Here is a 57,242-nt window from a genome sequence, read left to right on the forward strand (position 1 = left end):
GCGCGATTAGCTCAGCGGGAGAGCACTACCTTGACACGGTAGGGGTCACTGGTTCAATCCCAGTATCGCGCACTCGGTCCCTTCGGGGTCTGACGCAGTACCGCCTCATCAGGCGCGATTAGCTCAGCGGGAGAGCACTACCTTGACACGGTAGGGGTCACTGGTTCAATCCCAGTATCGCGCACAGCAAGATCGAAAGCCGTGGTCCTCCGGATCACGGCTTTCGGCGTTCTCCGACGGATGTTCAGGACCTGGTGCGTCAGTCACCAGGAGCGCGGGGACGAGAGAGCCGGAGTGCTGGGACACGAAAGAGGTGCCGGGTACGGACGGCCCTCACCGACCTCCGTACCCGGCACCTGACTGCCGAGAAGCTGTACGCACTGCCTCCGCCCGTCCGCGTCTGTCCCCGGCGGTGCGTGGTGCTCTCGGCAGGCGCAGACCCTTCCCCAAGGGTCAGCGCCCGATCAGATCGGCGACCGCCTTCGTCTGCGTCGCCAGTTGTTCCCAGCCGCCGAAGAGCACCAGCAGCAGGACGGCGCAGGGCAGGGCCATGGCTATCGCCACCGCCGGATGCCTGGTGCCTCCGGACTCCGGCGAGGGCGAGCGCCCGAGACGGGACTGCCTGGCCATGGTCGTGCTCCTCCCCGTGCATTGCTGCCGATGCGGACAACTGAGTGGTGTGCCCGCCCTACGCGGTGGGCGGATTACCTCGGGGGACGAGCCGGCCGCCCACCGCTGACATCAAAGGTATTCACGGGGCTCGGCCAAGTCGTCATGCCCGCGTACCGTTCTGCTGGCCTTCCGAAGGATGATGCGGAACGGCCGGGACTACTACCGCAGGGGGAGACGGGTTCGATCGGATCCCCGAGGGAACCCCGAGACCGCCCCCGAGGGGCTGCTCCGCCGCAGGTCAGCGGGGTGGCTTCGACGGCTCCCCGGAAGGGTTCCGGGCAGAGAGTCGGACGATCCGACCGGCACCACAGGTGTTGCGTATCAGCACACCGCAGCACGCAGTCCGTAAGCTGTGCCAGAAGGATTTCTGACAGTGCCCCACCCGACGGGGGGTCACCCCACAGGCTGAACGGGAACACGGACATGGCGATGACGCGGCTGAGGCGTGAGGACCCCCGCATCGTCGGTCCCTACCGACTGCACCGACGGCTCGGGGCCGGCGGGATGGGCGTGGTCTACCTCGGGTCGGACCGCAAGGGGCAGCGGGTGGCCCTCAAGCTGATCCGCGCCGAGCTGGCCGGGGACGCCGAGTTCCGCACCCGCTTCGCCCGGGAGATCGCAGCCGCCTCGCGCATCCGGGGCGGCTGCACCGCGCGGGTGGTCGGCTCGGACATCGAGGCCGAGCGCCCGTGGCTGGCCACCGCGTACGTCCCGGGGCCCTCGCTGTACAAGCAGGTCAGCGACGAGGGGCCGATGCCGTGGGCCGAGGCGGCCAGGATCGGCGCCGCGCTGGCCGACGGGCTGGTCAAGGTGCACGAGGCCGGGGTCGTGCACCGCGACCTCAAGCCGTCCAACATCCTGCTCTCCCCCAAGGGCCCCCGGATCATCGACTTCGGCATCGCCTGGTCGCGCGGGGCGAGCACGCTCACCCACGTCGGCACCGCGGTCGGTTCACCCGGTTTCCTCGCGCCCGAGCAGGTGCGCGGCGCCCCGGTCACCCCCGCGACGGACGTCTTCGCCTTCGGCGCGACCCTGGCGTACGCGCTGACCGGGGAGTCGCCGTTCGGTTCCGGCGCCTCCTCCGAGGTGCTGCTGTACCGGGTCGTCCACGAGGATCCCGATCTGTCCGAGGTGCCGGCGCCACTGGCCCCGCTGGTCCGGGCCTGCCTGGCCAAGGAGCCGACGGAGCGTCCCGGAGCGGCCGCACTGCACGAGCGTCTGACCGAGCTCGCCGCTCGCGGGACGGCACCCGGCTCGCACCAGGGCGTGTCCCGGGGCGGCCAGGCGGCCGGTCCGGGCGGACTCCCGGGTGCACCCGACGGGTCGGACGGAGCGGCCATCGGGTCGGCGGGCCGGGTCTCGGGTGACGGGCGGGGTCACAGCGGGGCCGCTGCCGCCGAGCAGCGTGGCGGACGCTGGGCTGCCGCGCAGCGGGCGGGGGGCCGGTCCCAGCAGGCGGCGCAGCAGGTCGCGGCGCAGCGGGCCGGTGGACCGGTGGGCGGTCCGATGGGCGCGCAGCGGTGGGCCGGGGCTCCGGCGGACGCTCAGGCGGTGACCGCGCCGATGCCGCGGCCGGAGCTCGGGCAGGACGGCGTTCCGGCCGAGATGCGCGAGCGGCGGCCCAGGCGGGAGCAGCCGCAGTCGGCGCGGGAGCGTCGTACCCCGCTGCCGGGGCGTCCGGCACGGCCGAGGGACCGTCAGCACACTCCGGTGCCCGGACGGCCGTCCGAGGCCCGGCGTCGGCTGCTGCGGCAGCGTGTGGTGGTCTTCGTGACCGTCACCGTCGGCGTGGCGCTGGCGATCGCGGCGGCGCAGGGGTGCGAGAACCGCAGCAACCAGGGTCAGGGCCGGCCGGGCGGGGCCTCGGTGTCGCCGTCCGCGCCCGAGACCGGGGGCGGGGCCGCCGGGGCCGGGCTGTCGGCGGACGGTGTCCCGCACTCGCCCACGCCGTTCGCCGCCGTCGCGCACGGGACGGGCGACACCACGCTCGGGCCCGCGACGGGCACCGTACCGGGTGTCGACTGGCCGAACCGCAGCTACTCCGACCCGGCGGGCGGTCCGGCGATCCGGCTGCGGGACGGGCGGTCCACGGACGGCCCGCAGGTCGCGCTGAGCACCGTCCTGCCTGCCCGCTACCGCAACGCTCCGGCGGCTGTGGTGGTGCTGCGGCGGGCCGAGGGCTCGGTCCCGACGGACCTGGTGGAGCTGTTCTCGTTCAGCGGCGACACGCCCGTTCTGCTGACGTCCCGGACCTCGGTGGCCGACCAGCAGGCGGCGACGGCCTGGCACGTCGAGAACGGTGCGCTGGTACGCGAGGAGCGCCTGGCGACGGGGAGCGGCTCGACCACCCGCTTCACGGTCCGTGGCGACGGCGGTCTGGAGGAGTCCTGGCCGGGCGCCGGGGTCACCGGCGGCACGGGCGGCACCGCGACGCCGAGCGCGGGATCGGGCGGCACCTCCGGCTGAGCCGGAGTCGGTCGGACCGCGCTGGGCGGGGCGGCGGGGCGGACGATCCCTGGCCGCGAGCCGGGGCACGCCGGTGTGGATCCGGGCCGCGGGAACAGCCGCACGCCGGGAGATCCTCGGCCCCCCGCGCTGCCGAGTTGCTCGAACGTCGTGCCAGCGCCGGGCCCTGCGTGAGCGACGGGGACGCCTGGGCCCTGGGCCGTCGGGTGGTCACGGTGCGGCCTACGCCGACGTCGCACGCCGAGACTCCGGGACGCCGACCACGACGCCATCCCCACACGGTCTACCGCGGCTCTGGTGACGTCCGGTCCGGCCGGTTACCCGGAGGTCCGGAATCCGCGGTCGGCAGAGGCGCGGTCGGCATGGTCGTCAACGTGGTGAGGTCCGGGGCGCTCCGCGGTCCGCGTGCGCCGTTCCGCACGGCGTGCTCTGGCCGGTCCCGATGTGACGGTTTCGCCCGAGATGGTTCGGGCAGTGACTGTTACGCCCATCGAGGAGGATGCATGGCGAACCTGACCGAAGCCACCGTGACATTCCACACCAACGACGAGAACAAGGACCACGACACCAACGTCACCGTCGAGGTCCGCGACCGGAACGGCCGGCTGGCCGCGCGCGTCTCCGACACCTTCGGCCCGTTCAACGACCACACCAACAACGGTCCCTTCAACCTCACCCTCCTCAACCACGCCGGCAGGGACGACCTCCAGGGCGGCAACGTCCTCCTCCGGGTCGACCCGGTGGGTGACGACACGTGGCGGTTCAACCTCCTCGTGGACCTGCTGTTCGACGACGGCTCGCACCTGACGGTCACCGCGGACGGCCTGGAGGTCAACGAGGAGTCCGAGCAGCAGCAGACGTTCGGCCTGAACTAGTCCCCACGAAGTGCGAGGCGCTCGACGAGCAGCCGGGCCGGAGGCGTTCCTGCCTCCGGCCCGGCCTCGTCCCCGCCGTCCTACCGGTGCTGGGAGACCGTGTAGAAGCCGATTGCCGCCGCAGCGGCGATGTTGAGCGAGTCGATGTCATGAGCCATCGGGATCCGCACCTTGAGGTCGGCCGCCGCCAGCGCCCCGGCCGACAGGCCCTCCCCCTCGGATCCCAGCATCAGGGCGCACTTCTGCAGCAGGTCGGCGGGCACCTCGTTGAGCGGGACCGCATCGGGCGCGGGCGTGAGGGCGAGTACCGGGTAACCGGCCGCCCGCACGACGTCCAGTGAGTCGGGCCAGGGGTCGAGGCGGGCGTACGGGACGGAGAAGACGGCGCCCATGGAGACCTTCACGGCCCGGCGGTAGAGCGGGTCGGCGCAGTCCGGGGAGAGCAGCACGGCATCCACGCCCAGGGCGGCCGCGCTGCGGTACAGGGCCCCCACGTTGGTGTGGTCGACCAGCCCCTCCAGGACGGCCACCCGGCGGGCGCCCGCGAGCAGTTCGGCGGCCGAGGGCAGTGGCTTGCGCTCCATCGAGGCGAGTGCGCCCCGGTGCACGTGGTAGCCGGTGACGGCCTCGGCGAGGCCGGGTTCGACCACGTGGACGGGTGCGTCGGCGTCGGCGATGACGTCCGCCATGACGTCCAGCCACTTGGGGGTCAGCAGCATCGACCGCATCCGGTACCCGGCGTCCAGGGCCCGCCGGATGACCTTCTCGCCCTCGGCGATGAACAGACCCTCGGCGGGTTCGCGGCGGCGGCGCAGCTCGACGTCGGTCAGGCCGGTGTAGTCGGCCAGGCTCGGGTCTGCGGGGTCGGTGATGGTGCGGGGTTCGGACACGAGCCCGATCTTGCCTGCTCGGGTGGTCCCGGTCCAAACGCGGCCGGGTGGGGCGCTGCGGGGACGCCTCCCCCGTTTCGGCCGGCGCACGCGTGCGCTTCGGGCGGATCCCCAGCCCCTGGGGTCTCGGAGCAGCGTGCGGCACCCCGCCGCCTCGTGGCGGCGGGGTGCCGGTTGCCGTGCGGGCCCGACGTGGCGGTCTGCCGCTTCGCGTACTCGGGCGCGGGCGGTCGGGCGGGGCCGTCGTCGGGCAGGGCCGTCGTCGGGCAGGGCCGCGCTCGGCTAGCGGGCCGCGCCCAGGACGTTCACGACGTCGCCGATGACGATGACGGCCGGCGGGCGGACGCCCTCGGCCTCGACAGTGGCGGCGACGGTGGCCAGGGTGGCGTCGATCCGGCGCTGGGCGGCGGTGGTGCCCTCCTGGACGACGGCGACCGGGGTGTCGGCCGCGCGGCCGCACTCGACGAGCTTGGCGGCGATCGCACCGATCTTGTCCACGGCCATCAGCAGCACCAGGGTGCCGCTCATCTTCGCGGCGGCCTCCCAGTTCACCAGCGAGCGGGAGTCGCCGGGGCCGACGTGGCCGGAGATCACCGTGAACTCGTGGGTCATCCCCCGGTGGGTGACCGGGATGCCGACGGCCGCCGGGACGCTGATCGAGCTGGAGATACCGGGCACCACGGTGACCGGCAGGCCCGCCTCGGTGCAGGCCAGCAGCTCCTCGCCGCCGCGCCCGAAGACGTACGGGTCGCCGCCCTTGAGCCGGACCACGAACTTGCCCGCCCGGGCGTGCTCGATCAGGGTCCGGTTGATCGCCTCCTGGGCCATGAAGCGCCCGTACGGGATCTTGGAGGCGTCGATCACCTCGACGTGCGGCGGCAGTTCGGCGAGCAGCTCGCGCGGGGCGAGCCGGTCGGTGACGACCACGTCCGCGTCGGCGAGCAGGCGCCGGCCGCGCACGGTGATCAGGTCGGGGTCGCCCGGACCGCCGCCGACCAGGGCGACGCCCGCACCGTGCGAGCGGTACTGGCGGGCCGCCAGCGAGCCGTCCCGCAGACCGTCCACGATCGCGTTGCGCAGCGCGGCGGAGTGGCGCGGGTCGCCGGTGAGGACGGCGACCGTGGCGCCGCCGTCGTGGCCGCTGGCCGGGGTCCAGGCGGTGGCGGCGGAGGCGTCGTCGCTGCGGGCGCAGAAGACCCGCAGGCGCTCGGCCTCGGCGCTGACGGCGGCGTTGACGGCCGGGTCGTCGGTGGCGACCAGGGCGTACCAGCTGTCCGCGAGGTCGCCGTCCTGGTAGCCGCGCCGGTGCCAGGTCAGCTCCCCGGCGTCGGCCATGGCCTGGACGGCCGGGGTGGTGCCGGGTGATATCAGGTGGATGTCCGCCCCGGCGGCGATCAGCGCGGGCAGCCTCCGCTGGGCGACCTGGCCGCCGCCAAGCACGACGACGCGTCGGCCGGTGAGCAGCAGTCCGACCGGGTACGGGGTGAGGCCCTCGGTGCTGGGGTGCGGGCTGGGCGCGCTCATGGGCGTGGCTCCTGGATCTGCGGAGAGTTTCGTACTGGTGTGGCGGGCTCCCCGTACCCGCACGCCCTCGGGCCGGGCGGGGAGACCGTCGGCGGAGCGGAGGTCCCGTCCGGCTGGGCCGCCGGCCGTGATACCGGCGGCCGGTGCTCCGGGACGCCCGGCCGGGCCTCGGGGCCGCCCCCGTACTGCGCCGTACGCGGGCGACCCGGCGGCTGTCCGGCCGGGCGGTGGCGCCGGCCGCCGAGGTGGCGGGCCGGTGTCACGACGCCCGGCAGGTCCGGCCGGGTTACGCCTTCTCGGTGACCCCGGCGGAGTCGAAGGTGGCTACATCGTGCATCGCGCGGGCGGCACTCTGCACCAGCGGGAGGGCCAGCAGCGCGCCCGTCCCCTCGCCGAGCCGCAGATCGAGGTCGATCAGCGGACGCAGCCCCAGCTTGGTCAGCGCGGCCTCGTGGCCGGGCTCCGCCGAGCGGTGGCCCGCGATGCAGGCGGCCAGCACCTCGGGCGCGATGGCCTTGGCGACCAGCGCCGCCGAACCCGCGATCACGCCGTCCAGGATGACCGGTGTGCGCAGGCTCGCCGCACCGAGCAGGAAGCCCGCGATGGCCGCGTGCTCCAGGCCGCCGACGGCGGACAGTACGCCGATCGGGTCGGCGGCGTCGGGCCGGTGCAGGGCGAGCGCCTGCCGGACGACCTCGACCTTGTGCTGGTGGGTCGCGTCGTCGATGCCGGTGCCGCGACCGGTCACCTCGGCCGGGTCGAGGCCGGTGAAGACCGAGATCAGCGCGGCGGAGGCGGTGGTGTTGGCGATGCCCATGTCACCGGTGATCAGCACCTTGTTCCCGGCCGCGACCAGGTCGCGGGCGGTCTCGATGCCGACCTCGATCGCCTTGAGCGCCTCCTCCCGGCTCATCGCCGGGCCCTGGGTCATGTCGTCGGTGCCCGGCTTCACCTTGCGCGGCAGCAGACCGGTGGTGCGGCCCTGCTGGATCGCGTCCGGCAGCTCGGACTTGACGCCCACGTCGACCACGCAGACCTCGGCACCGACCTGGGCGGCGAAGGCGTTGACCACCGCTCCCCCGGCCAGGAAGTTCGACACCATCTGCGCGGTGACCTCCTGCGGCCACGGGGTGACGCCCTGGGCGTGCACGCCGTGGTCACCCGCGAAGATCGCCACACAGCCCGGCTCCGGGATCGGCGGCGGGCACTTGCGGCTCAGGCCGCTCAGCTGCGCCGCGATGATCTCCAGCAGGCCGAGCGAACCGGCCGGCTTGGTCATCCGCTTCTGCCGGTCCCACGCCTCGCCGAGCGCCTTGGCGTCCAGCGGCCGGATGCCGCGCAGGGTCTCGGAGAGCACGCTGTGCGGCTCCTCGCCGGGCAGCGCGCGGTTGCCGTACTGCTCCTCGTGCACCACCCAGGACAGCGGGCGCTTCTTCGCCCAGCCCTGCTGCTGCAGCTCGGGCTCGTCCGGGAAGGAGTCGACGTACCCGACGCACAGGTACGCCACCACGTCCAGGTGCTCGGGCAGGCCGAGCTCGCGGACCATCTCCTCCTCGTCGAAGAAGCTCACCCAGCCGACGCCCAGGCCCTCGGCGCGGGCGGCCAGCCAGAGGTTCTCGACCGCGAGGGCGGCTGAGTACGGCGCCATCTGCGGCTGGGTGTGACGCCCCAGGGTGTGCCGGCCGCCACGGGTGCGGTCGGCGGTGACCACGATGTTCACCGGGGTCTCGAGGATGGCCTCGATCTTGATTTCCTTGAACTGCTTCGCCCGGCCCTTGGGCAGCGACTCCGCGTACGCGTCACGCTGACGCTCCGCCAGCGCGTGCATCTTCTTCCGGGTCTTCGTGGAACGGATCACCACGAAGTCCCACGGCTGGGAGTACCCGACACTGGGCGCGGTGTGGGCGGCCTCCAGGACGCGGATCAGCACCTCGTGCGGAATCGGGTCCGGGCGGAAGCCGTTGCGGATGTCCCGGCGCTCGCGGATCACCTGGTGGACGGCGTCGCGGCCGGCGTCGTCGTAGCCGACTGCGGCGGGGCCGCGATCGATCTGCTCGACGGCTTCGGCCTCGGCGGCGGCGGCTTCAGCCGCTTCGGCCGTGGCGGCGGCCTCGGGAGCCTCGGCCGGGTCGGTCGCGGCGGCGGTGACGGCGGGCTCGTCAGTCTCGGCCTCGGCCTCGGTCTTCGTCTCGTCCTCGGTCACTGCCTCGGCGGACTCCTGGGACGGCTGAGCCTCGGGCTCCGCGACGGGCGCGGCCTGCGGCTCCGGCTGGGCCGGGACCTCGACGGCCTGGACGGACGGGACGTCACCGGTTCCCGTGACGGTCTCGGGGGTCGGCTCGGCAGTCGGCTCCTGGGCAGCGTCGGCGGTCTGCTCGGGTGCCTGCTCGGCGGTCTGCTCGGGTGCGGCAGCGGCCTCGGCGGGCGGCGCGGCCTCGACCGTCGGCAGACCGTGCGGGGCCGGGTCGGCGAGGAACGCGGCGATACGACGGGGCGGCTGGCTCGGTGCCACCGCCTGGGCCGGGACGGCCGCCGGCGGAGCCTCGACCGGAGCACTCTCAGCAGCCGGGGCGTCGGCCGACGGAGCAGCGGGCGCCGGTGCGTCGGCAGCTGCGGCATCGGCTGCGGGTGCGGCCTCGGCGGCGGGCGCCTCGGGGGTCGGTGCCTCGACGGTGGCTGACGGTTCGACGACAGCGGCCTCGGCGGCCACGTCCACGGCCACGGTCCCGTCGGCAGCGGCCTCGGGGGCGGCCGGGGCCGGCGGCGCAGCCTCGTCGGTGGCAGCCTCGGTGGCCGGCGCTTCGGTGGCCGGCGCTTCGGCCAAGGTGGCCTCGGCTGCCTCCGCAGGCTGCGCCTCGGTCACTGCAGGCACCTCGGCGGCCGGGGTCTCCTGGGGCTGGGGCTCCGGCTGGGCCGGAACCTGTGCCGCAGGTGCCTCGGTGGGCTGGGCCTGCTCGGGCTGCGTGTCGACGGCGGTGTCCTCACTGGTCGGTGCCTCGGAGACCGGCGCATCGGCAGCCGGTGCATCGGAGGTCGGTGCATCGGCTGCGGCCGAATCGGCTGCCGGCGCGTCAGGGGCGGGCTCCACCGGGACGGCGGCCTCGGCAACCGGTGCCTCGGCTGCGGGTGCTTCGGCTGCGGGTGCCTCGGCCGCAGGCGCGTCCGGGGCCGGAGCGGCGTCGGTGGCCGGGGTCCCCTCGGGCTGAGCCTCCACCGCTACGGTCCCGGCGGCGGGTGCCTCGGCTGCCTCCGGGGCGGCCGACGGTTCCGCCACCGGAGCCTCCGCGGGGACGGCGTCCGCTGAAGGTGCGTCCGCAGCACCGGCAGCCGCCGGTCCGGCCTCGGCCGGGGCGGCGTCCGCCTGGGTGGCGTCCGCCGGCGCGGCCTCAGCCGGCGCTTCGGCTGCCGGAACCGCCTCCGGCGGGGTCACGGCGACGGCTGCGGGCTCCACCGGTACGTCCACCGAGGGTGCTTCGGCCACCGGCTCGACGGCCACGGGCTGTTCCTCGGCCTGGACCTGCTCCGGAGCCTGCACCGGTGCCTGTTCCTGAGCCTGGGCCGGGAGCTGTACCGGAGTCGCTGCGACCGGCTGCGGCTCGGCCGCGACCGGCGGTACGACGACCGGCACGCCGTGCGCGGGCGTGCTGCCCTGCGGCACCGGACGGCCGGCGAAGGACTGCGGGTCCAGCTGGCCGGACGGGCCGCGGTCCGCGAGCGAGCGCACCGGCACCTGGCCGGTCATCAGCGACGGGTCCGGGATCGGCGGCCCGGCGTGCAGCGGACGCCGCTGCGGCTGAGGAGCCGTCGGCGCGGCAGCGGCCTGCGGGGCTACCGGCACCACCGGGACGCCCGGCTGCTCCGGCGCGCCCTGGACCCCCGGCATGCCCGGGAAGCCCGCGGCACCGGGGACACCCTGGCCGGGTACCTCCCCGGCGGTCGGCAGCGGCGGCGCGAGCGGCGGCCAGGAGGGCTCGACCGGCGTACCGGCGTTCTGGGCGGGCAGCGGCGGCAGGGCGTTCTCGTCCAGCGTGCGCAGCGCCATGGTGTCGGCCATCGCGACCGGAGCCGACTGGACGCCACCGGGCACGGCGATCTCGGGGTGGTCGGCGACCAGCACCGTCTCGACCGGGCCGTGCACGACCGCCTCGCCCCAGGAGCCCTGCGGACCGGGCATCAGCAGGACGTCGTCCTCGTCCTCCTGGTCCGGTTGGTCGAGGAAGGTGAACGCGGGACGGTGCTCGACCGCCCAGCCCTCGCCGCCCTGCGCGGGGATGGTGACCCCGGGCATCGGTGCGCCCGCCATCGGCAGGCCCTCCATACCCGTCATCGGCATCCCCGGCACACCCGTCATCGGCATGCCCGGCACGGGCATGCCGGGTACGCCGTGCAGGGGTGCACCGGGCATCCCCGCCTCGGCGGACGGAACTCCGGGTACGGCAGCACCTGGCACGGCGACACCCGGTACGGCGACGCCCTCCGGCCGGCCGAGCGGGTCGGCCCCGCCGAGCAGGTGCTCCGGCAGTCCCTCGTTGGGGACGTGGCCGCCATCGGTCATGTCAAAGCTCCTTCCAGGCCGCTTCCGCGCCCTTGGCGACGCGATCCGCCGACCGCAGCGCCCAACTCCGCTCGGGGCGGACCGCGCTCCGGCCCGCCCGTCCACCTACTGGCGTCCGCCGCATCGGCGCGCGACGGCGAACCTCGCCGACGCGATGCGCCACCCCGGGCCTGTGCCCCACTCCGTCAGGGGTGGTGCACCATCAGAAACAACGACAACCAGAGGCATGCGGCACGACCGCACCGGACCCTACGGCATTCTTCCGGCCCGGCACGCGCCGCGTCGAATGTCCGCGCTCGGTACCGATGTGGCTTGCGCCACGTCAAAAAGGTGACAAACGTACCGGATAGGGCACGACCCACCGATCATCGGACACAGCCAGGACGCCACCCTACCGGCCACGACTGACAGGCTCTCGAATCCATGTCCGGATGCGATGGGAATCACCGCGCGCGGACCTGAGGCGCGTACGAACCGTGTGAAGAGCGTGGAGAGTGTGGGGTACGAAGGGTCAGGAACCCTGCTCGCCCCAGAGCATCAGGCCCTGCTCCCCCGCGCCGATGGACAGGCCGGCCGCCGTGCCGCGCCCGGTGGCGAGCGGCGCGGACTGCAGGAGTGCGCCGTCCACCCGGTAGCCCGCGCCGGTCAGGACCTCGTGGACCTCCTCGGCCTCGGCAAGCGTGTGGGCCACCGCGACCAGGCGCCCGGGACGGCGGGCGACCACGGCGCGGACGGCTTCGGCGCCACCCGCCTCCACCACGGCGGCGTCCGGTTCGGGCAGGCCGCCCAGGACCTCGTGGCCGACGCCGTGGACGGCCTCCACCTCGACCCCGTACCGGCGGGCGTTGACCGCGATCTGGGCACAGGCCGAGCGGTCCGCCTCGACCGCGACCACGGCCGCGCCGAAGCGCGCGATCTCGACGGCCAGCGCGCCGCTCGCCGCCCCGACCGCCCAGATCAGGTCACCCGGGACCGGGCCCAACCGCGCCACCGCCAGCGCACGGAGGTGCGGGGGCAGCGCACGCCCACCGGCGTCCGCCGCGGACGCGCCGCGCTCCACGCCCGCGTACGCGTCGGCGGGCAGCGCCCAGCCGCGCACCGGCCCGGGGAATCCCATGGGCCGCCCGGCCAGCCAGCCGGCGGCCTCGCCGACGGTGTTGACCTGGCTCCCGCCGCCGATCACCAGCACCACCGACGGGTCGCGCCAGACGTGGTCCGGCACCCGCTCGGAGGTGAGGACGGTGACGTCCTCGTCCGGGGTGCCGAGCGCCTCGCAGACCACGAAGGTGCGGTGCACCCCACGGAGCATCAGGGCCAGCTCGCTCGGGCCCGCGTCGGCGGTCGTGAGCACGGCGACCTTGGGGTGGGCCCGGCAGACGTTGGCCGCGCGGCGCAGCCGTCCGCCGTGGGTGGAGACCACCTGGGCGTCCTCCCAGGGCATCCCCGCCCTGGCGAAGGCGGCGGCCACCGAGGAGACGGCGGGCAGCACTTCGAGCTCCAGGCCGTACTCGGGGTTGCGCAGGGCCCTTACGACGCCGAAGTACCCCGGGTCGCCCTCGGCGACCACGACGGCGGTGCCGCGGTGTTCGGCGATCCTCCGGGCCGCCGCCGCGATACTGCCGAGCACGATCCGCTCGGCGTCCGCCGGTACCGGCAGCTCTGCCAGTTGATAGGGCGCACCGGCGACCAGGGTCGCCCCCGCCAGTGCCGAGGCAGCCGCCTCCGTCAGCGGCGTACCGTCCCACCCGATGACCGTGATCCGGTCAGCCATCTGCGGTTTTTCTCCCTCGCCTGTTCCGCCCCGCGGCGCTGTCCGCCCCACACCCACTGGTCCGGACCATCCATGGTTGATCCCGGTGCAGAGGCTACCGGGTGCGGTCCGCCCGGTGCCGCCGACCCGCACAGCTGTGCGCGTCGGGGCCGTGACCAGGATGTCAGTCGCGGAGCACGTAGCGCTGCTCGGCCCAGCTGTCGTCCTGGGCGCTCTCCAGGTCCTCGGGGAGCAGGCTCCACAGGATCAGGTCGCTGCGGCTCTCGCCGTCCGGGCCGGCGCCGGCCGGCTGCCGGGCCGAGGCCGTCCAGTCGCTGCCGCGCACTATCCAGGCGCTGCGCAGCACGCCCTCGCTGATGCAGCCGATCTTCTGGGCGACCTGCTGGGCGGCGGTGTTCCCGGCGGCGGTGCGCAGTTCCAGGCGGAGGAAGCCGCGGTCCTCGAAGAGCCACTGGGCCACGCCGAGCAGCGCCTCGGGGGCGTAACCCTCGCCGCGGGCCCAGGCCGCGGTGACACAGCTGGCCTCGGTGGAGAGCAGCCGCCAGTCGGTGCCGCGCAGTTCGACCACGCCGACCAGACGCCGGGTCAGGTGCTCGGTGACGGCGAAAACGATTCCGCGTCCCTCGGCACGGCGGGCGGGGGCGAGGGTGTGGATCCAGTCCCCGGCGTGGGCCTCGGTGAAGGGCTGCGGGATGGCCGTCCAGGTGTGCACGGGCTCGTCGTCCATCATCGCGACCAGGCCCGGGGCATCCACGTCCGCAAGGGGTCGCAGCAGCAGCCTCTCGGTGCTGATCGCGGTCTCGGGGAAGCTCGCTGCCATGCCGTCTCTCCTCGCCGGGTCGTGGACACACCGTACGCCCCAGCCGTACTCGGCCGTGTCAGCGTACCGGCAAATCCGGCGACGGCCCGTCAGATCCTGAGCCCTGCGGCCGTCCCCCGTGCATACTGCCCGACCGGCCCCCCGCACCTCACGTGCGGGGGGCCGGTCGGGCGGTCGGCACGACCCGTCAGAAGGCGGGGATGACCGAGCCCTTGAAGGTGTCGTCGATGTACTTCTTGACCTCGTCGGAGTGCAGCAGCTGGGCCAGCTTCACCACCCGCGGGTCGCTCTCGTGCCCCTTCTTCACCGCGAGGATGTTGGCGTAGGGGTTGCCCTCGGCCTTCTCCAGCAGGATGGCGTCCTTGGCCGGGGTCAGGCCCGAGTCGATCGCGTAGTTGCCGTTGATGACGGCGGCGTCCAGGTCGCCGAGGGAGCGGGGCAGCTGGGCGGCGTCCAGCTCCTTCCACTTCAGGTTCTTCGGGTTCTCCACGACGTCGCCCGGGGTCGCCGTGGTGCCCGCGCCGTCCTTCAGCTTGATGACCTTGTCGTCGGCCAGCAGCTTGAGCGCACGGCCCTCGTTGGTGGCGTCGTTGGGCAGGCCGACGGTGGCGCCGTTCGGCAGGTCGGCGGGGGACTTGACCTTCTTGGAGTAGAGGCCGAGCGGCTCCAGGTGGACCGGCTCCACGGAGACGATGTCCGTGCCGTGCTTCTTGTTGAAGTCCTCCAGGTACGGGACGTGCTGGAAGAAGTTGGCGTCGGCCGAGCCGTCCTGGACGGCCGTGTTCGGGGTCACGTAGTCGGTGACCACCTTGACGTCCAGCTTCAGCCCGGCCTTGTCGGCCAGGTTCTTCTTCACGTAGTCCAGGATCTGGGCGTGCGGGGTGGGGCTGGCGATCACGGTGAGCGGCTTGTCGGCCGAGGCGGCGGAACCGCCGGAGGAGGAACCGCTGCTGCCGCAGGCGGTCAGCGTGAGGGCGAGGCCCGCGGTGGCGACGACGGCGGTGGACTTCAGGACGTTACGCACGAAAAGTGCCTTTCTCCATGGAGCGGACGGCCCACCGGGTGGTTGGTCCGGTGGCCCTGGTACTCGCTGCCTGCCCGGGGTCGGGCCGGCGGCGTGGTCAGTGGGGAAGAGCGAGCTCTTCTTCTTCCTCGGTGATCTCGGTGCGGCGCGAGCGCAGCAGGCGGGTGGTGCCGCCGAAGCTGCCGCGGTCGGCCAGGCGCCGGACGATGAAGTCGCTGATCAGCTGAATGATCATCACGATCACCACCAGCTCGGCGACGATGACCCACATGAAGGTGGTCTCGAAGCGCTGGTATCCGTAGTTGACGGCGAGGGTGCCGAGGCCGCCGCCGCCGACCGTGCCGGCCATCGCGGAGAAGCCGATCAGCGCGATGATCGTGGTGGTGGCGGAGGAGACCAGCGCGGGCAGCGACTCGGGGAGCAGCACCTTGCGGATGGCGGTCCAGGTGCCGCCGCCCATCGCGTGGGCGGCCTCCAGCAGGCCGCCGTCCACCTCCCGGACGGAGGTCTCCACCAGGCGGGCGAAGAACGGGATGGCGCCGATGGTGAGCGGGACGGCCGCGGCCTGCCAGCCGATGGTGGTGCCGACCAGGGACCTGGTGAAGATCTGCAGGGCGACCATGAGGATGATGAACGGCAGGGAGCGGCCGATGTTGACGACGGCGCCGATCACCCGGTTGACCGGGAGGTTCTGCAGTGCACCGCCCTTGTCGGTGAGCACCAGCAGCAGGCCCAGCGGGAGGCCGAGCAGGATGGTGGCGGCGGTGGCGACGCCGACCATCTGGAAGGTCTCGGCGGTGGCGGGCCACAGCAGTTCCTGCATCTGGTCCCAGGTCATGCGAGCGCTCCGTTCGCCTCGTTCAGTACGTCCACCTGCAGGCCCTGCTCGCGCAGAAAGCCGATCGGGACCACGTTCTCCCGGTGGCCGCCGGGCAGTTCGACCCGCATCCGGCCGACCATCCGGCCGGAGATGTGCTCCACCGCCGCGCCGAGGATGTTGATGTCGATCTGGTAGGTGCGGGCCAGCTGGGAGACGAAGGGCTGGGCGGAGGTGTCGCCCTGGAAGGTGATCTCGAGCACGGTGTTGCCGGGCCTGCCGTGGCCGAACTCGCCGAGCGGGAAGAGCTCGCGGGCCAGTTCGGAGTTCTCGGTGGCGAGCAGTTCGGTGAGCGCGCCGGACTCGATCACCTTGCCGCCGCGCATCAGGGCGGCGGAGTCGCAGACGGACTTGATGACGTCCATCTCGTGGGTGATCAGCAGGACGGTGAGGCCGAGCTGCCGGTTGAGGTCGCGCAGCAGGGCCAGGATGGAGCGGGTGGTCTCCGGGTCCAGCGCGGAGGTGGCTTCGTCGGAGAGCAACACCTTGGGGTCGCCGGCCAGCGCCCGGGCGATGCCGACGCGCTGCTTCTGGCCGCCGGAGAGCTGGCCGGGGTAGCTGCGGGCCTTGTCGGCGAGGCCGACCAGGTCGAGCAGCTCGGCGGCCTTGCGGCGGCGCTGGGTGCGGTCCAGGCCGACGATCTCCAGCGGGAGCTCGATGTTCTGCTGGACGGTCCGCGAGGAGAGCAGGTTGAAGTGCTGGAACACCATGCCGATCCGGCGGCGGGCCGCACGCAGGTCGCGGCCGGCCCGGTGTTCCCGGCCGGGCAGCGTGGTGAGGTCGAGGCCGTCCACGACGACGCTGCCGGAGGTGGGGCGCTCCAGCATGTTCACGCAGCGGATGAGGGTGCTCTTGCCCGCGCCGCTGGTGCCGACGACGCCGTAGACCTCGCCCTCCCGCACGTGCAGGTCGACCCCGTCGAGGGCGGTGACCTCGCGGCCCCTGGAGCGGTAGACCTTCGTCAGGTCCTTGGTGGTGATCACAGCTGCTTCCGTTGGTCAGGGGCGGACGGCTCGTGGCCGCCGCACCGGTGGCGGTGAGCGGCGTGCCGGAGGCACGCCTGTGAAGGGGGGGTGGGGTCCCGCTGCCATACCTCGATCGTGGCCGCTGGGGAGCGGGGACGCGCGTGGGCGTGGCCCTTACGGGTCCGGATCCGAGGGGGTGCGGAACGGCGTCCTGGGACGGATCTGCCGAGCCGCTCAGCGGGGCTCGCTTCGGGGCGCGAGCAGGGGCGGTGGCCCTCAGCGGTGACACATTCGACAGCACATGCAGCGCTCACCTGCCGGCGCGGCGCCGGAGGGGGTGCAAGTCGTTGTCGCAGTCATGGGAGCAAGTAAATCAGACACATAGGGAGGGTCCCAATTACCAGGATCAGGTGTCCGCATTGCGGACACGACCCGGTCGTCGCAAGACGAAGGATCCAGGCGGTCCAAGCAGAAGCGCCCGGTCCAGGTGGACCGGGCGCCGATGGGAAGCGTCTCAGGCAGTGGCGGCGAACTCGGCGTGGACCGGCTTCTCCAGGGTCACCACGCTCAGCCGGCGGCTGACCTCGCGCACCTCCCGCTGCTGGTAGCCGTGCCGGGCGTACAGGCGGAGGTTGCCGAGGCTGCGGTGGCCGGTGAAGAGCTCGAAGGAGCGCACCCGGTGCCCGTCCAGGAGCTGCCGCTCGACCGCGTCCAGCAGCCGGCCGCCCAGGCCGTGGCGCTGCATCCGGGGGTGGACCACCAGGCGGGCGACCCGGGCCACGCCGCTGTCGTCCACCCGGCCCCGGACCGTGCCGACGACCTCGTCACCGAGCCGGGCCACCAGCACGTGCCGCTCCGCGAGCTCGGCCCGCAGGCTCTCCAGCGTCTGCGTTAGCGGCTCGATGCCCCAGTCGCCGTACAGCTCGGCCTCACTCTGGTAGCCGAGGTACTGGAGCTTGAGGATCTGCTCCGCGTCGTCCTCGGTCGCCACCGAAATGATCACGCTCATGCCCATGTGCGGGGGCCTCCCATCGTTGGTTCCCGGCGCCGGGTCTGGGTGCGGCGCCGGTTGCTCTGCCGGAGGTGTGCCCGGACGGGGATCGGCCCTGACCGGGGGTAGCGCAGCGCCGCACCCCGGCGGTCTCCGGAGCCCGACCCTCGCTCACGCTCAGTATCCGGCCGCCTCTGCCACCGTCAAGGAGGACGTTAGCCACGGCTCTACCCCGGCTTCCCCCGGTCTCAACCTTCCGGACGCCCGACGTGGTGCGTGTCACTCGGCGGCCGATGGCTGTACAGCAGGGCCCGCAGACAGCCCAGGCAGCGCGACCGGGTGGGCCCGATGCTGCCCCTGGGCAGGCGCAGGCGTTCGGCCACCTGCCGGTACGTCAGTTCGGGTGACTCGGACAGCACGGCGAGCAGTTCGGGGCAGCGTCCCGGCAGCCCGGCCAGCGCCCGCCGTACCGCGCGGTGGCGGTAGGCCGTCAGCAACTGCTCCTCGGCGGAGGGCACCGACGGGTGCTGCCGGCGGGACTCCCCGGACCGCCGGACGGACTGCCGAGCAGGCTGCCCGACGGGCTCCGGGGCGGGCTGCGGGGCACCGCGCCCGGCTGCCAGCTGGGCGGTCAGCTGGATCGTCAGCGCCCTGACCCAGGAGACCCGGTCGCGCGGCAGGGTGCCGTCGGCGGCCCGTTCCAGCACCCGCAGCCAGACGTCCTGCTCCAGGTCCTGCGGGTCGAGGCGGTGCCGGTGCGCCAGCGCGGCGGCGAGCGGGGCGAAGGCGGGGCGCAGCTCGGCGACGGGGATCACACCCGGTATGACCGCCGTCCGCCCCCGCAGGTGACGGCAGGTCACCCGGTCAGGAGCTGGGCGGGATGTTCTGGTTGACGCGGAACAGGTTGCCGGGGTCGTAGCTGTCCTTCAGCGCGGTGAGCCGGCGGTACTTCACCGGGCCGTACGCCTCCAGGACCCGCCCCGGGCCCTCCTGGCCGAGGAAGTTGACGTACACGCCGCCGGAGGAGAAGGCCCGCATGGCGCTCCACAGCTCGCTGGCCCATCCGGCGTGCTCGGCGTCCTCGGCGGGCCGCTCCCAGCGGGAGTTGATGCTGAGCAGGTAGGGGGCCGAGCGGTGGGTGTAGGCGGTGTCGTCCGGGCCGACCCGGGCGATGGCCCCGCCGAGGAAGGCGAGCCGGATGTCGGAGAGCGGTGAGGTGATCCGCGCGAGGTGCCCGGTGAGGGTGGCGATGGCGCGGTCGTCCAGGGTGGCCAGGTACTCGGCCCTCCAGTAGTTGCGGGCCCCGGGCCCCCAGCCGGGGTCGAACATCTGCTGCCAGGCGGTGTAGGGGCGCAGCTGGACCGTGTCCGCCAGCACGCCCGGCAGGGCGCGCAGCGGCGCCATCGCGCCCCGCCCGCGTTCGGGCCGGCCGACGTGGCACATCGCGATCCGGACCACCGGGGTGCCGGGCAGGTCGGCGGGCAGGTGGGGCAGCGCCGGGGCGATGCCGAGCAGGCAGAGGGCGAACAGCTGGTCGGGGGCGCCGCGCAGGTGGCCGCGGACCGCCCGGAGCACCTGGGGCGCCCGGTCGGCCGGGAAGTACAGCTCGCCGCAGAGCACCTGCGGGCCGACCGGGTGCAACCGGTAGGAGAGCGAGGTGACGACGCCGAAGTTCCCGCCGCCGCCCCGGATGCCCCAGAACAGCTCCGGGTGCTGGGCCGCACTGGCGGTGACCACCCGCCCGTCGGCCGTCACGAGCTCGGCCTCCAGCAGGTTGTCGCAGGTCAGCCCGTACGCGCGACTGAGCCAGCCGAAGCCTCCGCCGAGGGTGGTGCCGGCGATCCCGGTGGCGGACATCAGTCCGCCCGGGGTCGCCAGGGCGTAGCGCTGGGTCTCCCGGTCGACCTCGGCCCAGGTGGCGCCCGGCTGTGCGTGGGCGGTCCGGCGGGCGGAGTCCACGCGGACGTTCCGCATCGGCGCGAGGTCGATCATCAGGCCGCCGTCGCAGACCGCGTGGCCGGCGATGCTGTGGCCGCCGCCCCGGACGGTGGGCGGGAGCCCGTACTCCCGGGCCACCTCGACGGCCAGCAGGACGTCCGGGGTGCCGGTGCAGCGGGCGATCAGGGCCGGCCGGCGGTCGATCGCGCCGTTCCACACGGTCCGGGCGGCGTCGTACTCCGGGTCGCCCGGGGTGATCAGCTGGCCTCGGAACCCTCTGCGGAGTGCGGCGGCGGCTCTGGCGCCCATGCCACCAGTATCGGCCGCCCCGCCCCGCCCGGCTCGAGCAACCGGGCCTGCCGGGCGGGTGCCGCAGGCACCAGGGGCGCGGGGAGCCGCGCGAAACGGGAGGGACCGCGCCGCACGATTCCTGCGGGGAGCGGCGGCACCGTCCTGCGGGCGGACGTGGTGCCTGCCGGTCACCGAGGCCGGGTACGGGTGGTCGCCCTCCGTTTCGCACGGGTCCGCGCGCCCCTGGTGGTGCGCCCGGCCGCCGGGGTCAGTGCTTGAGCCAGGCCTGCTGGGCGGCGAGGTCGGCCTTGAGGTCGGCGAGCTGGGCGGCCACGGCGGAGGGGGCGGTGCCGCCCCGCCCGTTGCGGGAGGCGATGGCGCCGTGGACGGTGAGGACCGAGCGGACCTCGGGGGTGAGGTGCTCGGAGATCTCGGCGAACTGGGCGTCCGTCAGGTCGGCGAGCTCGATGCCCTGCGACTCGCAGACCTTGACGCAGGCGCCGGCCACCTCGTGCGCGACCCGGAACGGCACGCCCTGCCTGACCAGCCACTCCGCGATGTCGGTGGCCAGCGAGAACCCGGCCGGGGCCAGCTCCTCCAGGCGCTCGCGGTGCACGGTGAGGGTCTCCATCATGCCGGTGAAGGCGGGCAGCAGGACCTCGAGGGTGTCGCAGGAGTCGAAGACCGGCTCCTTGTCCTCCTGGAGGTCGCGGTTGTAGGCGAGCGGCAGCGCCTTCAGGGTCGCCAGGAGCCCGGTCAGGTTGCCGATCAGCCGGCCGGACTTGCCCCGGGCCAGCTCGGCGATGTCCGGGTTCTTCTTCTGCGGCATGATCGAGGAGCCCGTGGAGAAGGCGTCGTGCAGCGTGATGAAGCCGAACTCCTTGGTGTTCCAGATGATCACCTCCTCCGCGATCCGGGAGAGGTTGATCCCGATCATGGCGGTGACGAAGGCGAACTCGGCGACGAAGTCGCGGGAGGCGGTGCCGTCGATGGAGTTGGCCACCGAACCGCCCTCGAAACCGAGCTCGGCGGCGACCGCCTGCGGGTCCAGGCCCAGCGAGGACCCGGCGAGCGCGCCGGAGCCGTACGGGGAGACGGCGGTGCGGGCGTCCCACTGGCGCAGCCGCTCGGCGTCCCGGCCGAGGGCCTGCGCGTGCGCGAGGACGTGGTGGGCGAAGAGCACGGGCTGCGCGTGCTGGAGGTGGGTGCGGCCCGGCATCGCGGTGTCCGGGTGGGCCTCGGCCAGGCCGACCAGGGCGTACTGGAGGTCCAGGACCAGCCCACCGATGATCTTCGCGTGGTCCCGCAGGTACATCCGGAACAGGGTGGCGATCTGGTCGTTGCGCGAGCGGCCGGCCCGGAGCTTCCCGCCGAGGTCGGCGCCGAGCCGCTCCAGCAGCCCGCGCTCCAGGGCGGTGTGCACGTCCTCGTCGGCGACCGTACCGGTGAAGGCCCCCGACTCGACGTCGGCGAGCAGCCGGTCGAGCCCCGCGAGCATGGCGGCCAGCTCGTCGTCGGTCAGCAGCTCCGCCTTGTGCAGCACCCGGGCGTGCGCCTTGGAGCCCGCGATGTCGTACGCCGCGAGGCGCCAGTCGAAGTGCACGGACGCGGAGAGCCTGGCCAGCGCCTCGGAGGGGCCGTCGGCGAAGCGTGCGCCCCAGAGACGGACATCTGCATTCTGGTCTGACGGCATCGCGGGTGGCTCCTTCACGGGGTGGGGAGGTGGCTTGCGGGGCGGCCCCGGCTGCGAGGGGGTGCAGCCGGGACCGCCGGGCGGGGGTGGATCAGGCCAGGTCGCGGCGGGCGGCGATCTTCGAGGACATGCCGAAGATCTCGATGAAGCCCTTGGACATCGACTGGTCGAAGGTGTCGCCGGTGTCGTAGGTGGCGAGGTTGAAGTCGTACAGCGACTGGTCGGACTTGCGACCGTTGACCACCGCGCGGCCACCGTGCAGCACCATCCGGATCTCGCCGGAGACGACCTGGTTGGCCTCATTGACGAAGCCGTCGAGCGCCCGCTTGAGCGGGGAGAACCACAGGCCGTCGTAGACGAGTTCGGCCCAGCGCTGCTCCACCTGCCGCTTGTAGCGCGCGAGTTCGCGCTCGACGGTGACGTTCTCCAGGGCCTGGTGGGCGGTGATCAGGGCGATCGCGCCGGGGGCCTCGTAGATCTCCCGGGACTTGATGCCGACGAGGCGGTCCTCGACCATGTCGAGCCGGCCGATGCCCTGGGCGCCGGCCCGCTTGTTCAGCTCCTCGACGGCCTGCAGCACGGTGACCTTGCGGCCGTCGATCGCGACCGGCACGCCCGCCTCGAAGGTGATGACGACCTCGTCGGCCTCGCGCGGGGTGGCCGGGTTCTGGGTGTACTCGTAGACGTCCTCGATCGGGGCGTTCCAGATGTCCTCCAGGAAGCCGGTCTCGACGGCCCGCCCGAAGACGTTCTGGTCGATCGAGTACGGCGACTTCTTGGTGGTCGCGATCGGCAGTCCCTTGGACTCGGCGAAGGCGATCGCCTTGTCCCGGGTCATCGCGTAGTCACGCACCGGGGCGATGCACTTCAGGCCCGGGGCGAGGGAGTTGATGCCGACCTCGAAGCGGACCTGGTCGTTGCCCTTGCCGGTGCAGCCGTGGGCGACGGTGGTGGCGCCGTGCTTCTGCGCGGCGGCGACCAGGTGCTTGACGATCACCGGCCGGGAGAGCGCGGAGACCAGCGGGTACTGGCCCTGGTAGAGGGCGTTGGCCTTGAGGGCGGGCAGGCAGTACTCGTCGGCGAACTCCTCGCGGGCGTCCGCGACCTCGGCCTCGACGGCACCGCAGTCCAGCGCGCGCTGACGGATGACATCGAGGTCCTCGCCGCCCTGGCCGACGTCGACGGCGACGGCGATGACCTCGGCGCCCGTCTCCTCGGCGATCCAGCCGATGCAGACGGACGTGTCCAGACCGCCCGAGTAGGCGAGTACGACGCGCTCGGTCACGGCTTTCTCCTTCACAACAGTGCGAACAGGGGTGGGTCAGCGGTATGCGTGTCCCATACGGCGATGGGTATAAGTATGCATGACGGCGTATGGAAATCAAAACCTGTTCGTCCGTGCGTTCCGAGGGGCGGACCGGGCGGCGGAAAACACTCAGGGGCGCGGGGCCCGTCCGATCCGCCACGTGGCCGCGGGGTCTCCCGCGCACGCAGTCGATCGGCCGTGCTCCCGCGCCCCTGGGGCGCTGCCCGTCCGGCGCCGGGTACTACTGGGTCTTGGACTGGGCCAATTGCATCAGATGGTCGGCCAGCGCCTGGCCGCCGGCCGGGTCGCGGCTGATCAGCAGCACGGTGTCGTCGCCCGCGATGGTGCCGATGATCTCGAACACCTCCGCCTGGTCGATCGCCGAGGCCAGGAACTGCGCCGCACCCGGCGGCGTCCGCAGCACGACCAGGTTGCCCGAGGCGGTCGCGGAGACCATCAGCTCACCGGCCAGCCGGGCCATCCGGCCCTCACTGGCCGACTCCCCCATCGGCGCGCGCGGCGTACGGTCACCGCCCTCAGCCGGGACGGCGTAGATGAGCGCGCCGTCCCGGTTGCGGATCTTCACCGCGCCCAGTTCGTCCAGATCCCGCGAGAGCGTGGCCTGGGTGACCACGAGTCCGTCGTCGGCCAGCAGTTTGGCCAGTTGGCTCTGCGAGCGGACGGGCTGACGGGTCAACAGGTCCACGATCCGCCGGTGCCGGGCCGTGCGGGTCTGCGGAACCTGCGGCGTCGGACCGGCGGCGGGCTGGTCGGGTCGGGATACGGTCATACTGGTAATTCTCCCGGACTACGCGCCGTGCTTCGCGTCGGGGGCGGCCGCCCGGACGGTGCGCAGGATCTCCGGCAGCGCGGCCAGGAAACCGTCCGCCTCCTGCTCGGTCAGCACCAGCGGCGGCACCAGCCGCACCGCGTCCGCCGTCGCCGCGTTCACCAGGAACCCGGCGTCCTGCGCCACCGCCTGGACCCGGGCCGCGACCGGCTCGGTCAGCACGATGCCCAGCAGCAGCCCGGCACCCCGGACGTGGGAGACCAGCGGGTCGTCGATCGCCTCGACCCCGCTGCGCAGCCGCTCGCCGATCTTCCGGACGTGCTCCAGCAGGCCCTCGGCCTCGATGGTCTCCAGCACCGCCAGACCGGCCGCCGCCGCCACCGGGTTCCCGCCGAAGGTGGTGCCGTGGTGGCCCGGCTGCAGCAGATCGGCTGCCGCGCCGAAGGCGACGGTCGCACCGATCGGCAGCCCGCCGCCGAGGCCCTTGGCGAGCGTGACGACGTCCGGCTCGACGCCCTCCTCGGCCTGGTGGGCGAACCAGTGCCCGGTACGGCCGATGCCGGTCTGCACCTCGTCCAGCACCAGCAGGGCGCCCTTCGCCCGGGTGATCCCGCGGGCGGCCGCGAGATAGCCCGGCGGCAGCGGGATCGCACCGTTCTCGCCCTGGACCGGCTCCAGGAAGACGGCGGCGGTGTCCGTGGTGACGGCCGCGCGCAGCGCCTCGACGTCACCGAACGGGACGTGCGAGACGTCCCCGGGCAGCGGCCGGAACGGGTCCTGCTTGGCGGGCTGGGCGGTGAGCGCCAGCGCACCCATGGTCCGGCCGTGGAAGGCGCCCTGGGCGGAGACCAGGTGGGTGCGGCCGGTGAGGCGGCTGATCTTGAAGGCCGCCTCGTTGGCCTCGGCGCCGGAGTTGCAGAAGAACACCCGGCCCTCGCGGCCGAACAGCCCGAGCAGCCGCTCGGCCAGCTGCACGGTCGGCTCGGCCAGGAACAGGTTGGAGATGTGCCCGAGCTGCCCGATCTGCCGGGTGACCGCCTCGACCACGGCCGGATGACCGGTGCCGAGCGCGTTCACCGCGATGCCGCCGACCAGGTCCAGGTACTCCTTGCCGTCGGCGTCCCAGAGCTTCGCGCCGGCCCCGCGCACCAGCGGGATCCGGGGGGTGCCGTAGTTGTTCATCAGCGCGTGCTGCCAGCGCCGGGTGAGCCGGGCGTTGCCGGAGGTCGCCGCGTTCGTCATGCCAGTCCCCCGAGGACGGCCGCCTCGTCGTCCGGGACGACCATGGTGCCGATGCCTTCGTCGGTGAAGATCTCCAGGAGCAGCGAGTGCTGCACCCGGCCGTCCAGTACGCGCGCGGTCCCCACGCCCGAGCGCACGGCCCGCAGACAGCCCTCCATCTTGGGGAGCATGCCGCTGGCGAGGTCCGGCAGCATCTTCTCCAGCTCGCCCGCGCTGAGCTGGCTGATCACGTCGTCCGAGTTGGGCCAGTCCGCGTAGAGGCCCTCGACGTCGGTGAGGACCACCAGCATCTCCGCGCCGAGCGCGGCCGCGAGTGCGGAGGCGGCGGTGTCGGCGTTGATGTTGTAGACGTGGCCGTCGACGCCGCGCGCGATGCTGGAGACGACCGGGATCCGGCCGTCCGCGATCAGCGCCCTGACCGCGCCGGCCTCGATGTTGACGATGTCCCCGACCAGGCCGATGTCCACCTGCTCGCCGTCCACCACCGCGTACCGCTTGACGGCCGTCATGGTGTGCGCGTCCTCGCCGGTCATGCCGACCGCGAACGGCCCGTGCTCGTTCAGCAGGCCGACCAGCTCGCGCTGCACCTGGCCCGCCAGCACCATCCGGACCACGTCCATGGTCTCGGGGGTGGTGACCCGCAGGCCGTTGGTGAACGAGGACTCCAGGCCCAGCTTCGCCAGCTGCGCGCTGATCTGCGGGCCGCCGCCGTGCACCACGACCGGGTGCAGCCCGGCGTAGCGGAGGAAGACCACGTCCTGGGCGAAGGCCGACTTGAGGTCCTCGTCCACCATGGCGTTGCCGCCGAACTTGATCACCACGGTCTTGCCGTGGAAGCGCTCCAGCCAGGGCAGCGCCTCGATCAGCGTCATCGCCTTGGGCAGTGCGGTGTTGTTGCGGGCCTGTTCGCCCTTGGGTGCGATCTGCACGGTGTTCGTGTCCCCCGGCTCAGGTGGAGTAGGCGCTGTTCTCGTGCACGTAGTCGGCGGTGAGGTCGTTGGTCCACACGGTGGCGGCGGCCCCGCCGGCGTTCAGGTCGGCGGTGACGACCACCTCGCGGCCCTTCATGCTCACCAGGGCGCGGTCCTCGCCGACGCTGCCGTTGCGGCAGACCCAGACGCCGTTGATGGCCACGTTCAGCCGGTCGGGGTCGAAGGCGGCGGCGGTGGTGCCGATCGCGGCCAGCACCCGGCCCCAGTTCGGGTCCTCGCCGTGGATGGCGCACTTGAGCAGGTTGTTGCGGGCGATGGTCCGGGCGACGTCCACCGCCTCCTGCTCGGTGGCGGCGTTCACGACGTCGATCCGGATGTCCTTGCTGGCACCCTCGGCGTCGCCGATCAGCTGCCGGGCCAGGTCGTCGCAGACCGTACGGACGGCCTCGGCGAACTCGGCCGCGTCCGGGGTGGTCCCGGAGGCGGCCGAGGACAGCAGCAGCACGGTGTCGTTGGTGGACATGCAGCCGTCGGAGTCCACCCGGTCGAAGGTGGTGCGGGTCGCGGAGCGCAGCGCGGTGTCCAGGCCCCGGCTGTCCACGGCGGCGTCGGTGGTGAGCACCACCAGCATGGTGGCGAGGCCGGGGGCGAGCATGCCCGCGCCCTTGGCCATGCCGCCGACCGTCCAGCCGTCGCCGGTGTACTGCGCCGTCTTGTGCACCGTGTCGGTGGTCTTGATGGCGATGGCCGCGGCCTCGCCGCCGTCCTCGCTGAGCGACTCGGCGGCCAGCTCGACACCGGGCAGCAGGACGTCCATCGGCAGCCGCTCGCCGATCAGGCCGGTCGAGGCGACGGCGACCTCGCCCGCGTTGAGCTTCAGCTCCGCGGCGACCTTCTCGGCCGTCGCATGGGTGTCCTGGAAGCCGAGCGGACCCGTACAGGCGTTGGCGCCACCGGAGTTGAGGATGACGGCGGAGACCTGACCACCCTTCAGGACCTGCTCGGACCAGAGCACCGGGGCGGCCTTGACCCGGTTGGAGGTGAAGACGCCGGCTGCGGCGAACGAGGGGCCGTCGTTGACCACCAGCGCCAGGTCGGGGGTGCCGGAGGCCTTGATCCCGGCGGTGACCCCGGCGGCACGGAAGCCCTTCGCCGCCGTCACGCCTGCGTTCCGACTGCTTGTCACGGTGCGACTCCGTTCACGGGAAGGCCCAGCTCTTCAGGCAGGCCGAGGGCGATGTTCATGCTCTGCACCGCGCCGCCGGCGGTGCCCTTCACCAGGTTGTCGATCGCGCTGATCGCGATGATCCGCCCGGCGTGCTCGTCCAGCGCGACCTGGATCAGCGCGGCGTTGGAGCCGTAGACCGAACTGGTCCGCGGCCACTGCCCCTCGGGCAGCAGCCGGACGAAGGGCTCACCCGCGAAGGCCGCCGCGTACGCCTCGCGCAGCCGCCCGGCCGTGGTGCCCGGCCTGGCCTTGGCCGAGCAGGTGGCCAGGATGCCGCGCGGCATCGGGGCGAGGGTCGGCGTGAACGAGACGACGACCGGCTCCTGCGCGATCGAGCCGAGGTTCTGCGCCATCTCCGGCGTGTGCCGGTGCCCGCCGCCGACCCCGTACGGGCTCATCGAGCCCATCACCTCGCTGCCGAGCAGGTGCGCCTTGACCGCCTTGCCCGCGCCGGACGTCCCGGAGGCGGCGACGACCACCGCCTCCGGCTCGGCCAGCTTCGCGGCGTACGCCGGGAACAGCGCCAGCGAGACGGCCGTCGGGTAGCAACCGGGGACGGCGATCCGCTTGCTCCCCTTGAGCGCCTCCCGGTACCCCGGCAACTCGGGCAGCCCGTACGGCCAGGTGCCGGCGTGCGGGGAGCCGTAGAACCGCTCCCACACCGCGGGGTCCTTCAGCCGGAAGTCCGCACCGCAGTCCACCACGAGCACGTCCTCACCGAGCACCTCGGCGACCGCCGCCGACTGGCCGTGCGGCAGCCCGAGGAAGACCACGTCGTGCCCGGCCAGCACCTCCGGCGTGGTCGGCTCCAGCACCCGGTCGGCCAGCGGCAGCAGATGCGGCTGCAACTCCCCGAACCGCACCCCGGCGTTCGACCCGCCGGTCAGCGCTCCGATCTCGACCTTCGGATGCCCGAGCAGGAGGCGCAGCACCTCACCACCCGCGTACCCGCTGGCGCCGGCGACGGCGACGCGCAAAACCATGACGTTCCTCCTCAGCTGCTTGGCATGAATATACGCACGACGGAACATTCATGCAAGAAGGTCGCATGGCGGGGCCACGTCGCTGCGACTCGGCACCCGACTCGGCCCGTGGGCCCTCCAGCCGGCCCGACCGAGCGCGAGAGTCGGCCCGGCCCTCATGCGGACAGGCCGGTGACCCCTCTGGATTCAGCGCGCCGCCCGGTGACGGCGCGGCCCTGACCCACCCGGTCTCGCTGTCACGGAGGGCCCTGGTCAAAAGCCTGGCGTGCTGGGCGCATCGGTCGGCCGGACAGGCCGGGTCGAGCGCTCGCTCACAGCCGCCTGCGACCGAGCGGTTCGGTCGGCGGGCGAGCGGTTGAGCCGGAGTGGCGGGTCGAGGTCTTCCCCGCGCTGCGGAAGGGCGCCGCAGTGCGCGCGGACAAGACCTGCCGGGACATCCGAAGACCGTGGGGAGAAGGAGTGTCAGATGGGCAGGGTTGACTCTCCCTCGGTCGGTCACACGTGCCGACGACCCCGGCCGACCGCCGGGGACGAGCGAGGGAGGCTTCCGAATGCGGGAGGATGTCATGACGGCCGGGACCGGGCTGCGGGTCTACCCCGAGCCCGCGGACGTGTTCGTCGCCGACCAGGTCGAACTGGCGGCACACCTGCACCCGTTGATCTCGATCGATCTCGCCGCGGTGGACCCGGCCTGGCACGGCCGGATCCACCTGGTCAGCCCGCTGGAACCGGCGGACGGCTACCTCGGCGACCACACCGAGGCCTTCCACCTGCCCCTGCAGAGGACCAACTGGCTCGGGTTCTCGATCGAGGACGACCGCTACCGCCTGCTCGGCGACCGGCGCTACTTCGCACGGGCGACGACCCCCGAGGAGCTGCCCGACCCCTGGCCCGGGTTCCGTGCGGAACTCGACGAGCACTGCGAGGCCGAGGAGCGCAGCTACCTGGCGCACCGGGACGCCTTCCGCCGCGAGGGCGTCCTGCTCATGCGCCACGACGACGGGTCCCCGCGGTCCGGCGGACCCGACGCCATGGCACTGCTGGAGCAGCTCGGCGGCGATGCGGACCCGCACGGGAACTGGGTGCGGCCCGAGCTGTTCCCCGTCGAGTACGACGACGACAGCGCCTGGCCGGTCAGTCCGGCCGGAAACCCGTTCCGCTTCGTGGCGTCGGTGCCCGGCTGGCACTACCGCAGAACGGGTGCCGACTCGATCCTGCTGTTCTTCGAGCCCGTCGAGCGGATCGCCCTGCTGACCTTCGACTGGAGCTGAGGAACCACCCTGACAGCCAAGGGCGTTGGGCCCGGCCCTCACCGGCCCGGACGGAGGGCCTCACCCGCGCCCGGACTCCGGAGGCCGGTCCCGGGGCGGTCGTCCGACGCCTGCGGCACACCGGCCGACGCCGCATCAGGGGTGGTGCCCCGTCGGGCCGGTTGCCCGGCGACCGGAGTTGGGCACCGGGGTGGCGTCGGTGAGCGATGATCCCGTGATGCCGCCTCCGGCGCACGGGGGCGACCTGCCGATACTCGAACAGCTCCCGGTGGATCCTGCGGCGACCGGGCCGTTCCGGTGGTACGGCCGGCCGGCTCCCGGATGCCGGCGGCGCCAGTGGGCGGAGAACGGACTGCCGTCGGACGACGGCGGCCTGCCGATGGTGACGGGCGGCACGGTGGCAGGCGGAACGGCGGGGCTGGTACCGCAGAAGCGGACTCGACGGTGAATGGCGGAACCCCACAATTCCCGGGCGCCGGACTCCGTGGATGTCCGCACCTGATCACCCGTCAAACCCCTGGCAGAGTGACGGAGAACTCGACATCCCCGACCGGCCTTCGGCGCGGGGAGTTGTACAGATCTCATAAAGGGGGTTCACCGATGGATGCCGATTCCAACAAGGTGGTGGTCACCGGTCTCGGGGCCACGACACCGCTCGGCGGAGACGTCGCCTCGACCTGGTCCGCGCTGCTCGCCGGGCAGTCCGGGATCAGCGCGATCGAGGAGGAGTGGGCGGCCGGCCTGCCCGTACGGATCGCGGGCAGGCTCAAGGTCGAGCCGGGCGAGGTCCTCGACCGGGTGCAGGCCCGCCGGATGGACCGTTGCGAGCAGATCGCACTGGTCGCCGCCCGCGAGGCGTGGGCCGACGCGGGGTCGCCCGGCGTCGAACCGGAGCGGCTGGCCGTGGTGATCGGTACGGGCACCGGGGGCGCGCTGACCATGCTCGGCCAGGACGACGTCCTCGAATCGTCCGGAGTCCGGCGGGTCTCACCGCACACCGTCCCGATGCTGATGGCCAACGGTCCCGCCGCCTGGGTCAGCATCGACCTCGGGGCCCGCGGCGGCGCCCACACCCCGGTCAGCGCCTGCGCGTCGGGCGCGGAGGCGATCGCGATGGGCCTCGACCTGATCCGGCTCGGCCGGGCGGACGTGGTCGTGGCGGGCGGCACCGAAGCCTGCATCTGCCCGCTGCCGCTGGCCGGCTTCGCCCAGGCCAGGGCGCACTCGACCCGCAACGACGCGCCCGAGCGGGCGTCCCGGCCCTTCGACGTCGACCGCGACGGCTTCGTCATCGGCGAGGGGGCCGTGGTGGTCGTCCTGGAGCGTGCCGGGTTCGCCGCCGCACGGGCCGCCCGCGCCCACGCGACACTCGCCGGGGCCGGCGTCACCTCCGACGCCCACCACATCACCGCCGCGCACCCCGACGGCCAGATCCGCGCCATGCGGCTGGCACTGTCCTCCGCAGCCCTGTCCCCGCTCGCCGTCGAGCACGTCCACGCCCACGCGACCTCCACCCCCATGGGCGATCTCACCGAGGCCGGGTCGATCACCGAGGCCATCGGCCTCCACCCGGCCGTCACCGCGACCAAATCGATGACCGGTCACCTCTTCGGCGCTGCCGGGGCGATGGGCGCCCTCTCCGCGATCCTCTCGCTCCGCGACGGCGTCATCCCCGCGACCCGGAACCTCGACGTCCTCGACCCGCAGGTGAAGCTGGACGTCGTCACGGGCGAGCCCCGGCGGGGCCGGCTGACCGCCGCCCTGACGAACTCGTTCGGCTTCGGCGGCCACAACGCCTCACTCGTGTTCACCCCGGCGCCCTGATCCGGTCGGAGCCACTTCCCCCGGGGGCCCGCCGAGGGCCCCCGGGGACCGGCGGGGAGGACTCGGCAGGGCGGCTCCCGAAGGAGCGGCGGAGAGGGAGGTGCCGCGGCGGTCCGGTAGCGGTGCCGGTCGTCGGCGCCACCACCGAACGGCCGGTCCTTGCATACGGAGGCGGGTCGGACTCGTGAGGGCGGATCGTTCGGACAGATCTCAGTCAGGCCATAGAAAAATTGGCGTCACATTTGGCCGAAGTTTGGTCGGATGTGCTTGAGTTCGACCGGATTGTGCAGACGGCGTGGGCCTGGTGGAGGCGCCCCGACGGGGCTGGCCGAACCATCCGCTGCACGGAAAGAGAACGAGGGATCGTGATGCGCAAGGCGGCACTCGGCTCACTGCGAGCAGTGCTGGGCATCGAGGCGGTTGCCGTCCTGTGGGTCACCGTCGTGCTCGCCGCACTCGGCGCCCTGTTCGGGGAGTTGGAGGGGCGTTCCCCGTCCCGGGAGGCGCGCGCGGTGTGGGCGGGCGCCTTCCTCGTCTGGGCCGGGCTGTGCGGCTGGGCCGCCGTCACGGCCGTCCGTCCGTCGCGGTCCAGGACGGGCGGGTGGCCCCGGCACCTGGTGGCGGTGGCCGCCGGGCACTCGGCGCTCACCACGGTGACGGCCCTGCGGGGCTCCTGGCCGACGACGACGGCGTGTCTGGCGGTGGCCACCCTGGCCTTCGCCGTGCTCCGGTCGAACCCTTCCACCAGGCGGCCGGCCCGCCCCCGCCGGGCCGCGCGCTGCTGCGGGCGGCCCGGACGGACGGTCAGTTCCTGACGGCGCGGAGGACGACGAACTTCGGGTCGCTGGCGACGACCTGGCAGTTGCCGAAGAGCCTGCGCAGCTTGACGTGGTAGCCGAGGTGACGGTTGCCGATGACCCAGAGTTCGCCACCGGGGCGGAGCGCGCGGCGGGAACCGGTGAACATCCGCCAGGCGGTGGCGTCGGTGGTCGCCTGGTGGGAGTGGAAGGGCGGGTTGTTCAGGACCAGGTCGACCGTGCCGGCCGGTACGGCGGAGAGGGCGTCACCGGCCAGGAACCGCGCCCCCGTGTCCCCCTGGACGTTCGCCCGGAAGGTGGCCTCGGCCGAGGCCACGGCCTGGAACGACTCGTCGATGAAGGTCAGTTCGGCCTGCGGGTTGGCCAGCGCGGCGGCCGTCCCGACCACACCGTTGCCGCAGCCGAGGTCCACGACGTGCTCGTGGCCGTGGCGCTGCGGCAGGTTGCGCAGGAAGAACCTGGTACCGATGTCGAGGCGTTCGGCGCAGAAGATGCCCGCGTGGTTGGTGACCGTCAGCCCGGAGGCCGGACCGAGATCGGCGGGCAGCGCGTAGCTGCTCGGCCAGGGGCTGGCGGCGGGGCGGAGTCCCGGGTCCGGCGTGCAGAAGACCAGGCGCGCCTTCTTCACCGCCAGCGAGGTGCGGGTCGGGCCGATGATGCGCTCGAACAGCTGGAGCGTGGAGGTGTGGATCTCGGTGACCATGCCGGTGCCGACCACGACCGTGCCCGGGTGGATGTGCGGCGCCAGGCGGTGCAGCTGGTCCTCCAGGAGCGCGAGGCTCTTGGGGACACGGATCAGCAGGACGTCGATCCCCTCCGGAGGGGTGTCCCTGGTCGACAGCAGACGTACGGCGTCCGCGTCGACCCCGTTGCGGGCGAGGTTCGCCCGGGTCGCCTGCTGGCCGAGGAAGGAGTCGGTGATCTGCACCGGCCGGTGCTCGGCGAGCGCGGTGACCAGCGCACCCCACCGGTCGCCGACCGCGACCACGGTTCCGGCCAGGTCGACGGGTTCGCCATCGATCCCCTTGAGGTGCCGCAGCAGGTACTCGTCGGCGGCGTCCCAGGCACGAAGCTGGTCGCGGGGGTCCTCGGGGAAGCGGGCGAGGTCGAACTCACCCCATGGCGTTGTGAAGCAGTTCATCGTGCCCTCAGGCTATCCGAGTCCCCCGTGCGCCCGGGAATCGCGGCAGGTGACCGTAGTCGGGCCGGCCTCCGGGGCGCCTCGGCGCGCCGCCGAAGCCACCCGCCCAGGCACCGCGCGCCCGGAGCGGCGCGCCGGGCGCCGGCACAGCCGCACCCGGCCGTTTGAGGGGCGGGGCCCGGCTCCCGGGCCGATACTGGCCGAGGACTCGACCGACCCGGGAGAACGGGCATCCCCAGGTGCCCGCAGAGAGGGCGATGCGGCATGGACTGGAAGCTGGAAGTGGTGGTGGTCCCCGTCTCGGACGTGGACCGGGCCAAGCGGTTCTACAGCGAGCAGGTCGGGTTCGACGTCGACATCGACACCCGGCTGGGCCCGGAATTCCGCGTCGTCCAGCTGACACCGCCCGGCTCGGGCTGCTCGATCACGGTGGGCACCGGGCTGCCGCAGGGCGTGCCCGGCTCGCTCAAGGGCCTGCAACTGGTGGTCACCGACGTCGAGGCCGCCAGGGCACAGCTGGCCGAGCGCGGCGTGGAGGTCAGCGGGGTCAAGCACTTCGCGGACGGCGTCCAGCAGGACGGGCACGGCGGCCCCTGGAACTCGTTCGTCTTCTTCGACGACCCCGACGGCAACAGCTGGGCCGTACAGGAACGTCCGGAACCGGTGGGCGGCACGGGCTGAGGGGGCAGCGCGGCGGTACGGGAGATCCGGCTTGCCCGCCCGCCCCGCCGCGCACCTGAGCTGCCCCGGCCCACCGCTCACCTGAGCCGCCCCGCCACTCGCCCGAGCCGTCACGCCCCGCCGTCGCGGCCCGCCGCCCCCGCCGCGCACCCGAGCCGCCGCGCACCGTCCCCGGCGGAGCCGCCCGCCCCACCGGTTCCGGCCCCGGGCGCAGTGAGCGTGTCGGCCGCTACGAGGAGGCCACCGCCGCCGCGAGGAGTTCGACGGCCTCGGCGAGCCGCCCCTCGGTCAGTCCCGCGTAGCCGAGGGCCAGTGCGGGGCCGCCAGGGCTCAGCCGCATGCCGGCCACCGGTTGGACCCGCACGCCGCGCGCGGCCGCGCCCGCGACCACGGCCGCCTCCGAGACGCCGTCCGGGAGGTCCAGGTAGAGGTGGAGCCCGGCGGCGACTCCGCGCACCTCGGCGGTGGGGAGCGACCGGCGCAGCGCGGTCGCCAGCGCGTCTCGGCGGCTGCGGTAGCGGGGCCGCAGGGTACGCAGGTGGCGGTCGTAGGAGCCGGTGGCGAGCAGTCCGGCGAAGGCGAGTTGGTCGAGCACGCCGGTGCCGAGGTCGGCGTACCGCTTGGCCGCGCGGAAGTCCGCCGCGAGCCCGGCCGGGACGATCGCCCAGCCGAGCCGCAGTCCCGGCGCGAGGGACTTGCTCAGCGAGCCCAGGTGCACCACCCGGTCGGGGGCCAGCCCCTGCACGCAGCCGACCGGGGCGCCTCCCGGCCGGAGGCTGGGGAGGAACTCGGCGTCGTAGTCGTCCTCCAGGACCAGTCCGTCCTGCTCACGCGCCCACCGGACCAGGGCGGAGCGGCGGGCCGGGGAGAGGACGACGCCGGTCGGGTACTGGTGCGCCGGGGTGACCAGGACGGCGTGCGCACCGCTCGCGGCGAGCGCGTCGACGTCGATGCCCTGTTCGTCGACCGGGATGCCGACGGCTTCGGCGCCGTGGGCCCGGAGCAGTTCCAGCGCGCCGGGCGAGCACGGGTCCTCGACCGCCACCCTGCGGTGCCCCCTGGCGGCGAGCAGTCCGAGGAGCAGGGTCAGGCTCTGGGCGACGCCGTTGACGACCATCACCCGCTCCGGGTCCACCGCCGCCGCCCGGACCCGGCCGAGGTAGGAGGCCAGTTCGGCACGGAGCTGCGGCAGTCCGGCCGGGTCGCCGTAGCCGAGGTCGGTGTGCCGGGCCTCGGTGAGGGCCCGCCGGGTGGCGGTCAGCCAGGCGGTGCGGGGGAAGGCCGCGAGGTCCGGGGTCCCGGGTTTGAGGTCGTAGGCGGGGACGGGACGGCGCGGCGCGGGCGCGGTCCGCGCGGCGGGCACGGCGATACCGGGCGCGACCCTGGTGCCGGAGCCGTGCCGGCTCACCAGGTAGCCCTCTGCGACAAGTTGGGCGTACGCCTCGACGACCACGCCGCGTGAGGTCCCGAGGTCGGCGGCGAGCGTACGGGTCGCGGGCAGCGGTGTGCCGGCAGCGAGCCGGCCGTCGCGGACGGCCTGCCGCAGGGCGCGGGTCAGCTGTCCGGTGAGGTCGCCGGCGGCGTGGTCGACGGTGACGAGCAGATCGCGCATGCGGGGACTCCTACGGCGGGACGGCTTCTACGGTGACACGGCTGCGACGGCGGGGGGACGGCTGCGAGGGCGGGACGGCTTCGGAGGACCGGCGGGTCGCGCACCCCCTCGGGGCACCGGGGGCGCTGCCCGATCGGCCGCGCGCGCGAATCCCCGGGCCGCGTGCGCGAATCCCGGTCGGGCGCGGCGGCCTGGGCACCCGACCGCCGGTACGGCACGGGTGTCTCCCGTTCCGCGCGGGCGGCCGATCGAGCGGACTCCCCGCCCCCGGGGTCGCCCGGGGCGGAAGTGGTCCTCCGTATGGCATGCCGAGTGGACCTGTCCGCCGGACCACCTGCGCTCCTAGCGTGACAGGCATGCCCGTTTCCCCCTCCTCCGGCGGCACGCTGCGCGCCGCGACCGCCATGACCGTGCTCGGCTGCTCGACCGGGGTCACCGCCCGGCTCGCCGACTACCCGCTCTTCGGCGGCCAGGCCGTCCGCTACCTGCTGGCCGCCCTGATCCTGCTGCCCGTCGCCGCGCGGTCCCGCGCCGGCCGGCCGGCGCCCCGTCCGAACCTGCGCGAACTGGGACGGCTCACGGTGCTGGCGGCGACCGGGCTGTTCGGCTTCAACGTGCTGATGGTGCAGGCGCTGCGGCACACCGATCCGGCGGCGGTGGGCAGCCTGGTCGGCTGTGCACCGCTGCTGCTGGCGGTGCTCGGCCCGCTGCTCGAACGGCGACGCCCACGGCTGCGGCTGGTCGCGGCGGCCGGCGTGGTGGTGGTCGGCGCGGCGGTCGCCCAGGGGTTCGGCACCGGGAGCGCGGCCGGGTTCCTGTACGCGCTGGGGACGCTCGGCTGCGAGGCGGCGTTCTCGCTGGTCGCCGTGCCGCTGCTGCCGCGGCTGGGGCCGGTCCTGACCTCGGCGTACGCCACCGTGCTCGCGGTACCGATGTTCGCACTCACCGGTCTGGCCGTGGACGGCACCGCGCTGCTGCGCCGGCCGACGGCCGCGGAACTGGCCGCGCTGCTGTATCTGGCGGTGCTGCTGACCTGCGTCGCGTTCCTGCTCTGGTACGCCGCCCTGGCCCGGCTCGGGGCCGAACGGGCCGGGCTGTTCGCGGGGTTGATCCCGGTGGCGGCCGCACTGTCGGGTGCGGTTCTCGGGACCGGCGCCCCGCACGCGGGCGAGCTGGCCGGAGCCGCCCTGGTCGGCCTCGGAGTCTGCCTGGGCGTGGCCCGCCCGCGCCGACCGGTTCGGACGGTCCGTCAGAAACGGCTGGTGGCGGACCAGTAGGGCTGTCCCCACCCCGCACCGACCTGCTGACCGGATGGGTGGATCCGATCCGGACCAGAAGACTGGACGGCATGCCGATCACCAACCGTACGGCGGCCGCCCTGGCCGCCGCCACCGCCGTCCTGTCACTCGCGGCCCCGGGCGCGCAGGCCGCACCGGACACACCGACCGCCAACAGCGCCGTTTCCTGGGGAAGTTGTCAGAGCGCCGGCCTGGACCCGCGCCAGCGGTGCGCCACCGTCCCGGTCCCGCTGGACTACAGCCGCCCGCACGGCGAGCAGATCACGCTCGCCGTCTCCCGGATCCCGAGCGAACGGCCCGACCTGCGTCGAGGCGTCCTGCTGATGATCCCGGGCGGGCCTGGCGGTTCGGGGATCGGCGGGCCGTCGGACGCCGTGCGGCGGCTGCCGCAGGCGGTCCGGGACGCGTACGACATCGTCGGCTTCGACCCGCGCGGGGTCGGGCGCTCCACCCCGGTCAGCTGCGACCTGACGCACGAGGACCTGGCGATGGTCAACCTCCGCCCGTGGCCCGCCCCCGACGGCGGCATCACCCGCGCCCTGGACACCGAGCGCCGGATCGCCGCCGCCTGTGCGGCCGACGGCGGGCCCGTCCTGCGGAGCATCAGCACCCGCAACGAGGCCCGGGACATCGACCGGATCCGCCAGGCACTCGGCGAGCGGAAGCTGTCCACCTGGGGCGTCTCGTACGGAACCTACGCGGGCGCGGTGTACGCGACGATGTTCCCGCAGCGCACCGACCGGGTGGTGCTGGACAGCAACGACGACCCGGATCCGAGCCGGGTCGAGCGGGGCTGGCTGGCGAACTTCGCGGTCGGTGCCGAGGACCGCTTCCCCGACTTCGCGCGCTTCGCGTCCGCGCCGGGCGGCGCGTACCGGATCGCCGGCACGCCGCAGGAGGTCAGGCAGGTCTTCCTCGACCTCGCGGACCGCCTGGACCGCGAGCCGATCCCCTGGCCCGGCGCCAACCCGGAGCAGCTGACCGGCAACGTGCTGCGCGAGACGATGCTGGAGAGCCTGTACTCCGACGCGGGGTTCCCCAGGCTGGCCACGCTGATGCTGGCCGCGCTCCACGGCACGGAGCTGCCCGCGCCGGGCGGGCCGCCGGACGCCGTGCAGCAGAACACCGTCGCGGCCTCGGTCGGGACGCTCTGCAACGACGTCTCCTGGCCCGGTCCGACCGCGGACTACCAGGGTGCGGTCACCGCCGACCGGGCCGCGCATCCGCTCACCGCCGGGATGCCGGTCGACGTGATGCCCTGCGCCTTCTGGCCGGCGCCGCCCGCCGAGGCACCGACCCGGATCACGCCCGACGGTCCGTCGAACGTGCTGCTGGTGCAGAACCTGCGCGACCCCGCGACCCCGTACCGCGGGGCGCTCAAGCTGCGTGCGGCGTTCGGCACCCGGGCGCGGATGGTGGCGGTGGACTCCGGCGGCCACGACGCCTACGCCGCCAACGGGAACGCCTGCGGGGACCGGCTGGTGACGGAGTTCCTGGTCGACGGTCACCGCCCGGGACGGGACGTGCTCTGCCGCTGAGCGGAGCTCCGGCCCGAAACCGGCTGCGGGCAGGCGGCCGGTCCGGCAGGATCGCACCATGAACGAACCGGTCGAGGCCGCGTACGCACTGGTGCGGGAACGATTCCCCGAGGCGGTGGCAGCCTTCCTCGGAGGATCGACCGCCCGGGGGCAGGGCACCGCCACCTCCGACCTGGACGTCGTGGTGATCCTGCCCGAACCCGCCGAGGTGTACCGGGAGACCGTCGCCTGGGCGGGCCGCCCGGCCGAGCTCTTCGTGCACACCGCCGCCTCGATCCGCACGATGTTCGACTGGGACCGGGCCAACGGCGCGCCGATCATGTCGTTCATGTGCGCGCACGGTGTCGTCCTGCTGGACCTGGACGGCACCGCCGGACGGATCCGCGCCCAGGCCGCGCGGACCATCGCGGACGGCCCGCTCCCGCCGGACCCGGCGGTGCTGGCCGCGAAGCGGTACCTGGTCACCGACCTGCGCGACGATCTGCTCGACTGCACCGACCCCGACGAGCTGCTGGCGGTCGCCACCGCGCTCCTCGACGGGGCCGCCGACCTGCTCGCCGTCGGCACCGGTCACTGGCACGGCAGGGGCAAGTGGCTCCCGCGCTGGCTGCGGGCGGCCGACCCGGCGCTCGCCGGGGCACTGCTGACGGGCTGTCGGACGCTGCTGGGCGGCGGGCCGCGCGCGCCGTTCGCCGACGCGGTGGCCGCCGTGCTGGACCGCGTCGGCGGCCCACTGCGCGAGGGCGACCACCGCCCGGCGGGCCCGGCCCTCCTGGCGGGCCCCGCCGGCCTTCGGCCCTGCCCCGCACGGTCGGGCTCCACCGGGAGCTGACCGGTACTCAGGGCGCTGTCGGTGGGCGGGGCTAGGGTGTCCGCATGCTGAACCGTACGGTGATCGAACAGTACCTGGGCCGTCTCGGCCTGCCCGAACCCCCCGCTCCGTCGGTGGCGGCGCTCTTCGCCCTGCACCGGGCCCAGGTCGAGCGGGTGCCGTACGAGACGCTGGACATCCTGCTGGGCCGTCCGACGACGATCGACCCGGCGGATTCGGCAGCCCGGATCCTCCAGGGCCGGGGCGGGTACTGCTTCCACCTCAACGGCGCCTTCGGCACCCTGCTCGCGGCACTCGGCTTCCGGGTGGAGCGGCATCTCGGCGGCGTGCAGGACCAGTCCCCCACCGCCGAGGCCGGGGCCCACGGGGACCACCTGGCCCTCACGGTGGACTGCGAGGGCGAGCGCTGGCTGGTGGACGTCGGCCTCGGCGACGGCCCGTACGAGCCGCTGCCGCTGCGCGAGGGGGAGTACCGGCAGGGCCCGTTCACGTACCGGCTGACGGCCTCGGAGGCCGAGGTCGGCGACTGGCGCCTCGAACACGACCCGCAGGGCTCGTTCCTCGGGATGGACTTCCTCTCCGCGCCCGCCCGGCAGGCCGACTTCGAGGCCAAGCACGCCTGGCTCTCGACGTCGCCCGAGTCCCCGTTCGCCCGCGTGGCCTGCGCCATCCGCCGGGACGCCGACGGCGTCGACGCGCTGCGCGGCTGCATGCTGGTCCGGGTGGACGCCGCCGGGCGGCACCGCCACGAGATAACCGACCCGTCCGAGTGGTACGCCACCCTGGCCGACCGGTTCGGCCTGGCGTTGCCCGAGTACGGCCCCGCCGAACGCGAGGCGCTCTGGCAGCAGGTGTCCGCGATCCACCAGGCCTGGAAGGAGGCGACGGCCGCACATGCGTAGTGCCCCCGTCACCCCCGGCGGCGACCTGATCCGCTGGGTCGAACTGCCCGGCGCCGAGCCGGCCCGGGTGTACGTCCACGGGCTGGGCGCGAGCTCTCCCCCGTACTTCACCGAGGCCGCGCTGCACCCGCTGCTGGCCGGCCGCCGCTCGCTGCTGGTCGACCTGCTGGGCTTCGGCATCAGCGACCGGCCGGCCGACTTCGACTACACCCTGGAGTCGCACGCCGACGCCCTGGCCCGGGCGCTCGAGGCGGCCGGGGTCGGCCGGGCGCAGCTGGTCGCGCACAGCATGGGCGGGTCGGTGGCGATCGTCCTGGCCGCCCGCCACCCGCACCTGGTGCGCGACCTGGTCCTGCTGGACGCCAATCTGGACGCGGTCACCCCCGGCCCCCAGTGGACGGGCAGCGGCCGGATCGCCTGGTACTCCGAGGAGGAGTTCCTGGCCTCCGGCTGGGCTGCGACCGAGCGGGTGGCCGGCCCGCACTGGTGGTCCACCATGCGGCTGGCGGGCCGCGAGGCGCTGCACCGCAGCGCCGTGCACCTGTGCCGGGGCAGCGAGCCGGTGATGCGCGAGCAGCTGCTCGGCCTGGAGATCCCGCGCACCTTCCTGTACCCGGCCGCCGACGGCCCGCCGACGGGCGCGGCCGAGCTCGCCGAGGCCGGGGTGTCGGTCGTCGCCGTCCCCGACAGCGGCCACAACCTGATGCTCGACAATCCGGACGCCTTCGCCCGGGCCGTCGTGGCCGCGGAGTCCTGACCCGGCGACGGCGGCCGCCGTCCGTCGGGCACCCGACACTGACGGGTGCCCGACGGCCGACCGGGTGTCGGAGCCGGCTGTCGAAGCGCCGGATGCACCAGGTCGTCACCATCCGGGTGAGCAGGCAGTACCGGAGCAGGCACGGTGCTGCCCTCGCCCTCCGGGCGTGCCACAGGGCCGCATTCGAAGTCGACCGGCTCTCACCGCTCCCGGTTCCGAAGGTCGGCCCCGGCAATTACCCGGACGGAAATCCACCCGGTGGCCCCGCGCGCCGAAATCGCACAGGCTTTCAGTGCTGCTTAGGCTGGCTCCCGATGACTGTCGACCGCCGCACCGTGCTGCGTTCCACGGCCCGGCTGGCCGCCCTCGGCGCCGCCACCGGGGTCACCGCCGCCTGCGGCGACAGCGGTGACCCACCAGCGCGGACCGACCCCGGGCCCGAGCAGTCCACCGGCACCGCGGCCCCCTCGCCGAGCCCACCGGCCACCCCCGTCGGCAGCCCGACCGCGGCCACCCCGGCTCCGACCGTCGCGCCGAGTCTGCCGCCGCTCTCCCCCACCACCCCCGTCGAGGTGGTCAACGGCCCGCGCGACCGGCCGCAGGTGGCGCTCACCTTCCACGGCCAGGGCGACCCGGCGCTCGCGCTCGCCCTGCTCACCGCCGCCGAACAGCACGGTGCCCGGCTCACCGTCCTGGCCGTCGGCGTCTGGCTGGACCAGCAGCCGCAGCTGGCCCGCCGGATCCTGGACGGCGGCCACGAACTCGGCAACCACACCCAGAACCACCTGGACATCTCCCGGATGCCGGCCGACCAGGCCCGCGCCGAGGTGCAGCAGTGCGCCGACCGGCTGCTCCGGCTCACCGGCTCGATCGGCCGCTGGTTCCGGCCCTCCGCGGCCCAGTACGCCACCCCGATGGTCCGCGAACAGGCCCGGCTGGTCGGCTACGAGCACTGCCTCTCCTACGACGTCGACCCGCGCGACTACACCGACCCGGGCGCCGAGGTGGTGCAGCGCCGGGTGCTCAAGGCGGCCATCGGCGGCTCGGTGATCGCCCTGCACATGGGGCACCGGGGCACCGTCGAGGCCCTGCCGGCCATCCTGACGGGCCTGGCCGAGGCCGGCCTGAGCGTCGTGACCACCAGTCAGCTCTGCGCGTAACACCTGTCCTCAACTGGGCGGCTGTGCTTGGCTGCTGGCCATGCGCTACATCATCATCGGCGCCGGCGCCATCGGCGGCACGATCGGCGGACGGCTGTACGAGAACGGGTTCGAGGTGGTGCTGGTCGCGCGCGGAGCGCACGCCGCCGCGCTGCGGACCGGCGGGCTGCGGTTCTCCACCCCGGAGGGCGTGCGGGCGCTGCCCATCCCGACGGTCACGAGTCCGGGCGAGATCGAGCTGCGGCCCGACGACGTCCTGGTCCTGGCGGTGAAGACCCAGCACACCGAAGGGGTACTGGCCGAGTGGGCCCCCCGCCCGGTCGCCACCGGCGAGGGCGGTCCGGCGGGCGGTGGTACGGCCGCCGAGCTGCTGCCTGTGCTCTGCGCCCAGAACGGTGTGGAGAACGAGCGGATCGCCCTGCGCCGCTTCCGCCACGTCTACGGGGTGTACGTCTGGATGCCCACCAGCCACCTGGAGCCGGGCCGGGTCTCCGCCTCCGGCGCACCGCTGAGCGGCATCCTGCGCCTCGGGCGCTACCCCCACGGGAGCGACGACACCGCCCGGCGGATCGCGGCCGACCTGGAGAAGTCGGTCTTCGCCGCCCCGGTCAGCGAGGACGTGATGCGCTGGAAGTACGGCAAGCTCCTGGGCAACGTGGGCAACGCGCTGGAGGCCGTCGCCGGACCGGTCACCGGCGAGCGGCGGATCGCGCTCTACCAGCGGGCCCGGCAGGAGTACGAGGCGGTGCTGCAGGCCGCCGGGATCCCGTACGCGACCGTGGAGGAGCAGGCGGCCGACCGGGGCGAGCGGGTCGAGCTGCAGCCGCTGGGGGGCGAGGGGCGGGTCGGCGGGTCGTCGACCCAGAGCCTGATCCGGGGCAGCGGGAGCATCGAGACGGACTACCTGAACGGCGAGGTGGTGCTGCTCGGGCGGCTGCACGGCGTCCCGACACCGGTCAACGAGGCCCTGCAACGGCTGGCCGACGAGTTCGCCCGCACCGGCCGCCCGCCCGGCAGCCTGTCGGAGGAGGAGCTGGCGGCGCTCGGGTAGGTCCCGGGGCGCTGAGAGGCCGGGCGGCGAAGCGGGGGGCGGCGAGCCGCGCCAGCGGCGGCCTCGACGGTGCCGGGAGCCGTACGGCCGGCGGCCCCGACGGTGCGGGGCTGCCCAGGGCGCCGACCGCGCCCCCGCGCCGCCCGCTCCGCCGCCGGCGCGGTTCAGGCGGTCTCGTCCACGACCCGCAGGGTCGTCACGGCCGGGTCCGCCGCGCCACGGACATGACCGTTGGGTGCGGCCGCCGTGCGCTGGAAGAAGTCGACGAGTTCGGCGGTGACGACCTCGCCGGGCAGCAGGTTGGGGATCCCCGGCGGGTAGGCGGCGAGGGTGTCGGTGGAGATCCGTCCGACCGCCTGGTGCGCCGGCAGGACCGCGCCGGGGGCGAAGAAGGCCTGCCGGGTGGTCAGCCGGACCGGGCCGGGCTCGGGCAGCCGCAGCCGGCTCGGCGGGGCCTGCTCGCCGAGCGGCGCCGGGAGGGCGTGCAGGGCCTCGACGAAGCGGTCGGTGTCCGGCTGGGCGCCCGCGCCGATCACGGCGACGATCGCCGAGTCGGTGGCGACCTCGACCAGGATCCGGTGCTCGTGCATCAGCCTGCGCCGGGCCTCGTGACCGCCGATGCCGCCGGCCCTGGTGTCGATCGGCACCCGCAGCGGATCGGCGGCGGCGATGTCGGGGAAGCGGTCGAAGCCGTCACCGACCAGCGCGAACCTGCCTGCGGCACGGACGGCGGAGCGTATTCTGTCCGCCGCGTCCAGGGCGGCGGCGATCCGCTCCCGGCCGTTCACCAGGGTCTGGCGGGCCACGTCGAGCGAGGCCAGGAGCAGCGCACTGGCACTGGTCGACTGGGTCAGCTGGAAGACGCGCTGGACCAGGGGTTCCAGGGTGTCGGCGAAGGGTCCCTCACCGAGGTGCAGCATGGCCGACTGGGTGAGACTGCCGCCGAGCTTGTGGGTACTGGAGACCACCAGGTCGGCCCCCTGGGCGAGCGCGTTCGCGGGCAGCTCGGGATGGAAGCCGAAGTGCGACCCCCAGGCCTCGTCGACGATCAGCGGGACACCGGCGGCGTGGGCGACCTCGGCGAGGGCGCGTACGTCGGCGACCGCGCCGAAGTAGCTGGGCGTCACCACGTAGGCGGCGGCCGCGTCCGGGTGCGCGGCGATCGTCGCGGCGAGGTCGGCGGGGGTGACGCCGTGCGCGATGCCGAGGGCGGCGTCGACCGACGGCGGGACGAAGGCCGCGCGCTGCCCGGAGAGGACCAGGCCGTCGACCACGCTGGAGTGGATGCTGCGCTGGACGATCAGGGTCTCGCCGAGGGCACGGGCGACCAGCGCCGCGATGCGGTTGCCCTGGGAGGCGCCGTTGGTGAGGAACCAGGTCCGGCGTGCGCCCCAGGCGTGCGCGGCCAGGCCGAGCGCCTCGTCCATCGGGTTGCCCGCGCCCAGGTCGATGTCCTCCAGCAGGGGCGGTACGTCCAGGCGCAGCGGCGCCTCGCCGACGAGCCGGGCGAGGGCGTCGAAGCGGACCGGGTCGGCGGCGTGCCCGGGGACGTTCAGCCGGAGCCAGTCCCGGCGGGCTCCGGCGCTGACGGCCTCGGCGTACGGGGCGGTGTGGTGGGCCGTGCGGTGGGGGGTGCGGTGGGCGGCGTTCCGGGTGGTCACGGAGGTTCGGTCGGTCACACGCAGCAGCGTCGCAGTCGACGACAGCCAGAGGAATACTCTGTTTCCATGGGGGGCTCAAGAGATTCTCTATAGGTGGAGCCGGGAGCCCGGGTGCTCGAACTGCGTCACTTCCAGGTCCTGCGCGCCGTCGCGCGCGAGGGTTCGCTCGCCGCCGCCGCGCGGGCGCTGCGCTACACGCAGCCGACCGTCACCTACCACCTCGCCACGCTGGAGTCGCACTTCGGCGCACCGCTGTTCCACCGGGGACCGCGCGGCACCACCCTCACCGAGGTCGGCGAGGCGCTGCTGCCGCACGCCGAGGCGGTGCTGGAACGCGTCGGCCTGGCGCAGCGGGAGGTGCGCGGGCTGGTCAGGCGCGGCAGCGCGACCCTGCGGGTCGGCACCTTCCCCACCGCCGGCGCGCTGCTGCTCCCGCCGGCGGTCCGGCGCCTGCACCAGCGCGGGGTGCACGTCACCCTGCGGGAGGGCGAGCTGCCGACCCTGCTGGCCGGTCTGCGCTCCCGGGAGCTGCACCTGGCGCTGGTGTTCTCCCAGCCGGGCGACCGGCTCGATCTGGAGGAGGACTTCGTCGTCCATCCGCTGCTGGAGGATCCGCTGCTGCTGGTGCTGCCCGCCGACCACCCGCAGGCGGGGCTGGACCGGGTGCCGCTCGCCGCGCTGCGCGAGGACGGCTGGATCATGGGCACCACCGACTGGGACCCGTGCGACCGCCTGCTGGTCTGGGCCTGCGCGCAGGAGGGCTTCGAGCCGGTGCACGTCATGCGCACCGACGACTACGGCGTGCTGCAGGGCTTCGTCGCCGCCGGGATCGGGGTGGCGCTGGTGCCCCGGCTGGGTCTGGGCAGCCCCCGGGAGGACCTCGCCGTCCGCCCGGTCCACGGCCCGGCGCTGGCCCGGCAGATCGGCGTCGCGATGCTCAGGAGCACCACGGCGGGCAGTACCGAGCAGCTGCTCGCGGAGCTGCGGGTGGAGGCCGGGCGGATCCGGTCCCGGGGGCGGGCCGGCTGACCGGACGTCAGGCCATCGGGTCGTCGGGGCCGTACGGCCGCAGCCGCAGCGTACGGGCGTCCGTCTCGCGGATCGCCTCGGCACGGGAGAGGAGTTCCTCCAGGTCGTCCCGGCCCGCGTGGACGAACCGGCCGTGCAGTCCGTCGAAGCGCCCCCGGGCGACGTCCACCGCGACGGCGACCATGTACGGGATGCTCCCCCACTCCGTCGTCTCCGCGAACATCGGCATCCCGGCAGTCATGTCGGTGGCCACGGCGCCGGGGCTGATGTCGAGCACCACGATCTGGTGGGCGGCCAGCGAGTCGGCGATGTTGTCCGAGAGCTGGAGCAGCGCGCCCTTGGAGGTGGCGTACGCGGTGTAGTGGCCGTCCGGGCGCAGGGCGAAGCCGGAGTTGAGGTTGAGCACCCGGCCGCGGCGCCGTTCGACCATGGCGGGGAGCACGCAGCGCATCAGGTTGAACGGGCCGCGCAGGTTGGTCTCCACCACCTGCCACCACTGGTTCGCGTCCACCTCCCACAGCGGCGCCTCGGCGCGGTCGACCTGGCCGGCGTTGTTGACCAGGAAGTCGACCGGGCCGAGGTCCCGTTCCACCGCCCGGACGGCTTCGCGGACGGCGCCCGGGCGGCACACGTCGGCGGTCACCGCGACGCCGCGCGCGCCGTGGTGCACGCACTCCTTGAGGGTGTCGATCAGGGTCTGGTGGGTGCGGCCGATCAGGCCGACGGCCATGCCCTCGGCGGCCAGGCCGATCGCGATCTCCCGGCCGATACCGCGCCCCGCCCCGGTGACCAGCGCGACCTGTCCTGTGAGCGATCCTGTCGGCATCCCTGCTCCCCGCTCCCGCCTCGGCTGGTTCGACCCCTGGATTCTGGCGGGCGGGCGGCGGTCCCGCCGGGCGGCCGACCGCACCGCTGGGGCGAACGTGACGCATCTCATCCGATCGGCCCAGCCTCGCCCGAGGACGCCCGGACGCGAACGAGCGTTAGCACAAGTAGTACCGTCGTCGAGGCGATGTGCCCGGCCCACCAGGCCGGGTGCGCCGCCCGCTGAACACAGCACCTCGCTGGGCCACCCCCAGCATCACCATGAAGGGCAACTGAGTGAGTGACATCGCGCGCGTCGGAGTGATCGGCTGCGGCCTCATGGGGTCGGGCATCGCTGAGGTCTTCGCCCGCTCGGGCCTGGAGGTCCTGGTCTCCGAGGCCACTGGCGAGGCCCTCGAACTGGGCCGCACCCGGCTGACCAACTCCCTGGAGACCGCCCTGCGGCGCGGGAAGCTGACCGAGGAGCAGCGCGACGAAGCCCTCTCCCGGCTCTCCTTCACCACCGACCTCGCCGAGTTCGCCGACCGCGACCTGGTGGTCGAGGCGGTCGCCGAACGCGAGGACATCAAGATCCAGATCTTCCAGACCCTGGACCAGGTCGTCGAGCGCCGGGACGCCATCCTGGCCTCCAACACCTCCTCGATCCCGATCGTCAAGCTCGCCGCCGCGACCTCCCGCCCGGAGCAGGTCATCGGCCTGCACTTCTTCAACCCGGCGCCGGTGCAGAAGCTGGTCGAGGTCATCCCCACCCTCACCACCTCGGCCGAGACCACCGCGCGGATCGAGGCCTTCGCCGTGCAGGTCCTCGGCAAGGAGCCGATCCGGGCCCGCGACCGGGCCGGCTTCGTGGTCAACGCGCTGCTGGTCCCGTACCTGCTCTCGGCGGTCCGGATGTTCGAGTCGGGCGTGGCCACCGCCTCCGACATCGACAAGGGCATGGAGGCCGGCTGCGCCCACCCGATGGGTCCGCTGCGCCTGTGCGACCTGATCGGCCTGGACACCATCGTCTCCATCGCCGAGTCGATGTACGACGAGTACAAGGAGCCGCTGTACGCCGCTCCCCCGCTGCTCTCCCGGATGGTCGACGCGGGCCTGCTCGGCCGCAAGTCCGGCCGCGGCTTCTACGACTACACCGCGAGCGCCTGACCTCCCGGTTCGCCGGTCGGCCGGCCATTGGGCAGGCCGACCGGCGGACTCGGCGGATCTGACGCTGTGTCAGCCGTCGAGCCGCTCCAGTCCGCGTGGGGAGAACTCGGGGAGTTTCGGCGAGTCCGACCGAGCCACTCGTCCACCGCCGTCCGGCCCCTCCGGCCGTCGTCCGGCACGAAGTGAGCGTTGGTCAGAAGTGTGATCTCCGGCGGGGCGCGTGGGGCTCCCCTCCGACCTGGGCAGCTTGGCACCGGGACGGTTGATCCCGGAGGAACACCCCAGCGGTCTGCCGCCCCACCCCCGCCGGCGGATCGTCCCAGCCCGGCGAGCCGGCGAACTTCCCGGCTTTCGCGTCCTCGGCCGACACCGTCGGCTTCCCACGGTGGGCCACCTCGACCTGGTAGTGCTCCGACCCCTCCGGGACATCCGGCACCGAGAACGGGAAGACGCACGAGGTCAGGTCGGCCTTGGCGCCCGCCGGCAACGAACCCTCTCCCACCACCCGCCCGCTCGCGTCGTACACCGTGACACCGGCGCCCTCCGTGATGTCGGCGTACCCGCCCCGGCCGGAGCAACCGGGCGCCGTACCGGGCATCGGCACACCCGCCCCGGTCAGGCGCAGGGAACCGGCCGACACGAACGCACCGGGCTTCGGAGCGGGCTTCGGGTCGGAATGCGGCAGGTTCAGGACCAGCTCCACAGCAGTGACACCGACCACGAGTCCCACCGCGCCGGCAACGAGCTGCCGCACCCACCTCCGCGGTGCCCGAGTCGCAGCCGGGGCGGCGTCGGCGACGCTCTCGGCGGACGGCACCGGCTCTGCAACGAACTCGAACTCATCGGACATGCACCGGAGCATCCCGGGCAGCACACACGTCCGGACAGCCAGTCAGCCGGATCGTGATCGGGGGGCCTGGCGACCCGACACCGGGCCCACACCGTCTGCACCGTGCCGGGCCGCCCCGGGTGCACGGCCGGCGGCCGGTCCGCGTCGAGGCCACGGGTGATCGCCAGGATGGCGTCGGGGGAGGCGTTGCGCGTGCCCGGCCCGGTTCTCCGGTCCGGGCTGCGGCGTTTTCGCCGCCAGGGCGGCGTAAGCGCCGGATAAGGGCCGTCCCCCGAGAGCGATCTGACGGATCGGCAGCTCCGTGGTGGCACAGCGGGAAATTTGTTCCAATTTGAATCATCGGGTACGGTCGAACCTCCCCTCGGTTCAAATTTGAATCATTCCCCGAGCGCTGGAGACACGCATGCCGAACACGACTGCCCCCGCTTCCGCCGCCCGCACCGACCGGGAGACCGACTGGCGGTCGCCGACCTCCCCGCACGCACACGACGTCGGACTGCTGCTGCTCCGGCTCGTCCTGGGCCTGACCATGGCGGCCCACGGCAGCCAGAAGCTCTTCGGCTGGTTCGGTGGCGGCGGCATCGACGGCACCGGCGCCTTCTTCACCATGAGCGGCTACCCGGCCGGCAAGGCGATGGCCGTGGTCGCCGGTCTCACCGAGATGGGCGGCGGGCTCGGCCTGGCCGTCGGCCTGCTCACCCCGCTCGCGGGTGCGGCGGTCGTCGGCACGATGGTCAACGCGCTCGCCGTCACCTGGGGCGGCGGATTCTTCGCCCCCAAGGGCGTGGAGTACGAGCTGCTGCTGACCGCCGGCGCCGCCGCACTCGCCCTGACCGGCCCCGGCCGGATCGCCGTCGACCGCTTCCTGCCGGTCCTGCGCTCGCACCGACTGGCGTACGGCGCCGCCGCCGTGGTGCTCGGCCTGGTGACCGCGGCGATCATTCTGCTGCTGCGCAACTGACCTTCTGCACAGGCACGCTGACGGCCGTTCGGGAATGCTTCCGGGCGGCCGTCGCGGATTTGAGGGACCGATGGGTCGAGCGGCGGCCGGACGGCCCGGCTAAAGAATTCACCAAAGGACCGGATCCTGCGCGCCGCCAGAAATTAACCTTCCACATCTACCCGCGTAAACTCCGGCGGCCCCACCATGGCTGAGCACCGTCAAAAGGGCCCAACGCCCCCACCGTCAGGGGTCCATCCCCCTATCCCGGAACCGGAGTTCGGCATGTCCAGATTCGGTCTCGCCCGTCGGTCCTGCGCTCTCGCCGGCACCGCGCTGCTGTCCGCGATATCCCTGCTCACGGGCGCCGGCCAGGCGTCCGCGTCGAGCGGGACGTTCGCGCTGCTCACCTTCCCCGACCAGGACCACAGCGCGGTCTACAGCTTCATCGACTCGGCCACCAGCTCGGTCGACGTGACCATGTACGAGCTGCGCGACACCAGTGCGGTGAACGCCCTGGTGCAACGCGAGAAGGCCGGCGTGAAGGTCCGGGTGATCCTGGACGCCAAGCACACCACGGTGAACGGCTCGGCCTACAAGGCCCTCAAGGCCGCGGGTGTCGGCGTGACGTACTCCTCCTCCGCGTACGTCTACACGCACCAGAAGACGATCACGGTGGACGGCACCAAGTCCCTGATCCTGACCGGGAACCTGGACTCCACGTACTACTCCTCCAGCCGCGACTACGGGGTCTTCGACGACGACTCGGCCGACGTCGCGGCGATCGAGCGGGTCTTCGCCGCGGACTACGCCAGGACCTCGGTCACCCCGGCCGACGGCGACCACCTGGTCTGGTCCCCGACCGACTCGGAGAGCCGGCTGCTCGACCTGATCAACGGCGCCCAGCACTCCCTGGACGTCCAGGAGTTGGAGTTCGGCGACACCGACCTGGTGAACGCGATCGTGGCGGCCGAGCAGCGCGGGGTGACCGTCCGGGTGGTCGGCATGGACCCGAGCAGCTACGGCGGCAACTTCGACCAGGTGACCTCGGCCGGCGGCTCGGTGGTCACCTACTCCTCCACCACCGGCCTGTACATCCACGCGAAGGCCATCGTCGCGGACTACGGCACCGCCACCGCCAAGGTCTTCGCCGGTTCGGAGAACTTCTCCGACAACTCGCTCAACAGCAACCGCGAGCTCGGCCTGATCATCGACGACCAGGCCGTGCTCGACGGTGTCGAGAGCACCTTCGCGAACGACTTCGCGAACGGCACCGCGTACTGAGCCGGTCTCCTGGAGGTCCTGTCCTCGAAGTCCCGCCGTCCGCCCGAAGGGCGCCCGGCGGGCGCCCGGCGGGCGGGAGTCCGCAGACGGACCCTAGACCGGCAGGCCCGGCTGCGGGGCGCTGCCGACGACAGACGGCGCCCCGTGGTACCAGGCGGAGCGCTCGGCGATCCGGGCCTGCTGCAGAGCGGTCAGCTTGCGGACGAAGAGGATCGCCAGCACCGCCGCCGTGAGGTCGAGGACGGCTTCCACCGCCATCATCCCGGCCGCACCCCGGAAGTCGTCCGCATCCAGCGCCCGGCCGTACAGCCGCCCGGAAATCCGGCTCACTGCCGCACTCGCGATCCAGGCCCCCCACCAGAGGCTGACCGGCGCCTGCGAGACGAGCGGCCGGATGCCCTGCGGGTCCGCCGGGGCGCTCGCCTGCCAGGTGTCACCGGCGATCTGACGGGGGAACCAGAGGAAGACCACGGGTGTGAACCAGGCGCCGATGCTCCAGCCGCGACCGCGGCGGTGGCCGGCCGGATCGAAGATCTCGGCGTTCACCCTCACCCGGTAGAACCAGATGATGAACACCACTGCGGTGACCGCCATCATGAGCACCTGCAGGCCACCGGTAACGGTCACGGCCGCCCTGGCCAGGTCGAGCCGGTCGGTGTCCGCCTGCCGGTAGAGGCCGAACGCCGCGAGCAGCGCGAGCAGCGCGGCGAAGCCGCAGACGCCCAGCAGCACCGAGGCCGCGATACCGGTCCCGCGCGGGGACTTGAGCCCGGCGGTGGACGGCTGCTGCGGCGGGTGACCCGGCGCGGGCGCGTAGCCGGCGGCGCAGGGCTGGCAGCGGCCGTGCGGCAGGGCAGGCGCGGTGCCGCAGTTCGAGCACAACACGGTGGTGAACTCCCATGGAAGACAGGTGAGCGGAGCCGCTCATCCCCCTCCGGATCGGAGGGGCGCAAGGGAGGACAGTACGACAGTCATTAATGTTCTTGCATGCCGATTATTTTGCCCAACCGGGAAGCACATCGGGTGGGATGACGAATTGTCATCCCACCCGACTTGAATACCGTTTTGCCCACCCTGGATTAGCTGTTGATGCTGTACGGGTCGCCGTAGACCTTCCACTTCAGCGGCGGGTTCAGGTCGAAGTTCCTGGCGTTGAGGAAGACCCGCTGCTCGGTGTCGACCCGACTGGTGTCGCTGTGCGCCTCCTCCTTCTTCATGACGATCTTGCGGGCGTCCAGGTAGGCATTGAGGTAGGTGGCCTCGTCACCGCCCTGGGCGGGCGTCCTGGCCTTCTTCATGGCGGCGGCGCGGATGCCGCCGAAGCTGTCCGAGTCGTTGCCGGGACCGTGCATCACGATGGCGTCGTAGTAGATGAACTGCCCGAGCGCGCGCAGCCCGTCCGCCTTGGCCTGGTTGACGGCCGGGGTGAAGTAGACGCGGTCGCGCTCGTCGTTCTGCGCCTGCTGGAAGACGGTGTCCTTGGCGGCGGTGGCCCAGTCCTTGGTGAACGGGGTGCCGAGGCCGGAGTGCGAGTCCGAGCCGTTGACCTTCTTCAGCGCGGGCAGGTACTTGGCGAGGACGTTGCCGGGCTTCAGGTCGGTGTAGTGCTGGACCAGGTCGAGCATGTCACCGGTCCCGGAACAGAAGCCGATGATCCCCGCGGTGTAGCCGCGGCCGTCGCCGATGTCCTCGATGTACTTGTACTGCGCCTTCCAGTCCAGCGAGGAGTTCTCGGCGCTGGACACCAGCTGCATGGCGATGTCCTTCTTGTGCGCGTCCTCGAGGCCGGCCCCGGCCTTCACCGCCGCGGCGGCGGGGGTCGCGGCGTGCCCGACCCCGGCGGTGGCGAGCGATGCGGGGATCACGGCAAGCGCGACTGCGAGGGCGATACGGCCGACCCGGTGCTGCGAGTGCATATGACGCTCCGTCTTCTGTCGCCGGGCACAGGGGTGCCCGAGGAGAGGATTAGGAAACTTTCCTAACGGATTTTTACGCCGCTTGACGCGCTCACCGCAAGGGGCGCGGCACGGCGAATCCCGACGCGCCCACCGGCCCGCACCGACCGCCACCCAGGCTCAACACCCCCTGGGAGAGGGTGAGTTCGCAGGTCACACCTGCTCCGCCGATTCGGTCCGCACTCCACTGCACCCCACCGCGAGCCACCACGGGGCCGCCACGGGGCCGCCACGGGGCCGCCACGGGGCCACAACGCCCGAGAACGCCGAAGGGCCCCCGGAGCTCTCCGCTCCGGGGGCCCTTCGGCTCTTGCCGCACCCGCTCAGGTGCCGCGCCTGCGCATCAGGCGCCGCGCAGCACCGCGCCCGTACGGGCCGTGGCAGCCGCCACGGCCGACTCGCGCGCGGCCGAGGCCTCGTCGGCCGTCAGCGTACGGTCGGCGGCGCGGAAGCGCAGCGAGTACGCCAGCGACTTCTTGCCCTCGCCCGCCTGCTCACCGGTGAAGACGTCGAACAGCCGGATGGACTCCAGCAGTTCGCCCGCTCCCTGGCGCAGCGCGGCCTCCACCTCGGCGGCCGGTACGGCCGCGTCCACGATCAGGGCGACGTCCTGGGAGGCCACCGGGTACGAGGACACGGCCGGACCGCTCACCCGCTGCCCGCCGTCGGCGAACAGCAGGTCCAGGTCGAGCTCCATCACGCTGGTGCGCTCGGGCAGGTTCAGCGCCTTGATGACGCGCGGGTGCAGCTCGCCCGCGTAGCCCACCACCCGGTCGCCGACGGCCAGTTCGGCGCAGCGGCCGGGGTGCCACGGGGCCCGCTGGGCCTGCCGGACCGTCAGCTCGGCGTTGGCCGCGGCAGCGACCGTGCGGGCGGCCTCGACGGCGTCCGCCCAGGAGGCGGCACCGCCCTTGCCCCACCAGCCGGACGGCAGCCGCTCACCCGCGAGCGCCACCGCGACGCGGCGCGGCTGGTCGGGCAGCGCGGCGTCGAGGGCGGCGAGCTCCTCGTCGGTCGGACGGCGGTCGACCGGCAGCCGCGGCGCGGTCTTCGGCTCCGCCTTGGGCAGGAAGACCGTGCCCAGCTCGAACAGCGCCAGGTCGGTGTTGCCCCGGCCGACGTTGCGGCGCAGCGAGCCCAGCAGACCGGGCAGCAGCGAGGTCCGCAGCGACGGCTCCTCGTCGTTGAGCGGGTTGACCAGCGTGACCGTACGGCGGCGCTCGTCGTCCTTCTCGAACCCGAGGGCGTCGAGGGCGGCCTCGCCGACGAACGGGTAGTTGTTCACCTCGACGTAGCCGGCCCCGGCCAGCGCCACGCCGGTGCGGCGGTGGAAGCGCTGGGCCTCGGTCAGCCCGCGGCCCGGCGGAACGGTGGGCATCCGGGCGGGCACGTTGTCGTAGCCCTCCAGGCGGATGACCTCCTCCGCGAGGTCGTACGGGTCGGTGAGGTCGGGGCGCCAGCTCGGCGGGGTGACCTCCAGGACGTCCGCGCCGACCACGGTGCAGCCGATCTCCTGCAGGCGCCGGGTGACGGTCTCGCGGCCGTACTCGGTGCCCGCGACCCGGTCCGGCAGCTCGGCGGCGATCGCGATGGTGCGCAGCGGGTGCGGTGCGGCGATGTCGGTGACCCCGGCCTCGGCGGTGCCGCCGGCGATCAGGACCAGCAGGTCGACCGCGCGCTGGGCGGCGGCGCGGGCGGCCTCCGGGTCGACGCCGCGCTCGAAGCGCTTGGACGCCTCGGAGGGCAGCTTGTGCCGCTTGGCGCTGCGGGCGACGGTGACCGGGTCGAAGTGCGCGGCCTCGATGACGACCTCGGTGGTGCCCGGACCGGCGGCCGGGTCGAGGATCTCGGTGGAGGCGCCGCCCATGACCCCGGCCAGGCCGATCGGCCCGGAGTTGTCGCAGATCAGCAGGTCCTCGGCGGAGAGCTTGCGCTCGACGCCGTCCAGGGTGGTGAGGGTCTCGCCCTGCTCCGCCCGGCGGACCAGGATCGGGCCGTCGACCCGCTCGCGGTCGTAGGCGTGCAGCGGCTGGCCGACCTCCAGCATCACGTAGTTAGTGATGTCGACGGTCAGCGAGATCGGGCGGATGCCGGACTTCTGCAGTCGGCGCTGGAGCCAGATCGGCGACTGCGCGTTCGGGTCGATACCGGTGACGGTGCGGGCGACGAAGCGGTCGCAGCCGGCCGGGTCGGCGACCTTCACCAGGTGGCCGTAGGAGTTGGCCGGCGGGACGTCCAGCAGCGCCGGGTCGGCCAGCGGCAGCCCGTACGCGGCGGCGGCCTCACGGGCCACACCGCGCATGGACAGGCAGTAGCCGCGGTCCGGGGTGACGGCGATGTCCAGGACCTCGTCCACCAGCTGGAGCAGCTCGATGGCGTCGGTGCCGGGCTCGTGGTGCGACTCCAGCACGATGATGCCGTTGTGGTCGTCGCCCATGCCGAGCTCGCGGGCGGAGCAGATCATGCCGGCCGAGGTGTGGCCGTAGGTCTGCCGCGCGGCGATCGGGAACGGGCCGGGCAGCACGGCGCCCGGGAGGACGACCACGACCTTGTCGCCGACCGCGAAGTTGGTCGCACCGCAGACGATCTCCTGCGGCTCACCGGTGCCGTTGGCGTCGCCGACGTTGACGAAGCAGTGCCGGATCGGCTTCTTGAAGCCGGACAGCTCCTCGATCGACAGCACCTCGCCGACCACCAGCGGGCCCTTGAGGTCGCCGCCGATCTGCTCGACGGTCTCGACCTCCAGACCGGCGCGGACCAGGCGGGCCGCGACGTCGCGGCCGCTCTCACCCGCCGGAAGGTCGACGTACTCGCGCAGCCAGGAAAGCGGGACGCGCATCAGATCTCCATCCCGAACGGGAGGGTGAAGCGGACGTCACCCTCGACCATGTCGCGCATGTCGGCGACGTTGTGGCGGTTCATCAGGATTCGCTCCAGGCCGAGGCCGAAGGCGAATCCGCTGTAGCGGTTGGGGTCGACACCGCAGGCGACCAGCACGCGCGGGTTGACCACACCGCAGCCGCCGAGCTCGATCCAGCCCTCGCAGGAGCAGGTCCGGCACGGCTTGTCCGGGTTGCCGACGCTCTCGCCGCGGCACACGAAGCACTGCAGGTCGATCTCGGCGCTCGGCTCGGTGAACGGGAAGTACGAGGGGCGCCAGCGCAGTTCGAGGCCGTCGCCGATCAGCTTGGAGACCAGCAGCTCGATGGTGCCCTTGAGGTCGGCGAAGGTGATGCCCTCGTCCACCGCGAGGCCCTCGACCTGGCGGAAGACCGGGGTGTGGGTGGCGTCCAGCTCGTCGGTCCGGTAGACCCGGCCGGGGCAGACCACGTAGACCGGGGGCTCGCGGTCGAGCATGGTGCGGGCCTGGACCGGGGAGGTCTGGGTGCGCAGCACCACACCGGAGTCGGCGGAGCCGTCCGGGGCCTGGACGAAGAAGGTGTCCTGCATCGAGCGGGCCGGGTGGTCCGGGCCCAGGTTGAGGGCGTCGAAGTTGAGCCACTCGGCCTCGACCTCGGGGCCTTCGGCGACCTCGTAGCCCATGGCCACGAAGGTGTCCTCGATCCGCTCGGCGAGCGTGGTCAGCGGGTGGCGGGCGCCGCGCGGGGTGCGGCCGTAGGGCAGCGTGACGTCCACCGCCTCCTCGACCAGCACGCGGGCGTCGCGCTCCGCCTCCAGCTCGGCCTGGCGCCTGGCCAGGGCCTGGTTGACGGCGCCACGGGCCTGGCCGATCAGCTTGCCCGCGGCGGCCTTGGCGTGCGGGGGCAGCGCGCCGATCTCACGGTTGGCGAGCGAGAGCGGCGACCGGTCGCCGGTGTGCGCGACCTTCGCCTCCTTGAGCTGCGCCAGGTCGCCGGCCGCGGCGAACGCGGCGAACGCCGCGTCCCGGGCCTGCTCCACCACCTCGGGCTTCAATGCCTCGACCTCTACCGGGTCGTACGACTTGTTGGGTGCCGACATCGCTATCTTTCCCGTGCTCCTGCTCGTGAAGTGAAGGGGTCCGTCTCGCCCTTGCGCTACGCCCGGCGTGGCCGGGGCACGGGCAGCCGCTTCCGTACCGATCGGGAAGGGTGTCCGCGGCGCGGCCGCGCAGGGCGTCCCACAACGCCAAAGGTCGAGTGTAGTCGCAGCGCGTACACACCCTGGGCGGGCGTCCGCGCGGTGCGCCCGCCGGGGGAGGGCCTCGAAGGGCGGTGGAGCGGGCTGCGCTGGTCGCTCAGCCGCCTCACAGCATGAAGTCGGGCACCCCGGCGGGCAGGATAAATCGGAACCTGGCGCCGCCGCCGGGCGCGCGGCTGATCCTGATGGTGCCGCCGTGGGCCTCGACGATGCCCTTGACGATGTAGAGCCCGAGGCCGGTGCCACCGCGCTTGGAGCCGCGCCAGAAGCGGGTGAAGACGCGCGGCATCGACTCCTCGGGGATGCCGGTTCCTTCGTCGCTCACGGTGACTGCGGTCCCTTCGATGACCCGGCCCTCCAGGGCCCTGGGCGGGGTGCCGGGACGCTCCCAGCCGGCCGCCTCGACCAGTTCCTTGGCGGGCGCCACCTCGATCGTGACAGTTCCCTCGCCGTGCCGCACCGCATTTTCCAGCAGGTTGGCCAGCACCTGGTCGATCTTGTCGGGGTCGGCCCAGAGCTGGGTGAGCGGCCCGGCGATCCTGATGTCGAAGCGGTCCGCCGGGATCCCGGCGGCGACCTTGCCGTCCACGTGCCGCCGGACCGCCGCTGCCAGGTCCACCACCTGCTTGCGGACCTCCAGCCGTCCGGCGTCGATCCGGGAGATGTCCAGGAGTTCGGCGATCAGGCGGGTGACCCGGTCCGCGTCGGCGTCGAC

Annotated in this window: 45 protein-coding genes, 2 tRNA genes and 1 pseudogene (1 of these 48 running past the window's edge); 19 read left to right on the forward strand and 29 right to left on the reverse strand. The window is 73.4% G+C overall.

Annotated elements, in window-relative coordinates; translation table 11 throughout:
* A tRNA-Val gene (locus ACFC1R_RS15520) sits at positions 1-72 on the forward strand.
* A 40-nt stretch (positions 73-112) separates the two neighbouring features.
* Positions 113-184: transfer RNA gene (locus tag ACFC1R_RS15525), tRNA-Val, on the forward strand.
* A gap of 269 nt (positions 185-453) precedes the next feature.
* Here ACFC1R_RS15525 and ACFC1R_RS15530 read toward each other — a convergent pair.
* Complete coding sequence (locus tag ACFC1R_RS15530) at positions 454-630, reverse strand: hypothetical protein (RefSeq protein ID WP_375938674.1); 177 nt, start codon at positions 628-630, stop codon at positions 454-456.
* A 465-nt stretch (positions 631-1,095) separates the two neighbouring features.
* On the opposite strand from ACFC1R_RS15530, the pseudogene ACFC1R_RS15535 reads away from it, so the two are divergent.
* Together ACFC1R_RS15535 and ACFC1R_RS15540 are read left to right on the forward strand one after the other, a co-directional pair.
* Positions 1,096-2,496: pseudogene (locus ACFC1R_RS15535) on the forward strand (protein kinase); the annotation flags it as partial.
* Between the two features lie 1,145 nt (positions 2,497-3,641).
* The gene (locus ACFC1R_RS15540; protein ID WP_375938677.1) at positions 3,642-4,013 is read left to right on the forward strand and encodes a hypothetical protein; all 372 of its coding nucleotides are present in this window, start codon (positions 3,642-3,644) and stop codon (positions 4,011-4,013) included.
* A gap of 80 nt (positions 4,014-4,093) precedes the next feature.
* Here ACFC1R_RS15540 and ACFC1R_RS15545 read toward each other — a convergent pair whose 3' ends face one another.
* The 18 genes from ACFC1R_RS15545 to argC all read right to left on the reverse strand — a co-directional run bounded on the left by ACFC1R_RS15545 (position 4,094) and on the right by argC (position 27,833).
* The gene (locus ACFC1R_RS15545; protein WP_375938680.1) at positions 4,094-4,903 is read right to left on the reverse strand and encodes a TrmH family RNA methyltransferase; all 810 of its coding nucleotides are present in this window, start codon (positions 4,901-4,903) and stop codon (positions 4,094-4,096) included.
* Between the two features lie 282 nt (positions 4,904-5,185).
* A complete protein-coding gene (gene cobA, locus ACFC1R_RS15550; RefSeq protein ID WP_375938683.1) occupies positions 5,186-6,427 on the reverse strand; it encodes a uroporphyrinogen-III C-methyltransferase in 1,242 nt (413 codons plus the stop codon).
* A gap of 286 nt (positions 6,428-6,713) precedes the next feature.
* On the reverse strand, positions 6,714-10,982 hold the full coding sequence (gene cobT / locus ACFC1R_RS15555; RefSeq protein WP_375938686.1) for a nicotinate-nucleotide--dimethylbenzimidazole phosphoribosyltransferase: 4,269 nt from the start codon (positions 10,980-10,982) through the stop codon (positions 6,714-6,716).
* Positions 10,983-11,493: 511 nt separating this feature from the next.
* Entirely contained in the window at positions 11,494-12,753 is a 1,260-nt protein-coding gene (gene cbiE / locus ACFC1R_RS15560; RefSeq protein ID WP_375938689.1) for a precorrin-6y C5,15-methyltransferase (decarboxylating) subunit CbiE, read from the reverse strand.
* 163 nt (positions 12,754-12,916) lie between these two features.
* A complete protein-coding gene (locus tag ACFC1R_RS15565; protein ID WP_375938692.1) occupies positions 12,917-13,573 on the reverse strand; it encodes a GNAT family N-acetyltransferase in 657 nt (218 codons plus the stop codon).
* Between the two features lie 187 nt (positions 13,574-13,760).
* Entirely contained in the window at positions 13,761-14,597 is an 837-nt protein-coding gene (locus tag ACFC1R_RS15570; RefSeq protein WP_375938695.1) for a MetQ/NlpA family ABC transporter substrate-binding protein, read from the reverse strand.
* 97 nt (positions 14,598-14,694) lie between these two features.
* On the reverse strand, positions 14,695-15,435 hold the full coding sequence (locus ACFC1R_RS15575; protein WP_375938697.1) for a methionine ABC transporter permease: 741 nt from the start codon (positions 15,433-15,435) through the stop codon (positions 14,695-14,697).
* A complete protein-coding gene (locus tag ACFC1R_RS15580) occupies positions 15,432-16,457 on the reverse strand; it encodes a methionine ABC transporter ATP-binding protein (RefSeq protein WP_375938699.1) in 1,026 nt (341 codons plus the stop codon). Before ACFC1R_RS15580 ends, ACFC1R_RS15575 begins: the two co-directional genes overlap by 4 nt.
* Before the next feature lie 496 nt (positions 16,458-16,953).
* The gene (locus ACFC1R_RS15585; RefSeq protein ID WP_375938701.1) at positions 16,954-17,454 is read right to left on the reverse strand and encodes a GNAT family N-acetyltransferase; all 501 of its coding nucleotides are present in this window, start codon (positions 17,452-17,454) and stop codon (positions 16,954-16,956) included.
* A gap of 224 nt (positions 17,455-17,678) precedes the next feature.
* Positions 17,679-18,245, reverse strand: a complete 567-nt coding sequence (locus tag ACFC1R_RS15590; protein ID WP_375938703.1) for an RNA polymerase sigma factor — start codon at positions 18,243-18,245, stop codon at positions 17,679-17,681.
* A gap of 49 nt (positions 18,246-18,294) precedes the next feature.
* Positions 18,295-19,677, reverse strand: a complete 1,383-nt coding sequence (locus tag ACFC1R_RS15595; protein ID WP_375938705.1) for an FAD-binding oxidoreductase — start codon at positions 19,675-19,677, stop codon at positions 18,295-18,297.
* 250 nt (positions 19,678-19,927) lie between these two features.
* Positions 19,928-21,352, reverse strand: a complete 1,425-nt coding sequence (gene argH / locus ACFC1R_RS15600; protein WP_375938707.1) for an argininosuccinate lyase — start codon at positions 21,350-21,352, stop codon at positions 19,928-19,930.
* 91 nt (positions 21,353-21,443) lie between these two features.
* Positions 21,444-22,637, reverse strand: a complete 1,194-nt coding sequence (locus tag ACFC1R_RS15605; protein WP_375938709.1) for an argininosuccinate synthase — start codon at positions 22,635-22,637, stop codon at positions 21,444-21,446.
* A 262-nt stretch (positions 22,638-22,899) separates the two neighbouring features.
* Positions 22,900-23,448 carry an arginine repressor gene (locus ACFC1R_RS15610; RefSeq protein ID WP_375938711.1) on the reverse strand — a complete coding sequence of 183 codons (549 nt, stop codon included), beginning with the start codon at positions 23,446-23,448 and terminating at the stop codon, positions 22,900-22,902.
* Positions 23,449-23,466: 18 nt separating this feature from the next.
* Entirely contained in the window at positions 23,467-24,690 is a 1,224-nt protein-coding gene (locus ACFC1R_RS15615; protein ID WP_375938713.1) for an acetylornithine transaminase, read from the reverse strand.
* On the reverse strand, positions 24,687-25,562 hold the full coding sequence (gene argB, locus ACFC1R_RS15620; RefSeq protein WP_375938850.1) for an acetylglutamate kinase: 876 nt from the start codon (positions 25,560-25,562) through the stop codon (positions 24,687-24,689). The genes ACFC1R_RS15615 and argB overlap by 4 nt, the downstream gene beginning before the upstream one ends.
* A 76-nt stretch (positions 25,563-25,638) precedes the next feature.
* Entirely contained in the window at positions 25,639-26,784 is a 1,146-nt protein-coding gene (gene argJ, locus ACFC1R_RS15625) for a bifunctional glutamate N-acetyltransferase/amino-acid acetyltransferase ArgJ (RefSeq protein ID WP_375938852.1), read from the reverse strand.
* 20 nt (positions 26,785-26,804) lie between these two features.
* A complete protein-coding gene (gene argC, locus ACFC1R_RS15630) occupies positions 26,805-27,833 on the reverse strand; it encodes an N-acetyl-gamma-glutamyl-phosphate reductase (RefSeq protein ID WP_375938715.1) in 1,029 nt (342 codons plus the stop codon).
* 551 nt (positions 27,834-28,384) lie between these two features.
* Here argC and ACFC1R_RS15635 point away from each other — a divergent pair.
* From ACFC1R_RS15635 to ACFC1R_RS15645, 3 genes are all read left to right on the forward strand, one after another.
* Positions 28,385-29,104 (forward strand): hypothetical protein, encoded by a 720-nt coding sequence (locus tag ACFC1R_RS15635; protein ID WP_375938717.1) that lies wholly within the window; start codon positions 28,385-28,387, stop codon positions 29,102-29,104.
* 600 nt (positions 29,105-29,704) lie between these two features.
* Complete coding sequence (locus ACFC1R_RS15640; protein WP_375938719.1) at positions 29,705-30,928, forward strand: beta-ketoacyl-[acyl-carrier-protein] synthase family protein; 1,224 nt, start codon at positions 29,705-29,707, stop codon at positions 30,926-30,928.
* A gap of 368 nt (positions 30,929-31,296) precedes the next feature.
* Complete coding sequence (locus tag ACFC1R_RS15645; RefSeq protein ID WP_375938721.1) at positions 31,297-31,743, forward strand: hypothetical protein; 447 nt, start codon at positions 31,297-31,299, stop codon at positions 31,741-31,743.
* On the opposite strand, the gene ACFC1R_RS15650 is transcribed toward ACFC1R_RS15645, so the two are convergent.
* On the reverse strand, positions 31,733-32,887 hold the full coding sequence (locus tag ACFC1R_RS15650) for a methyltransferase (RefSeq protein WP_375938723.1): 1,155 nt from the start codon (positions 32,885-32,887) through the stop codon (positions 31,733-31,735). The genes ACFC1R_RS15645 and ACFC1R_RS15650 overlap by 11 nt on opposite strands.
* 264 nt (positions 32,888-33,151) lie before the next feature.
* Here ACFC1R_RS15650 and ACFC1R_RS15655 point away from each other — a divergent pair, with 264 nt between their 5' ends.
* Positions 33,152-33,568 carry a VOC family protein gene (locus ACFC1R_RS15655; RefSeq protein ID WP_375938725.1) on the forward strand — a complete coding sequence of 139 codons (417 nt, stop codon included), beginning with the start codon at positions 33,152-33,154 and terminating at the stop codon, positions 33,566-33,568.
* Between the two features lie 229 nt (positions 33,569-33,797).
* On the opposite strand, the gene ACFC1R_RS15660 is transcribed toward ACFC1R_RS15655, so the two are convergent.
* Positions 33,798-35,180, reverse strand: coding sequence for a PLP-dependent aminotransferase family protein (locus ACFC1R_RS15660; protein WP_375938727.1), 1,383 nt, complete (start codon positions 35,178-35,180; stop codon positions 33,798-33,800).
* 356 nt (positions 35,181-35,536) lie between these two features.
* On the opposite strand from ACFC1R_RS15660, the gene ACFC1R_RS15665 reads away from it, so the two are divergent.
* The 7 genes from ACFC1R_RS15665 to ACFC1R_RS15695 all read left to right on the forward strand — a co-directional run bounded on the left by ACFC1R_RS15665 (position 35,537) and on the right by ACFC1R_RS15695 (position 42,718).
* Positions 35,537-36,457, forward strand: coding sequence for a DMT family transporter (locus tag ACFC1R_RS15665; RefSeq protein ID WP_375938729.1), 921 nt, complete (start codon positions 35,537-35,539; stop codon positions 36,455-36,457).
* Between the two features lie 71 nt (positions 36,458-36,528).
* The gene (locus ACFC1R_RS15670) at positions 36,529-38,016 is read left to right on the forward strand and encodes an alpha/beta hydrolase (protein WP_375938731.1); all 1,488 of its coding nucleotides are present in this window, start codon (positions 36,529-36,531) and stop codon (positions 38,014-38,016) included.
* Positions 38,017-38,074: 58 nt separating this feature from the next.
* A complete protein-coding gene (locus ACFC1R_RS15675; protein WP_375938733.1) occupies positions 38,075-38,848 on the forward strand; it encodes a nucleotidyltransferase domain-containing protein in 774 nt (257 codons plus the stop codon).
* A gap of 44 nt (positions 38,849-38,892) precedes the next feature.
* Positions 38,893-39,750 carry an arylamine N-acetyltransferase gene (locus ACFC1R_RS15680; protein WP_375938735.1) on the forward strand — a complete coding sequence of 286 codons (858 nt, stop codon included), beginning with the start codon at positions 38,893-38,895 and terminating at the stop codon, positions 39,748-39,750.
* The gene (locus tag ACFC1R_RS15685; RefSeq protein ID WP_375938737.1) at positions 39,743-40,507 is read left to right on the forward strand and encodes an alpha/beta fold hydrolase; all 765 of its coding nucleotides are present in this window, start codon (positions 39,743-39,745) and stop codon (positions 40,505-40,507) included. Before ACFC1R_RS15680 ends, ACFC1R_RS15685 begins: the two co-directional genes overlap by 8 nt.
* Before the next feature lie 314 nt (positions 40,508-40,821).
* Positions 40,822-41,667, forward strand: coding sequence for a polysaccharide deacetylase family protein (locus ACFC1R_RS15690; RefSeq protein ID WP_375938739.1), 846 nt, complete (start codon positions 40,822-40,824; stop codon positions 41,665-41,667).
* A gap of 40 nt (positions 41,668-41,707) precedes the next feature.
* Positions 41,708-42,718 carry a ketopantoate reductase family protein gene (locus ACFC1R_RS15695; protein ID WP_375938741.1) on the forward strand — a complete coding sequence of 337 codons (1,011 nt, stop codon included), beginning with the start codon at positions 41,708-41,710 and terminating at the stop codon, positions 42,716-42,718.
* Positions 42,719-42,882: 164 nt separating this feature from the next.
* Here the strand turns inward: ACFC1R_RS15695 and ACFC1R_RS15700 are convergent, their stop codons facing one another.
* Complete coding sequence (locus ACFC1R_RS15700) at positions 42,883-44,397, reverse strand: aminotransferase class I/II-fold pyridoxal phosphate-dependent enzyme (protein WP_375938744.1); 1,515 nt, start codon at positions 44,395-44,397, stop codon at positions 42,883-42,885.
* Between the two features lie 93 nt (positions 44,398-44,490).
* Between ACFC1R_RS15700 and ACFC1R_RS15705 the strand changes: the two genes are divergently transcribed.
* On the forward strand, positions 44,491-45,408 hold the full coding sequence (locus ACFC1R_RS15705; RefSeq protein ID WP_375938746.1) for a LysR substrate-binding domain-containing protein: 918 nt from the start codon (positions 44,491-44,493) through the stop codon (positions 45,406-45,408).
* A gap of 7 nt (positions 45,409-45,415) precedes the next feature.
* On the opposite strand, the gene ACFC1R_RS15710 is transcribed toward ACFC1R_RS15705, so the two are convergent.
* A complete protein-coding gene (locus ACFC1R_RS15710) occupies positions 45,416-46,234 on the reverse strand; it encodes an SDR family NAD(P)-dependent oxidoreductase (RefSeq protein ID WP_375938748.1) in 819 nt (272 codons plus the stop codon).
* A 275-nt stretch (positions 46,235-46,509) separates the two neighbouring features.
* On the opposite strand from ACFC1R_RS15710, the gene ACFC1R_RS15715 reads away from it, so the two are divergent.
* Complete coding sequence (locus ACFC1R_RS15715; protein ID WP_375938750.1) at positions 46,510-47,379, forward strand: 3-hydroxybutyryl-CoA dehydrogenase; 870 nt, start codon at positions 46,510-46,512, stop codon at positions 47,377-47,379.
* Between the two features lie 193 nt (positions 47,380-47,572).
* Here the strand turns inward: ACFC1R_RS15715 and ACFC1R_RS15720 are convergent, their stop codons facing one another.
* Complete coding sequence (locus ACFC1R_RS15720; protein ID WP_375938752.1) at positions 47,573-48,229, reverse strand: hypothetical protein; 657 nt, start codon at positions 48,227-48,229, stop codon at positions 47,573-47,575.
* A 403-nt stretch (positions 48,230-48,632) separates the two neighbouring features.
* On the opposite strand from ACFC1R_RS15720, the gene ACFC1R_RS15725 reads away from it, so the two are divergent.
* On the forward strand, positions 48,633-49,190 hold the full coding sequence (locus tag ACFC1R_RS15725) for a DoxX family protein (RefSeq protein WP_375938754.1): 558 nt from the start codon (positions 48,633-48,635) through the stop codon (positions 49,188-49,190).
* Between the two features lie 264 nt (positions 49,191-49,454).
* Positions 49,455-50,453, forward strand: coding sequence for a phosphatidylserine/phosphatidylglycerophosphate/cardiolipin synthase family protein (locus tag ACFC1R_RS15730; protein ID WP_375938756.1), 999 nt, complete (start codon positions 49,455-49,457; stop codon positions 50,451-50,453).
* A 93-nt stretch (positions 50,454-50,546) separates the two neighbouring features.
* Here ACFC1R_RS15730 and ACFC1R_RS15735 read toward each other — a convergent pair whose 3' ends face one another.
* From ACFC1R_RS15735 to ACFC1R_RS15755, 5 genes are all read right to left on the reverse strand, one after another.
* Positions 50,547-51,338: a DUF4328 domain-containing protein gene (locus ACFC1R_RS15735; RefSeq protein WP_375938758.1), complete on the reverse strand. Its 792-nt coding sequence runs from the start codon at positions 51,336-51,338 to the stop codon at positions 50,547-50,549.
* Positions 51,339-51,532: 194 nt separating this feature from the next.
* Entirely contained in the window at positions 51,533-52,369 is an 837-nt protein-coding gene (locus ACFC1R_RS15740; protein WP_375938760.1) for a chitosanase, read from the reverse strand.
* Between the two features lie 382 nt (positions 52,370-52,751).
* A complete protein-coding gene (gene pheT / locus ACFC1R_RS15745) occupies positions 52,752-55,247 on the reverse strand; it encodes a phenylalanine--tRNA ligase subunit beta (RefSeq protein ID WP_375938761.1) in 2,496 nt (831 codons plus the stop codon).
* On the reverse strand, positions 55,247-56,368 hold the full coding sequence (pheS, locus tag ACFC1R_RS15750; RefSeq protein WP_375938763.1) for a phenylalanine--tRNA ligase subunit alpha: 1,122 nt from the start codon (positions 56,366-56,368) through the stop codon (positions 55,247-55,249). The genes pheT and pheS overlap by 1 nt, the downstream gene beginning before the upstream one ends.
* A 265-nt stretch (positions 56,369-56,633) precedes the next feature.
* Positions 56,634-57,242, reverse strand: partial view of an ATP-binding protein gene (locus ACFC1R_RS15755; protein WP_375938765.1) — the 3' portion only. It continues 504 nt past the right edge of the window; the window shows 609 of its 1,113 coding nt (coding positions 505-1,113); its start codon lies off the right edge, out of view — the gene reads right to left on this strand; it ends in the stop codon at positions 56,634-56,636.

This window comes from Kitasatospora sp. NPDC056138 (genome assembly GCF_042264695.1).
In the GTDB taxonomy this organism is placed as follows: domain Bacteria; phylum Actinomycetota; class Actinomycetes; order Streptomycetales; family Streptomycetaceae; genus Kitasatospora.

What these genes read in the sequence shown, in the direction of transcription:
- ACFC1R_RS15530 (WP_375938674.1), bottom strand. Translation starts at nt 630, where the DNA reads ATGGCCAGGCAGTCCCGTCTCGGGCGCTCGCCCTCGCCGGAGTCCGGA.
- ACFC1R_RS15540 (WP_375938677.1), top strand. Translation starts at nt 3,642, where the DNA reads ATGGCGAACCTGACCGAAGCCACCGTGACATTCCACACCAACGACGAG.
- cobA (WP_375938683.1), bottom strand. Translation starts at nt 6,427, where the DNA reads ATGAGCGCGCCCAGCCCGCACCCCAGCACCGAGGGCCTCACCCCGTAC.
- cobT (WP_375938686.1), bottom strand. Translation starts at nt 10,982, where the DNA reads ATGACCGATGGCGGCCACGTCCCCAACGAGGGACTGCCGGAGCACCTG.
- cbiE (WP_375938689.1), bottom strand. Translation starts at nt 12,753, where the DNA reads ATGGCTGACCGGATCACGGTCATCGGGTGGGACGGTACGCCGCTGACG.
- ACFC1R_RS15565 (WP_375938692.1), bottom strand. Translation starts at nt 13,573, where the DNA reads ATGGCAGCGAGCTTCCCCGAGACCGCGATCAGCACCGAGAGGCTGCTG.
- ACFC1R_RS15575 (WP_375938697.1), bottom strand. Translation starts at nt 15,435, where the DNA reads ATGACCTGGGACCAGATGCAGGAACTGCTGTGGCCCGCCACCGCCGAG.
- ACFC1R_RS15585 (WP_375938701.1), bottom strand. Translation starts at nt 17,454, where the DNA reads ATGGGCATGAGCGTGATCATTTCGGTGGCGACCGAGGACGACGCGGAG.
- ACFC1R_RS15595 (WP_375938705.1), bottom strand. Translation starts at nt 19,677, where the DNA reads ATGGGCGCCAGAGCCGCCGCCGCACTCCGCAGAGGGTTCCGAGGCCAG.
- argH (WP_375938707.1), bottom strand. Translation starts at nt 21,352, where the DNA reads ATGCCGTCAGACCAGAATGCAGATGTCCGTCTCTGGGGCGCACGCTTC.
- ACFC1R_RS15610 (WP_375938711.1), bottom strand. Translation starts at nt 23,448, where the DNA reads ATGACCGTATCCCGACCCGACCAGCCCGCCGCCGGTCCGACGCCGCAG.
- ACFC1R_RS15615 (WP_375938713.1), bottom strand. Translation starts at nt 24,690, where the DNA reads ATGACGAACGCGGCGACCTCCGGCAACGCCCGGCTCACCCGGCGCTGG.
- argB (WP_375938850.1), bottom strand. Translation starts at nt 25,562, where the DNA reads ATGACGCTGATCGAGGCGCTGCCCTGGCTGGAGCGCTTCCACGGCAAG.
- argC (WP_375938715.1), bottom strand. Translation starts at nt 27,833, where the DNA reads ATGGTTTTGCGCGTCGCCGTCGCCGGCGCCAGCGGGTACGCGGGTGGT.
- ACFC1R_RS15635 (WP_375938717.1), top strand. Translation starts at nt 28,385, where the DNA reads ATGCGGGAGGATGTCATGACGGCCGGGACCGGGCTGCGGGTCTACCCC.
- ACFC1R_RS15640 (WP_375938719.1), top strand. Translation starts at nt 29,705, where the DNA reads ATGGATGCCGATTCCAACAAGGTGGTGGTCACCGGTCTCGGGGCCACG.
- ACFC1R_RS15645 (WP_375938721.1), top strand. Translation starts at nt 31,297, where the DNA reads ATGCGCAAGGCGGCACTCGGCTCACTGCGAGCAGTGCTGGGCATCGAG.
- ACFC1R_RS15650 (WP_375938723.1), bottom strand. Translation starts at nt 32,887, where the DNA reads ATGAACTGCTTCACAACGCCATGGGGTGAGTTCGACCTCGCCCGCTTC.
- ACFC1R_RS15655 (WP_375938725.1), top strand. Translation starts at nt 33,152, where the DNA reads ATGGACTGGAAGCTGGAAGTGGTGGTGGTCCCCGTCTCGGACGTGGAC.
- ACFC1R_RS15660 (WP_375938727.1), bottom strand. Translation starts at nt 35,180, where the DNA reads ATGCGCGATCTGCTCGTCACCGTCGACCACGCCGCCGGCGACCTCACC.
- ACFC1R_RS15665 (WP_375938729.1), top strand. Translation starts at nt 35,537, where the DNA reads ATGCCCGTTTCCCCCTCCTCCGGCGGCACGCTGCGCGCCGCGACCGCC.
- ACFC1R_RS15670 (WP_375938731.1), top strand. Translation starts at nt 36,529, where the DNA reads ATGCCGATCACCAACCGTACGGCGGCCGCCCTGGCCGCCGCCACCGCC.
- ACFC1R_RS15675 (WP_375938733.1), top strand. Translation starts at nt 38,075, where the DNA reads ATGAACGAACCGGTCGAGGCCGCGTACGCACTGGTGCGGGAACGATTC.
- ACFC1R_RS15680 (WP_375938735.1), top strand. Translation starts at nt 38,893, where the DNA reads ATGCTGAACCGTACGGTGATCGAACAGTACCTGGGCCGTCTCGGCCTG.
- ACFC1R_RS15685 (WP_375938737.1), top strand. Translation starts at nt 39,743, where the DNA reads ATGCGTAGTGCCCCCGTCACCCCCGGCGGCGACCTGATCCGCTGGGTC.
- ACFC1R_RS15690 (WP_375938739.1), top strand. Translation starts at nt 40,822, where the DNA reads ATGACTGTCGACCGCCGCACCGTGCTGCGTTCCACGGCCCGGCTGGCC.
- ACFC1R_RS15695 (WP_375938741.1), top strand. Translation starts at nt 41,708, where the DNA reads ATGCGCTACATCATCATCGGCGCCGGCGCCATCGGCGGCACGATCGGC.
- ACFC1R_RS15710 (WP_375938748.1), bottom strand. Translation starts at nt 46,234, where the DNA reads ATGCCGACAGGATCGCTCACAGGACAGGTCGCGCTGGTCACCGGGGCG.
- ACFC1R_RS15720 (WP_375938752.1), bottom strand. Translation starts at nt 48,229, where the DNA reads ATGTCCGATGAGTTCGAGTTCGTTGCAGAGCCGGTGCCGTCCGCCGAG.
- ACFC1R_RS15725 (WP_375938754.1), top strand. Translation starts at nt 48,633, where the DNA reads ATGCCGAACACGACTGCCCCCGCTTCCGCCGCCCGCACCGACCGGGAG.
- ACFC1R_RS15730 (WP_375938756.1), top strand. Translation starts at nt 49,455, where the DNA reads ATGTCCAGATTCGGTCTCGCCCGTCGGTCCTGCGCTCTCGCCGGCACC.
- ACFC1R_RS15740 (WP_375938760.1), bottom strand. Translation starts at nt 52,369, where the DNA reads ATGCACTCGCAGCACCGGGTCGGCCGTATCGCCCTCGCAGTCGCGCTT.
- pheT (WP_375938761.1), bottom strand. Translation starts at nt 55,247, where the DNA reads ATGCGCGTCCCGCTTTCCTGGCTGCGCGAGTACGTCGACCTTCCGGCG.
- pheS (WP_375938763.1), bottom strand. Translation starts at nt 56,368, where the DNA reads ATGTCGGCACCCAACAAGTCGTACGACCCGGTAGAGGTCGAGGCATTG.